The organism is Anaerolineae bacterium (genome assembly GCA_013178165.1).
Taxonomy (GTDB): Bacteria; Chloroflexota; Anaerolineae; order Aggregatilineales; family Ch27; genus Ch27.
The window spans coordinates 173015-230685 of record JABLXG010000006.1 but is presented as its reverse complement, the minus strand read 5'-3'; the positions used below and the strand labels follow the sequence as shown (position 1 = coordinate 230685).

The 57671-nt window shown below is 62.1% G+C and carries 49 protein-coding genes and 1 tRNA gene (2 of these 50 running past the window's edge); 21 read left to right on the top strand and 29 right to left on the bottom strand.

All coding sequences use genetic code 11. The features are described 5' to 3' along the window. The 11 genes from HPY64_07285 to HPY64_07235 all read right to left on the bottom strand — a co-directional run. Positions 1-102, bottom strand: partial view of a DEAD/DEAH box helicase gene (locus tag HPY64_07285; protein ID NPV66932.1) — the 5' portion only. It extends 2718 nt beyond the left edge of the window; the window shows 102 of its 2820 coding nt (coding positions 1-102); it begins with the start codon at positions 100-102; its stop codon lies off the left edge, out of view. Positions 103-233: 131 nt separating this feature from the next. Next, on the bottom strand, positions 234-1499 hold the full coding sequence (locus HPY64_07280) for an MFS transporter (GenBank protein NPV66931.1): 1266 nt from the start codon (positions 1497-1499) through the stop codon (positions 234-236). Continuing rightward, positions 1496-2317 (bottom strand): sulfatase-like hydrolase/transferase, encoded by an 822-nt coding sequence (locus HPY64_07275; protein ID NPV66930.1) that lies wholly within the window; start codon positions 2315-2317, stop codon positions 1496-1498. Before HPY64_07275 ends, HPY64_07280 begins: the two co-directional genes overlap by 4 nt. Positions 2318-2408: 91 nt before the next feature. After that, positions 2409-4298, bottom strand: a complete 1890-nt coding sequence (locus tag HPY64_07270; GenBank protein NPV66929.1) for a hypothetical protein — start codon at positions 4296-4298, stop codon at positions 2409-2411. 156 nt (positions 4299-4454) lie between these two features. Next, positions 4455-5180 (bottom strand): FAD-dependent thymidylate synthase, encoded by a 726-nt coding sequence (thyX, locus tag HPY64_07265; protein NPV66928.1) that lies wholly within the window; start codon positions 5178-5180, stop codon positions 4455-4457. A 105-nt stretch (positions 5181-5285) separates the two neighbouring features. Further along, positions 5286-5861 carry a Holliday junction branch migration protein RuvA gene (gene ruvA, locus HPY64_07260; GenBank protein ID NPV66927.1) on the bottom strand — a complete coding sequence of 192 codons (576 nt, stop codon included), beginning with the start codon at positions 5859-5861 and terminating at the stop codon, positions 5286-5288. Between the two features lie 8 nt (positions 5862-5869). Continuing rightward, complete coding sequence (ruvC, locus tag HPY64_07255) at positions 5870-6364, bottom strand: crossover junction endodeoxyribonuclease RuvC (GenBank protein NPV66926.1); 495 nt, start codon at positions 6362-6364, stop codon at positions 5870-5872. Then, positions 6364-7116: a YebC/PmpR family DNA-binding transcriptional regulator gene (locus tag HPY64_07250; protein ID NPV66925.1), complete on the bottom strand. Its 753-nt coding sequence runs from the start codon at positions 7114-7116 to the stop codon at positions 6364-6366. Before HPY64_07250 ends, ruvC begins: the two co-directional genes overlap by 1 nt. A 121-nt stretch (positions 7117-7237) precedes the next feature. After that, positions 7238-9058 (bottom strand): LCP family protein, encoded by a 1821-nt coding sequence (locus HPY64_07245; protein ID NPV66924.1) that lies wholly within the window; start codon positions 9056-9058, stop codon positions 7238-7240. 77 nt (positions 9059-9135) lie between these two features. Next, positions 9136-10275, bottom strand: coding sequence for a LysM peptidoglycan-binding domain-containing protein (locus HPY64_07240; protein ID NPV66923.1), 1140 nt, complete (start codon positions 10273-10275; stop codon positions 9136-9138). Positions 10276-10278: 3 nt separating this feature from the next. Further along, positions 10279-13557, bottom strand: a complete 3279-nt coding sequence (locus tag HPY64_07235) for a hypothetical protein (protein NPV66922.1) — start codon at positions 13555-13557, stop codon at positions 10279-10281. A 204-nt stretch (positions 13558-13761) separates the two neighbouring features. On the opposite strand from HPY64_07235, the gene HPY64_07230 reads away from it, so the two are divergent. After that, a complete protein-coding gene (locus tag HPY64_07230; protein NPV66921.1) occupies positions 13762-14250 on the top strand; it encodes an NUDIX hydrolase in 489 nt (162 codons plus the stop codon). Continuing rightward, the gene (locus HPY64_07225; protein ID NPV66920.1) at positions 14241-15863 is read left to right on the top strand and encodes a hypothetical protein; all 1623 of its coding nucleotides are present in this window, start codon (positions 14241-14243) and stop codon (positions 15861-15863) included. The genes HPY64_07230 and HPY64_07225 overlap by 10 nt, the downstream gene beginning before the upstream one ends. Here HPY64_07225 and HPY64_07220 read toward each other — a convergent pair whose 3' ends face one another. The 3 genes from HPY64_07220 to HPY64_07210 all read right to left on the bottom strand — a co-directional run bounded on the left by HPY64_07220 (position 15864) and on the right by HPY64_07210 (position 20963). Continuing rightward, positions 15864-19724 (bottom strand): GAF domain-containing protein, encoded by a 3861-nt coding sequence (locus HPY64_07220; GenBank protein ID NPV66919.1) that lies wholly within the window; start codon positions 19722-19724, stop codon positions 15864-15866. 78 nt (positions 19725-19802) lie between these two features. After that, the gene (locus HPY64_07215; GenBank protein ID NPV66918.1) at positions 19803-20615 is read right to left on the bottom strand and encodes an anti-sigma factor antagonist; all 813 of its coding nucleotides are present in this window, start codon (positions 20613-20615) and stop codon (positions 19803-19805) included. Positions 20616-20630: 15 nt separating this feature from the next. Continuing rightward, positions 20631-20963 carry an STAS domain-containing protein gene (locus HPY64_07210; GenBank protein ID NPV66917.1) on the bottom strand — a complete coding sequence of 111 codons (333 nt, stop codon included), beginning with the start codon at positions 20961-20963 and terminating at the stop codon, positions 20631-20633. Positions 20964-21177: 214 nt separating this feature from the next. Between HPY64_07210 and HPY64_07205 the strand changes: the two genes are divergently transcribed. After that, positions 21178-21456, top strand: a complete 279-nt coding sequence (locus HPY64_07205) for a hypothetical protein (protein ID NPV66916.1) — start codon at positions 21178-21180, stop codon at positions 21454-21456. Between the two features lie 63 nt (positions 21457-21519). On the opposite strand, the gene HPY64_07200 is transcribed toward HPY64_07205, so the two are convergent. The 7 genes from HPY64_07200 to HPY64_07170 form a co-directional block, all read right to left on the bottom strand. After that, complete coding sequence (locus HPY64_07200) at positions 21520-22584, bottom strand: Mrp/NBP35 family ATP-binding protein (protein ID NPV66915.1); 1065 nt, start codon at positions 22582-22584, stop codon at positions 21520-21522. Between the two features lie 118 nt (positions 22585-22702). Next, positions 22703-23044, bottom strand: coding sequence for a hypothetical protein (locus HPY64_07195; GenBank protein ID NPV66914.1), 342 nt, complete (start codon positions 23042-23044; stop codon positions 22703-22705). A 135-nt stretch (positions 23045-23179) separates the two neighbouring features. Next, positions 23180-23836, bottom strand: a complete 657-nt coding sequence (locus HPY64_07190; GenBank protein NPV66913.1) for a 4Fe-4S binding protein — start codon at positions 23834-23836, stop codon at positions 23180-23182. Between the two features lie 26 nt (positions 23837-23862). After that, positions 23863-25719 carry an NADH-quinone oxidoreductase subunit NuoD gene (locus HPY64_07185; GenBank protein ID NPV66912.1) on the bottom strand — a complete coding sequence of 619 codons (1857 nt, stop codon included), beginning with the start codon at positions 25717-25719 and terminating at the stop codon, positions 23863-23865. 10 nt (positions 25720-25729) lie between these two features. Continuing rightward, on the bottom strand, positions 25730-26395 hold the full coding sequence (nuoB, locus tag HPY64_07180; protein ID NPV66911.1) for an NADH-quinone oxidoreductase subunit NuoB: 666 nt from the start codon (positions 26393-26395) through the stop codon (positions 25730-25732). Continuing rightward, positions 26382-26738 carry a Fe-S cluster assembly protein IscX gene (gene iscX, locus HPY64_07175; protein NPV66910.1) on the bottom strand — a complete coding sequence of 119 codons (357 nt, stop codon included), beginning with the start codon at positions 26736-26738 and terminating at the stop codon, positions 26382-26384. Before iscX ends, nuoB begins: the two co-directional genes overlap by 14 nt. A 75-nt stretch (positions 26739-26813) precedes the next feature. Then, a complete protein-coding gene (locus HPY64_07170; protein ID NPV66909.1) occupies positions 26814-27497 on the bottom strand; it encodes a hypothetical protein in 684 nt (227 codons plus the stop codon). Positions 27498-27817: 320 nt separating this feature from the next. On the opposite strand from HPY64_07170, the gene HPY64_07165 reads away from it, so the two are divergent. The 18 genes from HPY64_07165 (at position 27818) to HPY64_07080 (ending at position 48960) form a co-directional block, all read left to right on the top strand. Continuing rightward, a complete protein-coding gene (locus tag HPY64_07165; protein NPV66908.1) occupies positions 27818-28795 on the top strand; it encodes a GDP-mannose 4,6-dehydratase in 978 nt (325 codons plus the stop codon). Positions 28796-28820: 25 nt separating this feature from the next. Next, a complete protein-coding gene (gene gmd, locus HPY64_07160) occupies positions 28821-29804 on the top strand; it encodes a GDP-mannose 4,6-dehydratase (protein NPV66907.1) in 984 nt (327 codons plus the stop codon). After that, on the top strand, positions 29801-30613 hold the full coding sequence (locus HPY64_07155; GenBank protein ID NPV66906.1) for a TatD family hydrolase: 813 nt from the start codon (positions 29801-29803) through the stop codon (positions 30611-30613). Before gmd ends, HPY64_07155 begins: the two co-directional genes overlap by 4 nt. 95 nt (positions 30614-30708) lie before the next feature. Next, positions 30709-31698 carry a glycosyltransferase family 2 protein gene (locus HPY64_07150; protein NPV66905.1) on the top strand — a complete coding sequence of 330 codons (990 nt, stop codon included), beginning with the start codon at positions 30709-30711 and terminating at the stop codon, positions 31696-31698. A gap of 5 nt (positions 31699-31703) precedes the next feature. Next, positions 31704-32861, top strand: a complete 1158-nt coding sequence (locus tag HPY64_07145) for a glycosyltransferase (GenBank protein ID NPV66904.1) — start codon at positions 31704-31706, stop codon at positions 32859-32861. 87 nt (positions 32862-32948) lie between these two features. Continuing rightward, entirely contained in the window at positions 32949-35237 is a 2289-nt protein-coding gene (locus HPY64_07140; GenBank protein ID NPV66903.1) for a hypothetical protein, read from the top strand. Continuing rightward, positions 35234-37495 carry a YfhO family protein gene (locus tag HPY64_07135; protein NPV66902.1) on the top strand — a complete coding sequence of 754 codons (2262 nt, stop codon included), beginning with the start codon at positions 35234-35236 and terminating at the stop codon, positions 37493-37495. Before HPY64_07140 ends, HPY64_07135 begins: the two co-directional genes overlap by 4 nt. Next, positions 37492-39012, top strand: a complete 1521-nt coding sequence (locus HPY64_07130) for a hypothetical protein (GenBank protein NPV66901.1) — start codon at positions 37492-37494, stop codon at positions 39010-39012. The genes HPY64_07135 and HPY64_07130 overlap by 4 nt, the downstream gene beginning before the upstream one ends. A gap of 121 nt (positions 39013-39133) precedes the next feature. Then, on the top strand, positions 39134-39421 hold the full coding sequence (locus HPY64_07125; GenBank protein ID NPV66900.1) for a 30S ribosomal protein S6: 288 nt from the start codon (positions 39134-39136) through the stop codon (positions 39419-39421). Between the two features lie 78 nt (positions 39422-39499). Beyond that, on the top strand, positions 39500-39907 hold the full coding sequence (locus HPY64_07120; GenBank protein ID NPV66899.1) for a single-stranded DNA-binding protein: 408 nt from the start codon (positions 39500-39502) through the stop codon (positions 39905-39907). Between the two features lie 119 nt (positions 39908-40026). Then, on the top strand, positions 40027-40329 hold the full coding sequence (locus tag HPY64_07115; GenBank protein NPV66898.1) for a 30S ribosomal protein S18: 303 nt from the start codon (positions 40027-40029) through the stop codon (positions 40327-40329). Between the two features lie 108 nt (positions 40330-40437). Beyond that, entirely contained in the window at positions 40438-41751 is a 1314-nt protein-coding gene (locus tag HPY64_07110) for a hypothetical protein (GenBank protein ID NPV66897.1), read from the top strand. Between the two features lie 224 nt (positions 41752-41975). Continuing rightward, positions 41976-43118 carry a GntR family transcriptional regulator gene (locus tag HPY64_07105; GenBank protein NPV66896.1) on the top strand — a complete coding sequence of 381 codons (1143 nt, stop codon included), beginning with the start codon at positions 41976-41978 and terminating at the stop codon, positions 43116-43118. A 155-nt stretch (positions 43119-43273) separates the two neighbouring features. Then, complete coding sequence (locus HPY64_07100; GenBank protein ID NPV66895.1) at positions 43274-44647, top strand: extracellular solute-binding protein; 1374 nt, start codon at positions 43274-43276, stop codon at positions 44645-44647. 123 nt (positions 44648-44770) lie between these two features. Next, positions 44771-45631 carry a sugar ABC transporter permease gene (locus HPY64_07095; protein NPV66894.1) on the top strand — a complete coding sequence of 287 codons (861 nt, stop codon included), beginning with the start codon at positions 44771-44773 and terminating at the stop codon, positions 45629-45631. Next, entirely contained in the window at positions 45628-46458 is an 831-nt protein-coding gene (locus tag HPY64_07090) for a carbohydrate ABC transporter permease (GenBank protein NPV66893.1), read from the top strand. Before HPY64_07095 ends, HPY64_07090 begins: the two co-directional genes overlap by 4 nt. Positions 46459-46477: 19 nt before the next feature. Beyond that, complete coding sequence (locus tag HPY64_07085) at positions 46478-47566, top strand: ABC transporter ATP-binding protein (protein ID NPV66892.1); 1089 nt, start codon at positions 46478-46480, stop codon at positions 47564-47566. Continuing rightward, complete coding sequence (locus tag HPY64_07080; protein NPV66891.1) at positions 47563-48960, top strand: PHP domain-containing protein; 1398 nt, start codon at positions 47563-47565, stop codon at positions 48958-48960. The genes HPY64_07085 and HPY64_07080 overlap by 4 nt, the downstream gene beginning before the upstream one ends. 9 nt (positions 48961-48969) lie before the next feature. On the opposite strand, the gene HPY64_07075 is transcribed toward HPY64_07080, so the two are convergent. The 8 genes from HPY64_07075 to HPY64_07040 all read right to left on the bottom strand — a co-directional run. Then, positions 48970-49923, bottom strand: coding sequence for a hypothetical protein (locus HPY64_07075; GenBank protein ID NPV66890.1), 954 nt, complete (start codon positions 49921-49923; stop codon positions 48970-48972). Positions 49924-50027: 104 nt separating this feature from the next. Further along, a tRNA-Pro gene (locus tag HPY64_07070) sits at positions 50028-50102 on the bottom strand. 71 nt (positions 50103-50173) lie between these two features. Beyond that, positions 50174-51460 (bottom strand): hypothetical protein, encoded by a 1287-nt coding sequence (locus tag HPY64_07065; protein ID NPV66889.1) that lies wholly within the window; start codon positions 51458-51460, stop codon positions 50174-50176. A 53-nt stretch (positions 51461-51513) separates the two neighbouring features. Then, entirely contained in the window at positions 51514-52584 is a 1071-nt protein-coding gene (locus tag HPY64_07060; protein ID NPV66888.1) for a carbohydrate ABC transporter permease, read from the bottom strand. Positions 52585-52588: 4 nt separating this feature from the next. Continuing rightward, positions 52589-53539: a sugar ABC transporter permease gene (locus HPY64_07055; GenBank protein ID NPV66887.1), complete on the bottom strand. Its 951-nt coding sequence runs from the start codon at positions 53537-53539 to the stop codon at positions 52589-52591. Between the two features lie 166 nt (positions 53540-53705). Then, entirely contained in the window at positions 53706-55025 is a 1320-nt protein-coding gene (locus HPY64_07050) for an extracellular solute-binding protein (protein NPV66886.1), read from the bottom strand. A gap of 691 nt (positions 55026-55716) precedes the next feature. Then, positions 55717-57531: an ABC transporter ATP-binding protein gene (locus tag HPY64_07045; GenBank protein NPV66885.1), complete on the bottom strand. Its 1815-nt coding sequence runs from the start codon at positions 57529-57531 to the stop codon at positions 55717-55719. Positions 57532-57536: 5 nt separating this feature from the next. Beyond that, positions 57537-57671, bottom strand: partial view of an ABC transporter ATP-binding protein gene (locus HPY64_07040; GenBank protein ID NPV66884.1) — the end only. 1677 nt of this gene lie beyond the right edge of the window; the window shows 135 of its 1812 coding nt (coding positions 1678-1812); its start codon lies beyond the right edge, outside the window; it ends in the stop codon at positions 57537-57539.

The window sequence follows — 57671 nt, the reverse complement described above, 5'->3', positions numbered from 1 at the left end:
TTGTCTATCACGAAAGCGGGCCAGACCGACCTCGATGATCGCATCGTGCAGGGGGTCCAGGCCGGTGGTTTCCAGGTCAACCGCAATAAATTCGCTGCGCATGATACATCCGATTTCTAGCCCGGTTCAGGGGCATCCGCCGGAGCAGCTCCATACCGTGCAGAGAGTATAGCATACGCCTTCAGCGGAAGCGAACATCCGTGCGAGGCATCGCGCCTGAAGTTCTCATGCTTTCAGAGAGAGGTCGGCTGAATATGGGGCGTACGGGCTGTATGAACCTCCCGCCAGGCAATTTGCACACCGGGCAGCAGAAAGAGCGCCAGGGTGCCCCCCATCAGCCAGTAGATGCCGCTCAACCCGATTCCCGGCAGCAGGGCATAGGCCAGCAGGGGGCCGATGGCGCTGCCTAGGTCGCCGACGGTGTTGACCACGCCCAGAATGCGCCCCTGGCGGTTCACGCCAGCGTGATCGCCAACCAGGGTCATAACCTGAGTTTGCAGGATGCTGGTGGCGATCGCTCCCAGAATGATACCCGCCAGCAGGATGTTGCCCCGGCCATCAGCCAGCAGCGCCAGCGCAGCCACGCCCGTCAGCAGCGCCAGGATGACCAGTCCCCAGCGGTTGCCGGTGCGATCAGTCAGCCAGCCAGAGAAGGGCGACACGAACGCGCTCAGGAACTGGTTGCCGGCCGTCAGGACACCGGTCAGCGTGGTCAGCGGTAGCAGGATGCCCAGGATGATCGTCGACTGGCCGACTCGTTCCTCCAGGAGGAGGGGGAGTGTGGCGCCCAGCACGCCGATGAAGATAAGCCAGTTGACGCCGAGCAGGGCGATGGCGACAACAAGCATCCACCGCGATGGCGCTGTACCGGGCATCACCGCCGAGGCAAGGGGTTCCGCCGCTGGAGCCGGGTTGCTGACGACCGCCGGGCGCGTTTCCGGCAGGAAGATCAGCCAGATCAGGCCCATGCCCAGTGCGATCCAGGCGCAGATGCGCAGGGCTTCCAGGTAGCCGATGCTATCCACCAGCACGCCGGCGAGGATGGCGCTGCCGCCGACGCCGACAAAGAAGAAAACCTGGTAGAAGCCGCTATAGCGCCCGCGATTGCGGCTGGTGGCGATATCCAGTACGGCAGTACTGCCGCCAATCCAGATGCCCGCCCAGGCGATACCCCAAAGCAGCCGCCCGATGAGCAGCGGCCAGAAGCCCGGCACGGTATAGAGAAAGTAGGACAGCCCGCCGATGAGCAGGGACGGCACCAGCATCCAGCGACGTGGGACGCGCTCGATCACCATCCCGTAAGGTGCGTTGATGAACAGGCGGATCAGGCGATTGGCGGATAGCATCAGACCGACATGCGTCAGTGTGATGCCAGCCTCAGCCGTATGGGTAGGCAGGGCCACGTAGAGCGCCGTATCGCCGGGCAGCGATAGCGCCAGGCCCAGGCCCAGCAGGATCAGGGTCATCCAGGGAGGGAGCTTTTGACGCCAGGCAGTCACGGGCGAGTATCCTTGATCGGTGAAGCCCATGCCTCGCGCACGGGCACGCCATCCCATTGCGGTGGCAGCGGCAGGTCAAGCAGGGCAGCCAGTGTCGCCGCCGTGTCGTAGATGTGCACCGGCGTGGTCAGGGCGTAACTGCGCCGGATGGCCGGACCGTTCAGAATCCAGGGGATGAGCAGGTCTTCCGGGCGGTCAGAGCCGTGATCGTGGTCGTGCCCGCCATGATCGGACAGAATGAGTAGCGTGAAGCGGTCGCGGACGCCGGCGGCGGTCAGCCGCTCAAGGAAAGCGCCCAGATCGCGGTCGCTTTGCTCGATGGCGGCAAGGTAAGCAGGGGACATCCAGCCGGCAAGATGGCCGATGTAGTCAGGCCGGGCCAGGTAGAGGAAGGTCAGATCGGGCTGGTGGGCGATCACATAGTCCGCGGCGATCCGGGCAACGATGGCATCCGTATCCTCATCTTCCCGATAGGCCCGGTAGTAGCTCAGATCAACATTGCCCGGTGCAGCGAGATCGCGCAATTCCTCCCAGCTATGAAACACAGCGACATGTTTCCCGGCGGCATGAGCGATCTCCAGAATACTGGGGTAAGCCTGAGCCGAGGGCGAATAAGTATTGCCGGTCACGCCATGCTTGGCTGCCGGAACCCCCCGGAACATGCTCATGTGGCAGGGCAGGGTATAGCTGGGCACTGTGGCCTGCGCAGTCCAGGTATACGCGCCGGTCAGCCACAGGCTGTCCAGGTATGGCGTATGGGCCTGGATCAGTCCATCCGGGCGGCAGGCATCCAGCACAACCAGAATCGTCTTGTTCATCCGTCACCCAACTCCGCGTAAAGTTGACGCAGGGGAACGACCATTTGCAACGGGCCGTTCCCCTGCGGATCAGTGTCTGCCAATCCAGGTGCTAGTTACCGCCAGTGGCTTCGGTCGGCTCGGCGGTCGGCTGCGGGGCTTCTTCCGGTTGTGCGGCAGCGGCGGCAGCCTCCGCCGCCGCAAAGCGGGCGGCGACATCAGCCTGGTAAGCAGTGAAGGACGCCGGTTCCAGGGGGATAACCCCGGCCTCGGCCAGCAGGCTGGCGGCGGTGTCGCGTACGGTGTACCAGGTCACAGCCTGCACCTCTGGCCGGGCCAGCGCCTCTTCCCGCACAACCAGCGTGATCGGCAGGGCCAGGGCATAGCTGCCATCGCGGATGGTTTCCAGCGAAGGAGCCACACAGCCGCTGCCGCTGTCCACGGCGACCGGGATCACCGCCGCTTCTGACTTCAGGAACTCGTCATAGGTCATGTACGCGATCGCGCCTTCCACGTTGGCGGTTGCGGCAGCACGGTAGAGCGCGTCGCTGTTCTCCTGCAGGGCGTCGGTACGCGGCTGGAGTAGTTCGTCGGAAACGCGGTTCAACAGGAAGTCGGTCTGGTTCTGGGCGCTACGGGGCAGGAAGATTGTCACCGGCAGGTCGGGGAAGCTCTCGCCCAATTCACGCCAGTTGGTGACCGAAGCGCCATCCCTGACGCTCCACAGAGCGGCAACCTGGTCGCTGGTCAGGCAGGCAGCGAACTCAGCTGCTTCAGGGACGACCATGACCAGAGCGCGATGGCCGAGTGGCGCCTCCCACAGGGTGGTGTTGTTATCAGCGCAGGCGGCGGCTTCCTCAGTGCTGGCCGCGCGTGTGACCAGGGCTAGGTCAACTTCGCCGTTGCACAGCTTGCGGTAGGCCGCTGCATTACCAAAGCCGGTAGTGTTGATGGTGACGCCTTCATAGTCCTGTTTGAACGCGTTAGCCAGGCGGGTCAGGGCACTGTAGGCGTCGGCAGCGGCTTCTGCTGCAACCGTCCCGGCTACGTCAAGCGCGATGGTGTACAGCGGTTCGCCCTTTGAGAACTGGCGTCCCGTCACCACGCCGGCGATATTCTCAGCGGCACGGGTGGCAGTATCTTCAGCCAAGGTGACAAAACCGGCCCCGGCAACGACCGCCTGACCATCGGCGCCGATCAGCGCCGTTAGAAGGGTGTTCACCTCTTCACGCTCAAGGGCAGCAGCGCTGACGTAGGCATACAGGCCACTGGCGGCGGGGTAGGAGCCATCCGCAAGAGTCCCGGCGGACGGCGCTACACAACCCGTGCCGCTCAGGTCATCCAGCGCAATCGTCGTAACCTCTGCCTCAGCGTTTTCCAGCGCACTGAGGGGAACAATGCCGATACCTTCTGGGTCTTCGGCAATCTGGCTGAGCAGGGTATTCGTGTCGGCCTGCACGGTCAGGTCGGCGCGCAGACCGTCACCGGGCAACAGGCTGTCCAGCAGGTTGTACGCGGCGCTATCGGCAGCGGGCGAGTAGAGTTTGACCGCGCCCTCTCCCCATGCCGGGTTTACTGCATTGAGGGCAGTCGTGCCTGCCGCGCCAGGGCCAAACAGGCTGGTCAGTTCGCCGAAGGTCATGCACTGAATCGTAGTGATGGCCGGATTGCTGACCACTGCCAGCGCGTCATAGCCCAGCGGTACTTCGACCCAGTCTACGCCACTGGCAGCGCAGGCTTCTTCTTCCGCGCGGGTGATGGGCCGGGCGGCGTTGGCCAGGTCAATCTCGCCAGCGCACAGCCGCTGCAGCCCGGTGCCCGTCCCTGAGATTTCCAGGTTGACGGCAACACCCGCAGCCGCGCTAACCGGCTCCACAATGTCGGCCACGATCCGCGAACCATCCACGCGGATGGGAGTATCCTGCGCCAGCACCACCAACGGGGTGAGGGCGATCACGACGACCAGCAGGCTCAGGTAAGCCTGACGCCGGAGCAAAGGCATAGCATCTCTCCTTCATCATCATGGGTGCGGCAAAGCGGCGGTTCCACACCGACTGTCAGCAGGGAATGCAAAACCGCAGCACATTGTACACGCTCAGTACCAATTGTCCACAGGGAACCGCGCCCGAAGATGGCCGATCTTAGGCTGGCAGCATCGTCACCCAGCGGGGTTCAGGATATATCGCTCAAATGCTTCAGCCGTCCAGGGCAGGGCGGGCTTGAAGAAATGCTCGTAGATCGCCCGCGCATAGACGCGGATTTCGTACTGGGCGTCATCGGCCATGCGCAGATGCAGAAAATGCATCAGGTTATGGGCATCAACCTTGGCCACCCAGGTGTAATATACGGCAAAACCCGGCAGGAACAGCCGGGCCATCTCCCGCGCCACGCCCATTTGCAGGGCCTGCTCATAGAGGCGGTAGCCTTCAGCGTAAAAGGCGGCCAGATCATGGCTCAGAACTTCGCCTTCCGGGCCGGTCAGTTCGCCGGCGCTGGCCTGCTTGTTGTCCTCCGCCTGCCGCCGCCAGACCTCTGGCATGTAGAAGTCCTCTTCTCTGAAAGGGGTGTAGCGCCCGGATTGCGCGTTGAAGCTCCAGGTGCGGTGACGCACCCATTGCCACCAGGTGACCAGCGGCGCACGCACGCGGAATTTGAACTCGACCATCTCAAAGGGGCTGGTGTGGCGGTGACGCATCAGGTAGAAGAGCAGGGCCTTGTCGCGCGCATCGCCTTTGCTTTCGCCCAGGAACGAGACACGGGCAGCGTTGACGATCGCCAGATCGCCGGAGACGCCCGCATCCGGGTGAGGCATCAGATCCACCAGTTCAATCCAGCCTTTATCCAGAACACTTACCCGTCGTCCGATGAGGGCGTGCTCGCTCATGGCATGATCCTTGTCTGTGTTGAAGGGGGCATCGCTCTGCTTTCATCAGGTGGGCGGGGGCGCCTGCTGGCAGGGAAAGCGGCGTCCCTGGCTGCGCGGCTGCGCCTAGGAGAAGTAGCTGAGCGCCAGGCGCACCCGCTCTTCGAGGTCATCAGGCGCGTCACGCGGGATCGATTGTACAGCCGCCTGCGCTTCGACAATGCTATAGCCCAGCGATACCAGGGCGTCCAGGACGTCGGAGTCGACGTCATACAACCCGGCCAGTTCCGGCGGGCCGACCACCGGGAGCTTGTCCTTCAGGTCGAAGGCGATCTTTTCCGCTTTCTTCTTGCCGATGCCCGGCACACGGGTGAGAATCTGGCTGTCGCCCTGGGCGATGCTGGCGCGGAGCTGACCAGCGCTGAGGGTGCTGAGAATGTTCAGGGCCAGGCGGGGGCCGACGCCGCTGATCGTGTTGAGCAGCTCAAAAAGCTCGCGTTCGGCATCATCGACAAAGCCATAGAGGGTCAGCGAATCCTCTTTTACATCCAGGTGGGTAGCCAGGCGGATGGTGTGGCCGGGGCCATCAATCAGGTCGAAGACCGTGCGCGGAACCATCACCCGCAGCCCGATCCCGCCCACCAGCACAATCAGGTGATCTCTGCCCTGGTATACCACCTGGCCCTGAATACTTGCGATCATGCTCCGGTCTACTCCAGCGTGAGCCGTTCGTAGCGTCCGCTGTTGATGTCGGTGATGGCCACCGCCAGTGCATCAGCGGCGTCGTCTGGGTGCGGCACTTCCTCCAGGTCAAGCAGCACCCGCACCATCTCCTGCATCTGAGCTTTTGGCGCATTGCCATAGCCGGCAATGGACTGCTTGATCTGGCTGGGCTTGTATTCCCGGATCGGCAGCCGGGCGTTTTCCAGAGCCAGCAACTGCACCCCGCGCGCCTGGGCGACGGTGATTGCCGTGGTGATGTTGCGGCCAAAGAACATTTGCTCAATGGCTGCTGCATCCGGGTGATGGACCTCGATCAGGGCGGTCAGTTCGCGGTAGATGATCTGCAATCGCCGGGCCATTGGCAGGTCTGGCGGCGTACGAATTACCCCGAAGGCCACCGCCTCCAGCGTGCCATCCTCATGTTCCCGTACCAGGCCGTAGCCCGTTGTCGCCGTCCCGGGGTCCAGGCCAAGCACCAGCATCAGGCCGCCGTCAGCGCTTCCAGCGCCTCGTCGCTAATCTCCAGGTTGGAGGACACATGCTGGACATCATCCAGTTCCTCCAGCTTTTCGATCATAGCCATGACCCGCAGCGTGGATTCCTTGTCCAGCGCGATCTCGTTTTTAGCAACCCAGGTCAGTTCGGAATCCTCAATTGTGTAGCCGTTATCGCGCAGCGCCCTGGCGACTTCGGCCAGCGAATCGCGGGGCGTGTAGATGGCGATACTCTCACCATCGTTCTGGACATCTTCCGCGCCGGCCTCAGCCGCAACCAGGAAGAGCTCATCAAAGTCCACGCCTTCGGAGGAAAGCGAGATCAGGCCCTTCTGCTCAAATTGCCAGGTTACGGAACCCTGAGAAGCCAGACTGCCGCCGGAACGACTGAACACATGCTTCACTTCGGCCAGAGTGCGGTTCTTGTTGTCGGTGACGACATCGACCAGCACTGCCACGCCATGCGGGCCATACCCTTCGTAGGTGACTTCCTCCAGGTTAGTCGCGTCATCGCCTTCGCCGGTGCCCCGGGCGATGGCCCGCAGGATGTTATCCTTGGGCATATTGGCGGCCCGCGCCTTGTCTACCGCCAGGCGCAACGCCGGGTTTGAATCCGGGTCGCCGCCGTTCCGAGCGGCCATAGTGATCTCACGCGCCAAGCGGGTGAAGATCTTGCCACGCTTGGCGTCTTCTGCGCCTTTCTTGCGTTTGATGGTTGACCATTTGCTGTGACCGGACATAGTTGTTTTTCTCCGCGCAATGATATGCCGTTTGGATTGCTGCCCTATTATACCTTAAGGCTCAAGGCCGCTGCAGAGGCAAGTCCTGTCCCTGTCGCTGTTTAGCCGCTGCTGGCAGGCCCTAACTTGCCGGTGTTGGTGAAGGCGTCGGCGTTGCTTCCGGTGGTAGGACGCCGAAGGTGCACGAGTTGTAGTCTTGGCCGAGGATCACCCGGAAGTCCACCGGGCTGTTAGGATCAGGTTCGACGCGCACGTTGTTGGCGCTGACGTTCAGCGCAGCCATGATCCCGTTGAGGCTGCTGCCTTTTGTCCGTCCGGTGAAGTCGATGATCTCGGTATGGGCATAGTCCCGCTGATCACTGGCTTCATTGACAATGGGCACGAAGCCTTCCCAGGCCAGGCGGTCGGCGGCGACCCAGGCCCAGCCTTCGTTAGGCGTGCCGTTGACGACCTCGATACGCGCGCCTTCCTGCACCAGCCGGTTCTCGGTCGGTGGCTGGTAGAAGTTGTAGAGGAGCTGGGAGATTGGCTCCCAGTTGGGGAGCTGGACATACGCGCCATCCGGCGGTTGCCAGGGGGTGGTGTGGTAAGTCCGGATGAAGTTGAAGCTGCGGATGCGGCTGGGGTCCAGGTTCAAAGCAACGGGCAGCAAGCCGATGATATCCGGGAGAGTCAGGTTGGTCTCGACGATCTCGTTCAAGCGCGGCCAAAGGTCAATGGCGCGGGCCAGCAGACCCTGCTCTTTGGCTTCCCGGTAGATGGCCAGCAGCAGTTGCATCTGGCGGCGTCCCCGGTCAAAGTCGCTGCTGTTGCGGCGGGAGCGCGCATACCACAGGGCCATATCGCCGTCCAGGTGGTGCAGGCCGACTGGCAGGGTGTACAGCCGGTAGATGGGCTTGTTCCACTGGTCCCAGCCCTCGAAGCGGTAATCCTGAATGGCGCAGTCGACCGCAATGTCCACGCCGCCAAGGGTGTCGATAATCGTCTGGAAGCCGTCGAAGTCAATGCTGGCGTAGTAGTGGATCGGGATGCCGAAATTGTACAGGATGGTCTGCCGCAACAGGCCAAAGCCGCCGTCCGTCCAACCCACCGTTTCGCCGCGCTGGTAAGCCAGATTCAGGCGCTGCATCGTCCAGCCGGGGATGAAGACGAACAGGTCGCGCGGCAGGGGCAGCATGTTCACCGTGCCGGTGGTGCGGTTGATCGACACGATGATCATGGTGTCCGTGCGGTAGCTGGGATCGGTCGGTTCTACCTCGCCATCACTGCCCAGCAGGATGATGTTCATGATGTCGTAGCCGTGCCGGTCAGCCAGCGGCGCCTGAGTCGGGATGGCGGTTACCGGCGGCGCCTGTGGGGTATATTCCGGCGGGTAGAGAATCGTCGGCAGCGGGCGCGGGGTGGCCGTGGCTGGTACGGCGGTTGGTGCATCCAGAGTTGGACTGGGCGGAAGCGTGTTGGTTGGGAAGGGTGTGCGCGTTGGTGTGGCTGACGGTGTCGCCGTGGCGGTGGGCGTGGCTGTGGCCGTGGGCGTGAAGGACGGTGTATATGTCGGCGTGTGGCTGGGCGTGTTGGTCGGGATCAGGGTGTAGGTCAGCGTCGCCGCCGGTGTTGGGGTGATAGTTGGCGTCAGGCTGGGTGTGGCCGTCGGTGTGGCGGTAGCGGTCGGCGTGGCAGTAGCCGTGGGCGTATCTGTTGGTGTGAAGGTGGCTGTTGGCGTAGACGTGTATGTTGGCGTTAGTGAGGCCGTGGCGGTGGCGCTGGCTGTGGGCGTGATCGTCGGCACCAGTGCGGTCGCGGTGGCTGCATAGGCTACGGCGCGCGCCTCAGCTTCCCTCTGCTCCTGCAGTACGCTGATTCCCCAGTAAAGGGCGGCAGCCACCGCCGCCAGCGGTATCAGAGCAAAGAACACGCGCAACAGTCGCCTGAGCCAGGTTCGCATCCAGCCTTAGTCTCCTCGTCACAGTCAGCCGATAACGGCGGTCAGTGTACCAGATGGGCGTGCGGGCTGCCAGAACCCTAGCGGAAGGTGACGCGGATCGCACACGGTTGCGGGTAGTTACCGGTGATGTCTACCACGGTCAGCTTGAGCTGGTAGTGTCCTGGTCCAAACGCCGCCGGATCGATGGTCGCCAGCGTGCCGCCGGTGACCGGCTGGTTGGACTGGCCGACATTGTGGAAGACCGTTTCGTTTTCCGCGCGCAGTTCCACTTTGTAGAAGCTGAAGCGGCTGCTATCCTCCAGGGTGGCGCTGCCGGTGACGGCGAAACGGCTGGTCAGGACGGCGCCGGGGGCGGGATAGGCGATCTGGATACCGGGTACACTGCAACCTACCTGCCGCGGGATGGAGGACGGAGTCTCCTGAGCCTGGATGGGCGAGGTCGGGGCAGTGGAATAGAAGAAGGTAGGCGGCACGTAGATCACCTGCCCGGCGATGATATTGGCGGCGTTGGGAATACAGTTGACACGCTGCATCTCCGCCAGAGGGACTCCGGCGCGCAACGAGATGCGGAACAGGTTTTCCCCGGAGCGGATCGTATACGGCCGCCAGTCAGCGGGCGGTGTACAACCCGCCACGACCACTGTTGGCGTGATCGGGGTAGCCAGCACAATGGTCGGCGTAGGTGGCAACGGCGTCGGCCAGGGCGTCGCTGCTTCAGTTGGCGAGGCTATCGGCGTCGATGTTGGCGCAATGGTGGGGGATGGCATCGCTGTTGGCAGGTGCATCGCGGTGGCTGTTGGTGTGCCCTTGGTGGGAATGCTGGTGATGCGGGGTACCGGCGTCCGCGTAGGCCGGGTGGTAGGTGTAGCAGTGACTGGCGGGATCGGTGACGGCTTGACGGCAACAGGCGTAGCGCTGGTGGACGTTTCCGGCGCGGGTTTGCCGGGCGTTAGCGATGGCGTCGGTGAGACAGTGGGAGACGCAGCCGCGGGCCGGGTAGCACTGCTGGTCGGGGTGAGTGTCACCTGTGTCGGCTCCACAGTTGAAGTCAGGCTGGCAGTGGTGGGGGCCAGCGCGACCGGCGTAGCAGTCTGCCGGAACGCAGCCAGGCTGTCACCGGTGAGGACTACTGCCAGGCTGACCGCCGTGGCAAGGATGACCAGCGTGACCAGCGCGACCAGCAACTCCTGCTTAAGGTTCCTGCGCGGTGTTTCCATGGGTTACCATTGCTCCGTAGCGGGCGCGCAGGGGATGGCAAAGGCAAAGCGTGAGCCAACACCGACTTCGCTTTCCACCCAGATGCGGCCTTTGTGAGCTTCAACAAGCGCCCTGGCGATGGCCAGGCCGACGCCTGTATCCCCGACTCCCTGGATCAGCGGGTTATCGGCCCGGTGCAGACGGGAGAACACACGGGCGCGATCCTGCGGGGGAATGCCACCGCCCTGATCTTCAATCGCCAGAATCACCGAGTCCCGCTCCACCGGAGCCTGACCGGCGTCAGTGTAGGTCAGCGGCTGGGTACGGGCGATGATGCGAACTTCCCCGTCAGTCGGCGAGGCCAGGTAGGCATTGGTGAGCAGGTGGTTGAGCACCTGCTGCATGGCATCCCGGTCAACCTGGATCGGCGGGACCTCATCGGGGATGTCCAGATCGAGGGTGATCCCTTTCTCGCGGAAACGGCTGCTGATCTCGGTGATGGCATCATCCAGCAAGGCGATCAGGTCGACCGGCTCTGGTTCCAGGCTGATCTGGCCGGTATCCAGCACGATGACGCGCAACAGGTCCTCGATCAAGCTGCCCATACGCTCAAGGTTGGCCTTGATCCGTTGCAGGAACTTGCGCTGGGAAGCCCCCAGAATGCCGACCGACTCGCCCAGCAGGAGATCGACGTAGCCGGTGATCGAACTCATCGGTGTGCGCAATTCCTGGGCCAGCGAGAGCACTACTTCGGGCTGTTCAGGCCGGAGCAGCGCAGGCGCAGCCTGATCGGCAGTGGCCAGTGCCGCCTGTTCGTAGGCGCGCAACTTGCCTTCCAGCGATTGCAGTTCGCTCTGCGCCTGAAGCAGCCGCTGTTCCAGCGTAGTGCGCTCTGCCGTCAGATCGTCGATCATGGATTTGAGCGTGTCGATACCTTCTGCGCCAAGCTGACCGGCGGCCTCCAGGCTGCCCTGCATCCGGGCCAGTAACTGGTCGCGCTCTGCCAGCAGCGCGGTGCGTTCGGCCAGCAGGCGGTCGCGCTCTTCCTGCAGGCGCATACGCTCCGCGGCCAGGGCATTGCGCTCCTGGATGATCTGGTCGCGCTGGGCGTTGATCGTGTTGATCTGCTGCTGGATGGCGCTGATCTGCTGGCCCAGGCGCTGGCGCTGGGCCTGCCATTCCTCGCGTTCCTGTTGCCAGGCTGCCTGTTCCTGGCGCAGGGCGTCTCGCTGCTTGACGGCGGCCTCGCGATCAGCGGCCAGGCGGGCCAGCTCACTTTCCAGCGACTCGATCTGGGCGCGTGCGGCAGCCGGGTCTGCCCGCGACTCGCTCAGAGTGGCAAGCTGGGCACGCAACATGTCGCGCTCTTCGTGAAGCTGGCCGATCATCAGGGCCAACCCGGCTACGCCACCCTCGACGCCCAGCAGGGAAAGCTCCGTCTGCACATCCTCCAGTTCGGCGGCGATCCGGTCGCGCTCTTCGATCAGCCGCGCTTTGTCCACATAGAGGGATTCCAGGGTTTGTTGGATGGACGCGGGTACCAGGAACATGTCGCTGGTTTGTTCCCGCAGCACGGCCAGTTGATGCTCCAGGTTGGCCTTTTGCTCTTCCAGTGTTTTTTGCTCCTGGCTGAGCATGTCGATGAGCGAGCGGTAGAGGTCATCATTGCCGCGTGCGGTAGCGCCCGCCAGTGTGGTGCGCGCCTCCTGCAACTCGCTGGCTAGCCGGTTGCGTTCAGCTTCAAGGGTGATGCTTTCCTGGCTAAGGCTTCTGATCTGCTGGGAGATGGAGAGCGTTTCTTCATCAGAAGCCAGCACCTCTGCCAGGCGACGGCGCTCACGCTCAAGCTGGTTCTTGAGGTCAGCGACGGTGGTACTGAGTTGTTCGATCTGGGCGTGAGCCATCTCCAGACTCTGCTGCATGGCCTGCCGGGCGCGGATAGCCTCAGACAGATCGATCTCGCCGGATGGTTCGCTGGGAGCCATCGGAGGAGGCGCGGGTGGCGCGGAGACGGCCTGTTCGCTCAGGGCCAGTAGCTTGCTGGCCATCGGAGCCAGCCCTTCTAGCAATGCCGCTTCACCTGTCCGTAATTCGCGCCCGGTGAAAGGGAACAGGACAATCAGCACGCCACGGGTTTCGCCTTCCACGCGAAGTGGCTGGAAGTAGGCGTTGCCGAGCGGGCCGCTGCCGCTGACATCCAGCCTGGTGAACAGATCGACGAGTTCGGTTGCCTGCTGGTCGGGACGGAGGGTTTCCTGGCGGGCGCTGGCGATCGCGTGGGCCAGGGTGGGCTGGTCGTTCAGGTTGAGGTCCATGCCCTGCAGGGATTTCTGGCGGACGCTGTCGTAAACCGCCACAGTTTCGACCCAGCTGGCATCTCTGACCCGACCCAGTGCCACCACATCCGCTTTGAGCGCGTTGGCTGTGGCAATCACGATCTGGGCCGGGATAGCCTCCGGCCTGGTGGTCGCCAGCATGTCGCCCAGCGCCCGTAGCAGTTGTACCGACTCGCGCTCAACAGGCGTGGCAGGCGGCGCAGCCCTGGCCGGGGTCGGGCGTGGCCTGGCCGGAGCAGAAGCGGGGTGGGCGGCTTGCTGACTCAGGCGGCCGATCACGTGGCGGTAGACCGCAGCGCCAAAAAGGGTCATACCGATCAGGTACGCCCCGCGCAACACCCCGGCATAATCACCGCTCAGGGAGCCGGAAGCGACCTGGGTGAGCAGGACACCGTAACCGGTCAGGATGATGATGAAGAAGAGTGCTTTGAGCGGCGCATTCGGCGTGACGCGCAGTCGCAGAATGACCGCGATCAGCATCAGCGCCGTCAGAAGCAGACCGGCCAGCATCCAGGTAGCAGCGGGCCAGGTGGCGTTGAATGCGATCGTGCCGGTGGTGGAGAGCCAGTAGCGCCACGTCAGCGCTCCACCGGTCACTGCCAGCGTCAGGAGCGCCAGCAAGGTGATATCCCATAGCCGACTGCGCGGCGCATTTTCCGCACAGAGCAAGGCCCACCCGGCAAAGAGCAGCACAATCACATTGACCACCGGCTCGACAGGGGGCAGCACGGCGCTGACGGGCTGGCCCATCAACGGGCCGGCCAGCGCCCCGACTCCTAGCAAGACCCAGCCAGCCAGGATGCCGAGGCTGGCCAGTGCGTAACGGCCTGCGGCCTGCTCGGTTTTTGGATTCCGTCGGCGCTGCTCCAGGGCGATGAACAGCGCGATCTGGCTGATGGCAATGACCGCGATGAAGTACAGCAAATTGCCGGGCGGAAGCACGAAGATGTCCAGGAACTCTGCCACCGGGGGTCTCCTCCAGGCAAGATAGCGGCAGTCAGGGCCGCCTGACGCTGTGCGGGATAAGCCCGTAGTCAGTATAGCATAGTGCGCCGATTCCGGGCTGAGCAGGCGTTGACGGCACCGGTAGGCTGCGCTACACTGAGGGCGGTGGTAGGGGGCGCGGTGAGTAAGCCGCCGCCCCTTTTTGCCTTGTGGGGCTGTTACACTATGAATCTGCGGGTCAAGCAACTGGTGGCCGATATCTTTCAGCAGCGACCATGGTTGGGCAGGATCGCTCATCGCGTCTGGCGGCGTTTTCAGGCGCGTTTCTCCGCCGGCGCGGTCGGGGTAGTATTTGACCCCGACGGGAATATCCTGCTGCTCAAGCATGTCTACCGACCACATTATCAGTGGGGACTGCCGGGCGGCTATGTGGGGCGTCGGGAGGATCCTGCTCAGACCGTACAGCGTGAGTTGCTGGAAGAAACCGGCCTGCAGGTGACGGTCATCCGACCGCTGTGGGTAGAGCAGGGGATGTACGCCGATCATCTGGACCTGGCTTACCTGTGCCGCCTGGATGGCGGGGATGTGCGTTTGAGCAGTGAGATTCTGGCCTATGCCTGGGTGTCGCCGCACAGGCTGCCGCAACTATTGGACTTTCACCGGCGCGTCGTGAATCTGGCATTGCAGGATCAGGAGGTGAGTACTTGGCAGTAGGAGGATTGGGTGCGTCCCGACGCCGGGCGCGGCTGCCATGGCTGGAACTGCTCTCCGCCGGGCTGCTGCTGGCCGCGCTCCTGCTGTTTGTGGTCGAACTGGTCGGCTTTAGCCAGGAACGGGATCGGCTTCAGGCGGACATCACGGTGGCGGGAATCCCGGTGGGCGGCCTGACGCCGGTCGAGGCGCAGGCCCGCTGGGAAGAAATGTATGCCCGCCCGCTGATGCTCAGCTACCAGGGCAGCCCGATCATCCTTGACCCGGCATCGGTGGGCTTCCGCACCAATAGCGAGGTGATGCTGGCGGAGGCGCTGGCACGGAGCACCGACGAATCCAGCTTCTGGCTGGCGTTCTGGAACTACCTGTGGCGGCGGCCGGTGGAACCGGTCAATGTTGCCCTGGTTGCGGAATACCAGCAGTCACTGGTGCGGTCTTTCCTGGAAGATGTGGCCTCGCGCTATGACCGTCCACCGGGTACTTCACGGGCGGACCTGGCGACGCTGACGTTTGAGCCGGGCGAACCGGGGTACAGGCTGGATATTGAAGCGGCATTGCCCCTGATCGACGCCGCGTTATTTGACCCCTACAACCGGTTTGTCGAGCTACCGGTTGAGACGACTACCGCCGGGGAGGGGGGATTGGATGGGCTGCGCGACCTGATTGTGGCCTATCTGGACTCCCAGGGTTTCATCTACGATGGCCAGACGACCATTGCATCAGTCTACATCATGGATCTGCTGACTGGCGAGGAGATCAACCTGAACGGCGATGTAGCTTTCTCCGCTGCCAGCACGATCAAAGTTCCCATTCTGATCTCCTACTTCCACTATCAAACCTTTGCGCCGCCACAGGAAGATGCCTGGCTGCTGGCCAATTCCCTGCTGTGCAGTAACAACTCATCGTCCAACCTGTTGATGCAGATCATGGGCCGGTCCGGGACGAACATCTTCCCAGGCCTGCAATACGTGACAGACGTGGCGCGCAGTGTTGGGGCGCGCAATACCTACATCACCGCGCCGCTGGTGCTGGGCGTGGAGGGCCAGGAGTTCGGCTCCAACCCCATCCCGCAGACCAACCCCAATCCACGATTCAACACCGATCCTGACCCTTACAACCAGACAACTGCCGAGGATATGGGGACGCTGTTCATGATGATCTATGACTGCGCCAAGTACGGCAGCGGCCTGCGGGCGGTCTACCCGAACGGGGAATTTACGCAGACGGAATGCCAGCAGATGCTGGAACTGATGAGCGGCAACGACCTGCAGAGGCTGATCCAGGGCGGTGTCCCGCCGGGCACCCGCGTTTCTCACAAAAACGGCTGGTTGAATACCATGCATGCGGACGCGGGAATCGTCTTCCCACCGAACGGGCATGACTATGTGATCTCGGTGTATGTCTGGCAGGCGGGGGAGTTCTTCGACTATCAGGTGGCCTGGCCGCTCATTGAAGAGATCTCGCGGGCGGCGTGGAACTACTTTGTCCCGGAAAATCCCCTGACCAGCCGCCGCACTGATCTGCCGCCGGTGGCGCAATCGTGCGATCAGTTCCTCCCGCCGTCAATGGAACAGACCAATCTCAACGACATTGACGGCTGGCGGACGGGGCAGTAGTTATCCGGTCGCCTGGACCTGCCGCTGTATGATCACGAGGGTCAGGTCGTCGAACCGGGGCGCGTCACCGGTATGCGCGTCAAGGGCGGCAATCACTGCGTCGGCGATCTGAGACGCATTTTGCTGGCTATGAACCCGGATCGCTTCCATCAGTCCGCCCAGGCCGAACTGCACACCGGCCGTATTCTGAGCCTCGGTCACGCCATCGGTGTACAGCACCAGCAGGTCACCCGGTTCGAGCGTGACTACGCCGGCTTCCAGATGGATATTAGGCAACACGCCGAGGGCGATTCCTTTAAGCTTAAGCATCTCCACGCTCTGGTTTTTGCTACGCAGCACAAAGGGTGGGTTGTGCCCGGCGCTGGAATACTGCAACGTGCCATTCGCCGGGTTCCAGATGGCGTACCACATGGTTACGAACAGGTCGGAGTGCGTATCTTCCAGCAGCAGCCGGTTGACACGCAACAATGTGGTTGCCGGGTCATCCTGGTTGCGAGCGACGGCTCGCAACAGGGTGCGGCTGAGGGCCATGTACAGCGCGGCGGGCATGCCTTTGTCGGCCACATCCGCCACCACCAGCCCCCACTTGCCGTCGGATAGCAGCAGGAAGTCGTAGAAGTCTCCGCCAACCATCCGCGCGGCCCGGTAATGTGCTGCCACCTCCCAGCCCGGAACCGACGGTGTGCTATCCGGCAGGAAGCTGGTCTGAATGCTCTGGGCGACCTCCAGGTCGCGCTCCAGGCGCTGACGTTCCGCGGCCAGCTCCTGGAGCCGGCCATTCTCAATTGCCATGGCTGTCTGCCAGGCAATGCCGGTCAGGATATTCATGCGACGCTGGTCAATGATCCCGCCCGGATTGGGGTGGTCAACCAGCATCACGCCGACCAGACGGCCCTGCGCCGTCAGCGGCAGGCCCAGCACATCCGTGACGCCGAGCAGCCGCTGCAGCTCCGCCGGTACGCGCTGCTCGTAGGCCGGCCCGGCGGGTAACGGTGCGGCGGCAACAGCCAATGCCTGGAAGTAAGGAGACTCCGCGGGGGTGAACACAGCAGCCGCCAGGGTTTCTTCCGCAGCCTGGGGCAGACCGTAGGAGATCGCGCCGAAGAAGCTGTCGTTGCGTTCATCGCGGCGCAACACAACACAGCATCGCACGCCGACCAGCAGCGGTGTCAGGCGCACAATGGTTTGCAGCGTGGAGGTTAATTCCACCTGAGCATTAACTGCTTCGGCGACCTGGAGCAGGGCGGTGGTGACCCAGGCTTCTTCCTGCCGGGCAGCGGAAAGCTGGGCACTCTCAATGGCCAGGGCGGCCTGGTTGGCGATACCGCTGACCATTTCGATTTTGCGCCGGCTCAGCACGTCCTCGCCGCTCTGCTGGCCGATCAGCATTGCACCGACGATCTCCCCTCTGGCATACAGTGGCAACATCACGCCCTGTCCGATCTGGCGGGCAGAAGCCTCAGCCAGCCGGGCAGAGGCGGATTCGACTGGCGGGGGAACCGTCGAGTGGTCCAGCATAACAGCTTCCTGGGTGGCCAGCATGCGGCTGAGCGGTTCCCAGGAGGCGGGGCTGATGGCGTGCCCGACATAAAGCGCTTCGACTTCCGGCGAAGTGCCTTCGACAGCCACAATGCGGAAGCCCTCTGGCTCTTCCAGCAGAACGGCGCACCACTCGACTCCAACCAGCATTGGCGTGATGCGGGCGACTGTGCGCAACACTTCGTCCAGTGTGTCGGCGCGAGCAGTTGCCTCGGCAACCTGGAGCAGGGCAGTGGAAACCCAGGCTTCTTCCCGTTGCGCCATGTAGAGGTGGGCGTTGGCGATGGCCATGGCTGACTGCGTGGCAAAGGCGTTGATCATCTCCAGATCGTCGGCGGAGAACCTGCCAGCGCGGTAGTCAACAGCCAGATAACCGATCGACTCTTCGCCGATGGTGAGCGGAATTACCAGGTGGTCGTCGTCAGCAGCGCTAACGACGGTGCCATCGGTGTGGAAGATGCGCACGATCTCGGCCTGTATGTCCGCTTCCGGCGCGATCACCTGACCGAGCAGGCTTTCCGCTTCGGCGTGACCACGCACAGCGCTGATCCGGTAGGCTTCCTCCACATCGTCGTAAAGGATGATGATCGCAACGGCGACATTGATGACTCGCTCCAGGCCCTGGAGGATACCGTCCAGTACCCGGTCGACTTCCAGGCTGGCGCCGAGGGTCATGCTGATCTCCCGCAGCGATTCGGCCAGGATGCGGCGGCGCTTTTCCCGGCTGTAGAGGGCAGCATTGCGCAGGGCAATGGCCATCGTATCCGCCAGCGCTTCCGCAAGGGCGGCATCATCCGGGGAGAAAGCGTCGCGTTCCTTGCTCTGGATGTCAAGCACGCCCAGGGTTTGCATGCTCATCCGGATGGGGATGGCCATCTCCGCCTGAGTGTCTTCGACGCCGGGGCCGGGGATGTAATCCGGATACTGGCTGACGTCATTGCAGATGATCGGTTGCTGGGTGCGGATGCACTTGGTGATGATTCCCGGATCGTTGATGTGGTATGCGAGATGTTCGATGGCCCAGCGACCGCTATGGACACCGCTGCCAGCGCGGAAGATGATACGGTCGCCTTCCCGCAGGAAGATGTGGGTACGGTCGTAACCGAAGTAATCGGTCAGCAGATCGATGACCTCTTCCAGCAATTCATCGAGGTCCAGGATGGACACCACGGCGCGGCTGGCTTCGGTGAGGGCGTTGAGGCGCTCACGCTGACGGCGTTCAGCGGCGTAGGTTTCAGCCTCCTGGATGGCCAGGGCGATCTGGCCGGCCAGGGTTTCCAGCATGACTACATCTTCCTGGTTGAAGGCGCCGATCTGGTCGCTCTGTACATCCAGTACACCGACCACGCGTCGCTCGACGATCAGAGGCACGGCGACCTCGGCGCGTGTCTCGTCCAGCGTGGCGACCTCAACGTAGCGGTGATCGCGGGTGACATCGGGAGCCAGGACGGTGGAGGCGCGTTCAGCTGCCCAGCCGATCAGGCCCGTGCCGAGTTGAATCTGGGGAAGCCGCTCGTAAAGGGCCGGATGGCTGCTGGCCTGCAGTGTAAGCAGCCCCTTCTTCTCGTCCAGGGCGAAGATGTTGACCATGTAGTACTTGAAGGTCTGCTGCAGCAGCGTGACTATCTGCCGGAAGAGATCTGGCAGCGGCTGCATGGCCGTCACCTGCTGGCTGACCTCGTTAACGAGCTGGAGCTGGCGGTTGCGGGCCTGGGTCTGTTCGAAGAGCTGGGCATTGCGGATGGCGCCGGCCGCCTGATTGGTCAGTACCATCAACAGACGCAGGTCGCTATCCGCATAGGCGCCGGGCGTTTCGCTCTGGACGGCGATCACACCGATGGTATCGCCGCCGGCGACCAGCGGCGCGAAAATTGCGGAGCGGTAAGCCGGTTGCGCCTGGTAACTGGGCCGGGCGGGGAGGGTATCCCATTCCTTTTCATAGTCGCGGATGAGCAACCCCTGGCCGGTACGACGCACCCAGCCGATCAGCCCTTCGTTGGCGGCGCGGGGGAAGCGCCGGCTTTCCAGCCGCACGCCACCGCGTAACCAGATCATGATGATGTAGTCGGCGTCTTGGAACAGCCCAAGCTGGAAATTCGCCGTGTCGATGATCCGGCTGGCCTGCTGGTAGACGACTTCGCACAGGGCATCAAGCTGGAGTTGCGCATTGAGGATGGCCTGGCCAAAGCCCGCCAGTTCCTCCAGCCGGGCTTCGCGCTGGTGGCCCGTTATCCGCTGTGATTGCCCGCGGAACTGCCGGTAGGCAAGCCAACCAGTAGTTGCCGCCAGGAACAAGAGCAGCAGCCAATAGAACTTGTCCACAGCGATCGCGGTCCTTCTGGCGCAGGCGGGATGGCCCAGACTGCCCTGAGCCGTTCAGCCCTCCGGCTGGCAGTGGCCCTAGGCAGTCTGGTTCCTCAGGTGATGTAGCGCTTCTTCTGGCGTGGCAAAGATATCGAAAATCTGGTCAAAACCCACTGTCTCAAAGACTTCGTAGATTTGCGCGCGCATGCCCGCCAGCACAACGCGGCCCCCTTTCCCCTGGGCGCTCCGCCAGGCGTTGACCAGAGCTTTGAGGCCGCTTGTCGAAATATACGATACTTCGCTCATGTCGATGAGCAGGTTGATGTGTCCGCTGGCCAGTTGATCGTCCAGCAAACTTTGCAGGGCTGGAGCGGTGTTGCTGTCCAGCCGTCCGCTGGGAGTTATTCCCCAGATGCCGCCGGGATATTCGCGTATCATGCCATTCTGCTCGTCCGGCAACGCCGGAATCGGTTCCCGCACATTCTCAGGCGTCTTAAGCTTGACCAAGGTCAGCTTGTTACGGCCATTCTCCAGGGTGTAGCTGACTTCGTCCATCATCTTCTTGATGAAGAAGATGCCCCAGCCGCCCGGCTCACGATCGGTGAGGGGGGTGGTGGGGTCGGGGTTTTCCTGGAGCAGCGGGTTAAACGGCGGGCTGTCGTCGATAATCGTGATCCGGTAGCGATCCGGCTCGTCCTGACAGGTGATCTCAATGTGACCGGGCGTGTCGCTGTTGCGAAAGCCATGCTCGATGATATTGGTGCACGCTTCATCAACCGCCATCTGGCAATGGTAGATCGCACGATCATTCAGGTTTGCCCGCAGGGCAATGGATTCTACAAAGTCGCAGACATCCGGAACCAGGCGTTGAATGCCAGGAATGATCATGCGGTGTTTCTCAGCCATCATGCGGTGTCCTGGGCGCTAGAAGCTGCCGACAGCTTCCACCTGGGTCGGGTAGATCTCGAAGATGGTATCCAGGCCGGCCAGTTCCAGTACTTCCAGCACGCGACCAGAGACCGAGGCCAGACGCAGATCGCCCGTACCGCGCTTGACTTTCTTGAGGGCGCTGACCAGTTCGCGCAGGCCGGCGCTGCTCATGTAGTCAACGTTAGCCAGGTCGAGGACGATCTGGGTACGACCGCTGTCGATCGCCGCGTTCAGCGCTTCGCCTAGCTCGTTGGCGTTGGTACTGTCGATGCGCCCGCTGACCTCCAGGAGGGTGACCCGTTTCAGTTCCGAGGTTTTGATTTCCATTCAGCGTCTTCTCCTTGACTGCTGTGCTGTTGTGATTCTGCTGCCGCAGAGATCAACCGGCCATTGAACAGGATATACAGGCCCCTATTGTGTGCGAATGGTATAACCTTGTCAACTGCCATACGGTGGCGTGACGCATGCTGTGATTGAAAGGGCCTGGCGGGCGCTCTATAATGAGGCACGCACAGCATGCCTGTTTTCCCCTGAGGCAACTATGAACTGGGAAGCCTGGTTAGGGCTAACAGCGGTATTCGCCTTTCTGATTCTGCTGGTGCAGCGTACGGAGCCAAAGCGCCGCCGTTGGATTGCTTTGCTGGCGCTGGGTGCCGGCGAACTGGTCAGGCGGTACATCGTTTATCGCGACTGGCACAGCGAGGGCGCCTGGGCCTTCGGCGCGGCGCTGGTGCTGAACGCCCTCTTTTGGGTGTTGATCGGGCGGAGCAACCCGCCGCGTTCCAGCGAGGACGAGATCGAAGTCCTGGGCAACGAATGATGGGCAGGAGCCGGGGCAGTGCCCATGCCTCCGGCTCTTGCCTGCTGTCCGCATCTGCGCTGATCAGCCGATGATGTTGAGCGGGATCACATCGCTATTGCCGAGCATGATCACACTTGCCCGGCTGGCTACCGCCTGGGCAACCTGGCAGAAGGCCTGCGCGGCAGGGCTATCGGCGTGTTCCAGGACGATCGGCCTGCCGGTATCGCCGCCAATGCGAATCCTGGCGTCCAGTGGGATGCGCCCCAGGAAGGGCACACCGGTGGCCTGGGCCAGTTTCTCACCCCCGCCTTCCCCAAAGAAGTCGCCGCTCATGTTCTCCACAATGCCCAGGATGGGGACTTGCAGTTCCTCAAACATGTGCAGGCCACGGGCGGCGTCGTCAAGCGCTACTTCCTGTGGCTGAGTGACGATGACCGCGCCAGTCAGTGGCACACTCTGCGCCAGGCTCAGTTGCGCGTCGCCTGTCCCCGGCGGCAGGTCGACGATCAGGTAGTCCAGCCTGTCCCAGGCGACATCGTTGAAGAACTGGCGGATGACACCGTGCAACATGGGGCCGCGCCAGACGAGTGGCTTGCCCGGTTCGATCAGGAAGCCCATGCTCATGACCTGCACCCCATATACCTCAAAAGGCACCAGTTTCTGATCCGGGCTGACCCGCGGCTTACCGGAGGTCAGCCCAACCATGATCGGAATGTTCGGACCGAGGATATCGGCATCCAGTAGCCCCACCCGCGCGCCACTCTGGGCCAGGGCGATGGCCAGGTTGACAGCAACGGTGCTCTTGCCAACGCCACCTTTGCCGCTGCTGATGGCGATGATTGAGCGCATGGCAGTATCAAGCCGGCCATGCAGGCGCCTGTCGGTGGGAACACGGCTGTCCCAGGCGATCTGCACATCGGTGATGCCGTCAACCTTGCCGACCAGGGCCTGACGGCATTCCTGGATGAAGACGTCTTTGAGCGGGCAAGCCGGCGTGGTCAGCACAATCGTGAAACGGGCGACGCCGTCTTCAATCTGCAGGTCGCGAACCATGCCCAGCGACACGATATCACGGTGCAGTTCCGGATCGTTAACGGTACGCAAGGCATCCATGACGGCCTGATAGTGGGGAGATTGGTCACTCATTGATCATCACTCATTCTGTTAACGCCAGCAGAAGGCGGGCTGCGTATCTCGCTATTGGCGAGTTTTTCAGATGGGAATCACCATAATTGTAGCGTGTCCGGGCGGGGCGTCCACTCGATCACAGAATTTCAGGAGTAATGCCCTCACTCAACCAGTGATGAATGTCCTGACATGCGGTCCGCCAGAGCGCCATCAACTCCTGATCGGTGCCTTTGAAGCGGGCGATGGCCTGCTGAGCACACAGGGTGCAACCACGCATGGCCCGGTAGCTGTCTGCATAACAGGTCAGGCAGCCGTCCAGTCGCACCATCATCAGCATGAAGCCGAGGACCTCAGGGTGATTCTGCGGCAGTGATGCGAGATGCGCGATCAACCGCTGCCAACCCGGCCCACGCAGCCGGGCCAGCGCCGGGATAACGCGCGGTGGGAAGAGCAAATCAGTATCCTGCTGGTATAGCACGTGGTTTCCCCCTCTCCAACGCCAGTCACACAGAGTAAACAGTGGGCTGGCAGCGACGGTGTGGCTGAACGAAACGCCCCCGTTGCAGCGCTGAACTGTCACGGGGGCGTGATCGTTTCCGGGCGGCGTACGCCGCTAGCTGGCGCCAGCAGCCTTGTCAGCAGCACGGGAGGCTTTGGCCTTTTCCTTCAGCACATCTTTGTGTTCCCAGCCGCCGCGTGCTTCCGCTTCTTCGGCGGAGATCGTCGGGGCGATGGAGCGCCAGTAGCGGAACTCTTTAGAGAGCCTGGCTTTGTCAAAGATGTGATGCGTGGTGCGGTCATAGCTGGCCAGTTCGTAGTCGTGATCCATCTTGATCGCGTCGAACGGGCAGAACTCCGCGCACAGGCCGCAGTTCATGCAGATGTCGATATCGATGTAAAACTCTTCCGGCTCCGGTTTGGGGCGGCCAGTCTCCGGGTCGGTGCCGCGCACGATCCAGATGCATTGGGGCGGGCAGACCTTGGCGCAGATGCCGCAACTGGTGCACCAGATTTTGCCGGCGTCTTCCTCTGCATCCAGGTTGTTGATGACCAGGAACGGGATGAAGCGGAAGCGTTCCGGGACGGCGATCTTCTCTTCGGGGTACTCGACGGTGAACAGTCCCAGCCGCTGGTTTCTGCCACCCTGGCGCAGGTTGAAGGCGACATCGGTGCGCTTGCCCTTACCCAGGAAGCGTAGGTCCTCGATGTACGTGTCGAGGAAGTGCTTGAGCGTGACGCCCATTCCTTTGAGAATGCCCAGTCCGTACATGGTATCTCCTCAGCAGGCCGCACCTGCTAGCGGTCAACCTCGCCCAGGATGATGTCGATGCTACCCAGAATGGCGACGATGTCGGCGACTTTGTGGCCCTTGGCCATCGGGCCAAGGGCGGTCAGGTTAATGTAACTGGGGGAGCGGACGTGATAGCGCCAGGGGTTCTGGCCGCCGTCGGAGACCACGTAGTAGCCCAGTTCGCCCTTGGGGTTTTCCACCCGGCCATAAGCCTCGCCTTCCGGCACGCGCGGGCTGTAGGCCTTACTACCGGAGATGATCGGCTGGCCTTCGGTCTCGCGCAGGCGCGGGAGAAGCTGCTTGAGAATGCGCACGCTTTGACGCATCTCATCAATGCGCAACAGATAGCGGTCGTAGATGTCGCCGTTGTAGCGTACGGCCACGTCAAAATCCAGCTCCGGATAGATGCTGTATGGCTCAGCGCGGCGCACATCATACGGTACGCCACTGGCCCGCAGCACTGGCCCGGCGGCACTGTAGGCGATCGCCATCTCTGGCGGCAGGATGCCGACGCCCTGGCACCGGGTAACGATGATCTCGTTATGGGTAAGGTAATCGTCCAGTTCGTCAATGGCGCGCGGCAGACGCTCGTTGATGATGTTGGCCAGGTAGTCCAGCGTGGCTTCGTTACGGACGCGATCGTTGGCCAGCAGAGGGATGCCCTGGATGCGCTCTGGCAGGTCTTTGAAGACCCCGCCAAAACGCATGTAGTTGCACATCATCCGGCTGCCAGCGACAGCCTCGAAGAAGTCGAGGATCAGTTCGCGTTCAGCGATCGCATAGAGAGCGGGGGTGTAGAAAGCGCCCAGGTCGTTCAGCAGGAAGCCGATCGCCCACATGTGGCTGACCACACGGGTTAGCTCCACCATGAGCACGCGGATAACCTCGGCGCGGTAGGTAGGTGGCTGGTAACGGGGGCCAAGCGAGAGAAGGTGCTCCACCGCCAGCGCGTAGCCCAGGTTGTTGGACATGCTGGTGATGTAGTCCAGCCGATCGGTAAAGGGCATGTTCTGCAGGAAGGTGTTACGCTCGCCGATCTTCTCATGGTTGCGGTGCAGGTAGCCCATGACTGGCTGGAGGTCTTCTACCGTCTCGCCATTGAGGGTGACAACCATGCGGAACACACCATGCGTGCTGGGGTGATGCGGGCCGAGGTTGACCACCAGACGATCGGTCTTGAGGCCGGGGGTAGCCATCTCCTGCACATTGATGCCCAGATCGACTCCATCGTAATTGGGCGCCTCACCGACCGGGGTGAAATCGTCCAGCGTGAATCCCTCCGGGTAGCGCACGTTCTTGCCGTAGGGATTACGCTCTTCGGCGCGGTATACCCGCCCCTGCGGCCAGCGGCTGTCAAAGGGCTTCTGGTCCTGCTCGTAATAGGCTTCTTTCCAGTCTTTGCGGAGCGGATGACCGTCAAACCCCTCCCAGAGCAGGATGCGCTTGAGGTTGGGATGCCCCTCGAATCGGATGCCCATCAGGTCGTAGGCTTCACGTTCCTGGAAGTCAGCGCCTGGCCAGACGCTGATCACGGAAGGCAGGGTGGCTCTGTCCCGCGGGGTGCGCGCTTTGATGACCAATGGCGGGCCGCCAGCCGGGACGCGATAGGTGTGGTAGACCATCTCAAAGTAGTCGCCCTTGCCCAGGTAATCCACGGCGGTGGCGCTGGAGAGGTAGTTGTAGCCCAGCGTATCACGGGCGGCGGTGGCGACTTCGACCAGTTTCTCCGGGTCGACGACAATCCCGGCGTAGCCTTTGCGGTTGTCCTCAACTACGGCATCCGGAAATTGTGCTTTGAGCGCCGCAATTGCCTCGGCGACAGGGTTGGCAGTCGTTACTTCGGCGGCAGGATTCTCAGCCATTGCTTGCTCCCTAAGCCTCAGAAGGGGCCGTTGCGGCCTGCGTAGCCGCTTGCACGGCCTGACGGCGGATGAGATCGGCCTGGCGTGGGTCGATGATATCCGGACCCAGCAGCGGAATGGGGACGGCGGTGCTTTCGCCGCTGCGGTACCACGGCACGGTGCGGAGAGACTGGCTTTCGATCTTCTTCTGGAGGGTCAGAAAGCCGTGAATAAGGGCCTGCGGCGTGGGAGGGCAGCCGGGCACGTAGACATCTACCGGGATGTATTTGTCGATGCCGGAGACGACGTTGTAGCCCTCTTTGAAGGGACCACCACCACTGGCGCAGGCGCCCATCGCCAGGACGTACTTGGGTTCGGCCATCTGGTTATAGATGCGCACGATCGGCACGACCATCTTCTTGGTGACCGTTCCGGAGACGATCATCAGGTCGGCCTGGCGCGGGCTGGGGCGCATCACTTCCATGCCAAAGCGGGAGATGTCATAGCGGGAGGCGGCAGCGGCAATCATTTCGATGGCACAGCAGGCCAGGCCGAAAAGCAACGGCCACATCGATCTGGCTCTGCACCAGTTGTAGATACGATCCAGGCTGGTGATCGCAATCGTCGATTGCAGTTCCTCCGGCACGGGGATATCCGGGTTGTGCAGCGCCTTGAGACCACTGTCACCGTTGGTCATGGGTTGTTGCCTCCTCGTAGTACTCCCGCAGAATTTCCGTCAACAGGTCATCATGAGCGAGCGCCGGGTCATCGACGAAATCGGGGAGGGTCACAATCATCTGGTACAGGTCCTGCAGGCCCAACGAATCCAGGTCAACGTCCGGATAACGGGCGATTAGCTGAAGGACGATCTCATACGATGATTCCCAGTACAGCGGGTGGGGCGTGTCAGCAGATGCACTCATGATCTGGCGTTGCGCGCTATCCATCCCGACGGGGCTGACTGCTTTCGTCGGCAACCACATCCGACGCGGGAGCAACCCCGGCAGCATCTCTGACGTCAATGGTCGGCTAGTGTACATCGAAGGCACCCGCAGATCAAGAAATCCGACGCGATGGGTTCGAATTACACGCAGGTTCCCGCCTCTCTGCTGCGGCTACTCAGCCGGTGGCGTGTAGGTCAGTGAGTCGATGATCCGGCCCAGCAGGACATTGACATTTGGCCACATGCCGGGGGCGGCGCTCGTCTCAATGACAATGAGATCGTCCGGATTGGGGGTAACCAGCGTCAACTCGCGGACGGTATCCTGATCTTCCAGGTGGATACTGGCCCCCGCTGCCTGGCCTACGGGCCGGTCGACGATCTCGATCGGCTCCGGTGAATCGGCGGTCACGACTTCCAGCAGGGCGCGGGGTGAAGTGCCGCTTTCTGGGTTGGTGTTATCCGGCAAAGTGAAGGAGTTGATCGGGCCGGTTTGCACCTGAAGGAGCACGATATCTTCCGGGAACTCTGGCGCGGCGGGATTGATTTCGTAGTTGCTCAGCACAAAGAACCCGGAACGCAGCGGCAGAACAAACCAGCTGGCGGGATGGTTGAGGCTAATGCCACTGGCGTCGTTGTAGGTTGTATCCAGCGCCAGGTCGTTGAGGCTCTGGTAAGCCTCACTGGAGAAGTCAACAGGCTGCGGGGTGGGGGTTGGCCTGGTAGCACGCTCAACGTTGTTGAAGGCGGTTGCGATCAGAGGGATGAGGACAGCGATCACAACCAGCAGCAGAATGAATTGCCAGGACAGGGCTTCCGGAGTCGTTCGGCCCCTGGTGGTCACCGGTTGTTCGGCCATAGCAGGATACGCACTCCCTCTTGGTAGATGAGACGGCGGACAGTCACCGACAGGGTCAGTCGCTGCCGGCGGCCATGCCGGAGCCGGCGGACTCCGCCGGGGCGCCGGTCATGCATAAGTATATGCCCGCGCCTATTTTTGACAACCAATCGGCAGACAGTGTGGCGCAGGGGCATAGTGCACTTCCTGGCAAACGGGGGACAGCTTGGTACGGCGATGCGTTGCCAGTTCCCGCGGTGGCATACTCGCGGTAGCGGTCTGCACCAGTTCGGCTATAATCGGGCGCGCTGTCCGTGTCGGGTGGCAGATGGGAGTCTGTGATGCGCGCACTGATCACCGGAGCAGACGGATTTGCCGGGGGCCATCTGGCCAGACACCTGCGGGCTGCCATTCCTGATGCGGAATTGCATGGGACGGTACGCCTGCCGGTGGAGCAGTATCCGCAACTGGGCGCACTGATGGCCAGTGTCACGCAGATTGACCTGCGCGATCCTGAAGCGGTTATCGTGTTGATGAAGGCGACGCAGCCGGAAGTCATCTTTCACCTGGCGGCACAGGCTTTTGTCCCGCGCTCGTTTGAAGACCCCTGGGAGACGCTGGAGAACAATATTCGTGCCCAGCTCAATCTGATCCTGGCTGTGCTGGCCCTGGGAATCGCACCGCGCATGCTGGTTGTCAGCTCCGCCGAGGTCTACGGCAACGTGCCCCCGGAGCAGATGCCCATGACCGAGGACCTGCCGCTGGCGCCCGACAGTCCATACAGTGTGAGCAAAGTGACGCAGGATATGCTCGGTCTGCAGTACTACCTCAGCCATCACCTGCCGATCGTCCGGGTGCGGCCCTTCAACCACATCGGGCCGGGGCAGAGCGCAGGCTTCGTGGCGCCGGCCTTTGCCCTGCAGATCGCCCGCATCGAACGCGGCCTGCAGGAGCCGGTGATCCATGTAGGCAATCTGGCGGCCCGGCGAGACTTCAGTGATGTACGGGATGTAGTAGCCGCTTATGTGGCCGCAGCGACGCGAGGCAAGCCGGGTGCGGTTTACAATGTCTGCAGCGGCAGGGCGTATAGTGTGCGGTACTTGCTGGATGTGTTGTTAAGCTATAGCACGGTGTCTGTGGAAGTGCGGCCTGACCCGCAGCGGATGCGCCCGGTGGACAGGCCGCTGGTGATCGGATCGGCGGCCCGTCTGCAAGCGGACACAGGCTGGCAACCCCGCATCTCCTTTGAACAGAGTTTGCGCGACGTCCTGGAAGATGCTCGCGGACGTATCGCGGAGACCGAAGATCAGGTTTCCTGAGGATAGAGTGAAGAGAGACCATAACATGGCTGGTAACGCATTGATCACCGGAATCACCGGTCAGGACGGCTCCTACCTGGCAGAGTTCTTGCTGAGCAAGGGGTATAACGTTTACGGGCTGGTACGCCGCACCAGCACGGTGAGCTTTGACCGCATCCGGCATATTCAGGATCGCCTCACCCTGATCTCCGGTGACATCCTGGATCAGACATCGCTGATCTCGGCGCTGGAGGAGAGCCAGGCTACAGAGGTCTACAACCTGGCGGCGCAGAGCTTCGTGCAGACGTCGTGGCAGCAGCCCGTCTTCACCGGGGATGTGACCGCACTGGGCGTGACTCGCCTGCTGGACGCGATCCGTAAGGTCAATCCGTCCATCCGTTTTTACCAGGCCTCCAGCAGCGAGATGTTCGGCAAGGTGCGAGAAGTCCCTCAAAAAGAGACCACACCGTTTTATCCCCGCAGCCCGTACGGCGTGGCCAAGGTCTACGGCCACTGGATCACGGTCAACTACCGCGAGAGTTACGGGATGCATGCTACCAGCGGTATCCTGTTCAACCATGAATCACCCCGCCGGGGGCTGGAGTTTGTGACGCGCAAGGTGACCCATGCTGTAGCGCGGATCGTGCTGGGGCTGCAGGATCATGTGGCCCTGGGCAACCTGGACGCGCGGCGCGACTGGGGCTTTGCCGGAGACTACGTGCGGGCCATGTGGCTAATGCTGCAACAGGATCAGCCCGATGATTACGTGATTGCTACCGGCGAAACGCATTCGGTGCAGGAGCTGGTCGAAGTGGCATTTGGTCATGTCGGCCTCGACTGGCGCAAGTACGTCCGCCAGGACCCGCGCTACATGCGCCCGGCGGAGGTCGACCTGTTGGTCGGTGACGCTTCCAAGGCGGGTAAGCGGCTTGGCTGGGAGCCGACCATGCGCTTTGAAGAGCTGATCAAGATGATGGTTGATGCCGATCTGGCCATGCTCAAAGCGCAGAATTCGCAAACCGTGGCATGAACGCTCCGGCGCTGATCGATACCCACTGCCATCTGGATTTCGAGAGTTACGATGGCGATCGGCCTGCTGTGCTATTCCGGGCGCGGGAAGCAGGGGTGATCGCGGTGATCAATCCGGCCGTCGACCTCGCCAGTAGCGCGGCGATCTGCCAATTGGCCGCCAGCGAACCCCTGATCTTTGGCGCGGTGGGCATTCATCCCAACAGTTCAACAGACTTTGTCGCAGCGCAGGTGGACGAATTGCGGGCACTGGCCCGGCAGCCGCGAGTTGTAGCCATTGGCGAGATCGGCCTGGACTACTATCGCGACCGCAGCCCCAGGCAGACTCAACACCGGGCGCTGGAAGCCCAGCTGGAACTGGCAGCGGCGCTGGCGCTGCCGGTAATTCTCCACAACCGGGAAGCCACCGCTGATGTGCTGGCCATCCTGCGCGGCTGGGTCGGCAGCCTGCCGGCTGATCATCCTTTGCGCGGGCGGCCCGGTGTGCTGCATTCCTTCTCCGGCACGGCAGACGACGCAGCACAGGCGGTTGAACTGGGTTTCTACGTCGGTATTACCGGGCCGATCACGTTCAAGAACGCCGATGCATTGCGGCGGGTGGCCGCGGCTCTGCCGGATGATCGGCTGCTGATTGAGACTGACGGCCCATTCCTGACGCCCCATCCCCATCGTGGGGAGCGCAATGAGCCGGCTTATGTCCGTCTGGTGGCGGATCGCATCGCGGGCGTGCGGCTGAGCGCGTACGAGACAGTGGCGGCGCAGACCACACGCAACGCCATCCGTCTGTTCGCGCTGCCAGTGCATGGCTGAGCAGGGTGTGGCGCTCCGGACTGGCCGTTCATCTCTGTATAATAATGGAGATGAACGGCGCGGTCATACCCGGTAGAATCGGGATCGGGGCGGGTATGCTCATGGAGAAGGGCAGGCCGATGCCGGACGTCTCGATCGTGATCGTCAGCTGGAATGTGGCCGATCTGCTGGATGCCTGCCTGCGCAGTATCGCTGCCGGGCCGGTGCAACTGGTCGGCCCCGGCAGGGAGGCGGATCCGGCGGACGGGCGGCTGGCAGTCGAAGTCATTGTGGTCGAGTCGGGCAGTAGCGATCACTCGCTGGCGGTGCTGGAACGCTATCCCTGGGTGGTGGCGCTGCCACAGGCGGAGAATATCGGCTTCACGCGGGGCAATAACCTGGGCCTGCGGGTAGCCCGTGGCCGTTACCTGATGCTGCTCAACCCGGACACAGAGGTTCTTGATGACGCGCTGCCGACGCTGGCGGCGTACCTGGATGCACACCCTGACGTGGGTATTGTCGGACCGCGTACGCTCAACAGTGATAGCTCCATCCAGTCTACCCGGCGTGAGTTTCCTACGTTTGTGACGGCCCTGTTTGAGAGCACATGGCTGCAACGCTTTGCGCCGCCCGGCGTGTTGCGCCGCTACACGCTGAGCGATCGACCCGACGATGGCACGTATGACGTCGGCTGGATGCAGGGGTCTGCGCTGATGGCCCGCCGCGAAGTGTACGAGCAGATCGGCGGGCTGGATGAGGGGTATATCATGTACTCCGAGGAAATGGATTGGTGCCGCCGGGCGCGGGATGCAGGCTGGCGGCGGGTGTATGTTGGATCGGCGCGGATCATCCATCACGGTGGCAAGAGCAGTGATCAGGTGGAGGCTCGCCGCCATATCTATTTTCAGCAGAGCAAGGTGCGTTACTTCCGCAAGTTTCACGGGCGACTGGCCGGGGAAGTGCTGCGGTTTTACCTGCTGGCCCAGTATGCCTGGCAGCTGGGGCTGGAATGGCTCAAAGGGCAACTGGGACACAAACCGGCGTTGCGGCGGCAGCGCGTGGCAGCGTACCGTGAAGTGCTGCGATCGGGGTTGCGGTCGGAGTGAGGACGATGCGTATCGGGTTGATCACCGGAGAATATCCGCCTATGCAGGGCGGCGTGGCCGACTTCACGCGGGAGATCGCGCAGGCATTTGCTGACCTGGATCATGCCGTGTTTGTGCTGACCGATCGACGAGGCGCGGGTAACGGCGATCCCGGTGTGCGCGTCAGTGCAACGGTGCACGGCTGGAATCGGGCCAGCCTGGGGGCTGTACAGCGCTGGATCGCCGTCAACCGGCTGGATGTGGTGAATCTGCAGTATCAGACAGCGGCCTATCAGATGGCGCCATTGATTCACTGGCTGCCGCGCCTGACGGGTGCGGTCCCTTTTGTGACGACCTTTCATGATCTGCGTGTGCCTTACCTGTTTCCCAAAGCCGGTCCGCTTCGTGAATGGTGGGTGCTGCGCCTGGTCCGCGATTCCGATGCCGCAATTGTCACCAATCCTGAGGATGAACAGCGGTTGCGGCGGGCTGGCGGGGCGCGACAACTTGTCCACATCCCGATCGGCTCGAATATTGCGCCGGGGACGCCGGAAGGCTTCGACCGGGCGGCCTGGCGGGTGCGGCTAGGCGCTGCGCCGGGGGAAAGGCTGGTGGCCTACTTCGGTTTTCTCAACCGTAGCAAAGGGGTGGATGTCCTGCTGCGGGCGCTGGCTGCCGCCCACACACCGGAAACGCCATTCAGACTGGCGATCGTTGGCGACCGGACGGGCAGCAGCGATCCGACTAACGCGGCTTACGCAGCGGAGATCGAGGCACTGGTAGACCGGCTGGGGTTGGCCGGGCGGGTAACCTGGACGGGCTACCTCAGTCCGGCGGAAGTCAGCGCGACACTGCTGGCGGCTGACTGCTGCGCGTTGCCGTTCCTGGATGGCGTCTCGTTCCGGCGGGGGAGTTTGATAGCAGCGCTGGCTCATGGCTGCGCGATCATCACCACAGCCCCGGCGGTGCCCATACCGGAGGTACGCCACGCCGAGAATCTGTTTCTCGTGCCGCCGGGGGACGCCGATGCGCTGGCTGCAGCGCTTCAGATCGTCACTGCCGATGAGTCGCTGCGTCAACGGCTGATGAGTGGCGCACAGGCGCTCTATAGCCTGTTCACCTGGGATCGGATCGCGGTGCAGACAGCGGCCCTGTACGCTGACCTGATCCGGTCGTCTGCCTGAACCGGCGCAAACTCGGCAGAGCCGGACGGATCGGGTACACTGGCCGACCGTGAGATTCCCGGCTGGCTTGATGCGCAGGAGGCGCGGTTGTCTTCCTCCCGGTTTCGGTTGATTCTGGCGGGTATCCTGGCCCTGTACCTGGTACTGGCGCTAAGCTACAGCGCGCTGGTACCGCTTTTTGAGTCGCCGGATGAGCTGACCCACTATGCCCTGGTTCGTCACCTGGCGCTGAATGGGTTACGCCTGCCGGTCCAGCAGGTTATCGATCCCGGCCCCTGGGCGCAGGAGGGTAACCAGCCACCGCTGTACTACTTCCTGGCTGCGCTGGGCACGTTGCGGATCGACGCGGCTACGCCTCCAGAGAGTCAGCTCAATCCTCATGCGGATATTGGCGTTGTGCCCGCTGATGGCAACATTAACCGGATGATCCACGACCCGGCGCTAGAAGCCTTCCCCTGGCGCGGGACGGCGCTGGCGGTTCATGTGGCGCGGCTGCTCTCGGTACTGATGGGTACAGTCACTGTCCTGACGACGGCCCTGATTGCGCGGGAGGTCTTTCCTCGTTGGCCACAGGTCGCGCTGGCGGCGGCGGCGTTTAATGCCGTCTTGCCGATGTTCGCCTTTATCAGCGGGTCGGTCAATAACGACAATCTGGCCAATATGCTGGCCGGGCTGTTGACCTGGCAGATCATCCGCCTAGGGCGGGGGGACACCGCACCGTCATGGCGGGTGTATGCGGGTGTGGGCGTATTGGCCGGCGCGGCACTACTGGCCAAGCTCAGTCTGGGGCTGCTGGTGGCGCTGGTGGCGCTGGCGCTGCTCCGGCTGAGCGTGCTGCGCCGGGATTGGCGACCGCTGGTCGTGGGTGGCGCGATCAGCGGCGCGGTGGCGCTGGCGCTGGCCGGCTGGTGGTATGCACGCAACCTGCAACTCTACGGCGACCCGACCGGGTTGAGAATCTTCCTGCAACTTATCGGCCAGCGCCCGGTACCGGCTGATCTGTGGCAACTGTGGAGCGAGCGTGAGTCGCTGCTACGTTCCTGGTGGGGCGTGTACGGCTGGATGAATGTGCTGCTTCCTGATGGGATCTATGTCCTGCTGAACCTGCTCGGAGCGGCGGGAGTGATCGGTTTTGCTGCCCTGGGCTTTGCCCGGCTGGCCGGGCTGGCGCAGCAGGAATGCCGCCCGGAGCGCTGGCCGATGACGGTGGCTGTGATCTGGCCGCTGCTGGCGTTCGGCGCGTTGCTGCGCTGGACGAGCATTACACCGGCGTCGCAAGCGCGGCTGCTGTTCATCGCTATCGGACCGCTGTGCCTGTGGCTGGCAGCGGGGTTGGGCTGGTGGCTGCCGCGCCGCGCCCGGACATTTGCGTGGGGCGCCGCAGCGATCTTGCTGGCAGGCGTGGCGCTGTATGGCCTGTGGTTCATTGTCCGTCCGGCCTATGCTTTGCCGGCGCTGGATCGCCCGCTGGCGGCGGAACTGCCCGGCGAAGCGGTGGACTTTTACGAGCCGGGGAACGAAGCGCCAGCGTTGCGCCTGCGCGGGTACAGGCTGGAAACGACAGCGGCACAGCCGGGCGGGGCGCTCAGCCTGATGCTGTACTGGGAGGTGTTGCAGACGCCAACACGCCGCTGGAGCCTGTTTGCCCACGCCGTAGATAGCGCCGGGTTGATCGCCGGGCAGCGCGATCGCTACCCCGGTGGGGGAACCTTGGCGACGGACTGGCTACGTCCTGGCCAGCAGTGGGTTGAGCCGCTGACGATCGTCCTTCCAGACACGGCCTATGCGCCGGATACACTGGTAGTGCTGATCGGACTTTACGATCTGGCCAGTGGCGAGCGGATGCTGATTGCGGAGCATGACGGCGAGACGGCGTTGCTCCTCACGCCTCCGGTACATTTGCAGCCACGCTTGGATGAAACCGGTCTGCCCAACCCGCGCTACGACAACTTCGGCCACCTGATCGCTCTACGGGGATACGATCTCAGCGGACGGCGTCTGCACCCTGGTGAAACGCTGACGGTGACGCTCTACTGGCAGGCGCTGGCACGCATGGCGGAGGACTACACGGTCTTCGTCCATGTGATTGACCTGGCAACATGGACGATCTACGGCAGCTCTGATGCTGCGCCGGCTAACTGGACCCGCCCGACGTCCTCGTGGGAAGCGGGCGAGATCGTGATCGATGCTCACACGCTGACTGTGAATCCGGAGACTCCGCCGGGCGTGTACACCGTTGAGATCGGGCTGTATCGGATGCCGCAGCCTGGTACGTTCGAACGGTTGAACGTGGTCGCGGCGCCGGGCGGACAGGCAAGCGACGTGATCTACCTGGCGCGGGTGGCGGTTGACGCGGCGGAAGGTGGCACACCATGAGGTTGGCGAGCGTGAAATGGCGGGCGGACGCCGTGGCCTGCCTGATCCTGATGGCGTTATGGGGCGGGTTCTTCTGGCGCTTTCTGACGCCAGTAGCGGCTGACCAGGTTTCCCTGGCGGAAGGCGATTTTTCCGGCCAGTTTGTGGCTTTCGGCGCGTACCAGGCAGCCCGGCTGTGGGCAGGGGAAGTGCCACTGTGGAACCCTTACAACAACGGCGGCCTGCCCTTCCTGGCGGATACCCAGGCAGCCGTCTTCTACTTGCCGCGCCTGCTGACCATCGTCCTGACCGGCCTCAGCGGGGGGTGGACGTATCAGGCGCTGGAGCTGGAGATGATGGCCCATGTGTTGCTGACCAGCCTGCTGATGTACGGGCTGATCCGGCGGCTGACGGCGGAGTCGAGGGGCAGCGTGGCGGGCGCGCTAACCGGGGCGATCGTGTGGGCCTACGGCGGTTTCATGACTGGTTATCCGCCGCTGCAACTGGCCCTGCTGGAGGCGGTGAGCTGGGGGCCGCTGATCCTGCTGGGCGTGCACGAAGCCACGCCGCAGGAGCGACCACGCCCCGGCTGGCTGATCCTGAGCAGCCTGGCGCTGGGTTTGAGTGTCTTAGCCGGGCATCCCCAGACGAACTGGTTTCTGGGCTGGCTGGCTGTTGCCTATCTGGCCTGGCGGGTGGCTCAGCGCCGCTGGCGCTGGACAGTGTTCCTGTTCGGCGGGGCGCTGATCGTGGCGCTGGCGGCGGCACTGGCGGCGGTGCAACTCCTCCCGGCGGCGGAGTATCTGCAACATACCACCCGCATCACCTACGGTTTTGAGGCCAAACGCAATGGCTTTCCGGTGCAGGATGTGATCCAGGTCGTTTTCCCGCGTGTATTGAGCGTGTGGTCGCCGCTGTATGTTGGGATTGTCGGGGCAATCCTGGCTGCGCTTGGCCTGTGGCAGGCAACGCGCGATCGCGTTTTCTGGGGTGGGGCGGCCCTGCTGGCGCTGCTGCTTAGCTTCGGAGGGAACGCCGCTTTGTACGGCCTGCTGGTCAACCTGTGGCCGGGTCTGAGCCTCTTCCGCGGGCAGGAACGCGCAGCCATGGTCATCGCGCTGGCGCTGAGCGTACTGGCCGGGCAGGGAGCGTGTTACCTGTTCAGCCTGGACCTGGCGCGGGCCAGCGCGATCCGGGCGGCGCTCCGGCGTGGCCTGTTGCTGCTGGGTCTGCTCACCGGGTTCGTGACGATCGTGGCATTTGTGCTGTCACTGGGGAAGGCAACCGGCTTTGACGCTGAGAAGCTGGAGGCGCTGGCCTTCTCCGCGCTGGTTGCCTGGTTGGCGGCAGCGACGGTGCTCTGGCTGTTGCGTGGGCCGGGCGACCGGCTGCGCCAGGGCGCAGTGGTGGCGCTGCTGGTGTTCGATCTGTTCACGGTAGCGGGCGACAACCTGCTGGCGGAGCCAATCCCGCCGGGCGAACGGCTAAAACAGCCGGAAGTGCTGGCTGTTGCCCTGGATGACCCGGCGGTGCCGCCGCAGCGTGTCGACGGACAGCGCGGTGTGCTGGCCAACTACGGCACGCTGTGGCGGATCCCGGATATTCGCGGGATCAGCCCGCTGTGGCTGGACGGGCCGTATGCCGTGATCGGGCAGGATTTTCCCAACTCGCTGGCCTGGGAATTGTTCGCCGTCCGCTATGTGTTCACCGACTGGCAGGAGTTGCCCGTGCCGAGCACGATTGTTGCCAGCGGCACGGATGCCTACGGGCCGGTCAACGCGCATCGTCTGATCGATCCGCGGCCCTTCGCCCTGCTCATGGATGATGTCTGGCGCGTGGAGGGCGACGCCAACGCACGGGCGGTGCTGGCCGAACCAGGTCTGAATCCGCGCCGCACGATCGTCCTTGATGTCAGCGGAGGTGTGACGCTACCGGAGGTATTGCGGGCAACCGGCTCAGCGACAGTGACGGACTTTGCTCCGGAGGCGATCACGATTGGTGTGAAGGATAATCCCGATCCAGCGGTGTTGAGCCTGGCGCTGCCGCACTATCCCGGCTGGCAGGCTTTGGTCGACGGGCAGTCTGTGCCGTTGCTCCGCGCTTATGGGGCGCTGAGCGCCGTTATCCTGCCGGGCGGCGCGACCGAGGTGCGGCTGGTGTATGATCCGTGGACGTTCAAGATTGGCGCAGCGATCAGTGTTGTCGCCTGGAGCGGGCTTGTGCTGGGCGGGTTGTGGCTGGCCGGGATGCGGTTGCGCCGCAAGGATGGCTGGAGGTGAGTGTGTCGGAACTGGACCACATGATGGAACGTATCCTGCGGCTGAAGGGAGCGACAGTTGCAGTCATCGTTGGGGTGGCGGCGGGTTTGCTGGCTGGCCTGGTTGGGCTGGCGATTGTGGCGCTGGGGCCGGTCTACGCCATAGCGATGGTACTGGGTGTATTGGGCGGGCTGTACATTCTGACGGACCTGAACGCGGCCTTGTATGCGGTGGTTGCAGTGATCACCCTCATCCCGTATGGCACGCTGCCAGTCAAGATCATCATCACCCCTTCGCTGCTGGACTTTGCGCTGATCGCTTTCCTGATGGTTTATGCCTTCCAGTGGATGACCGGGCGGCGGCGGCTGTTCCGCCTGACGCCGGTGCATGGCTTGATCCTGCTCTTCGGCCTGGTGCTGTTGTTTAGCTTTCTGATGGGATTGCGCCATGCGCCGCTGACCAACAACATCCTCAAGCAGTTCGCGGAAATGCTGATGGCGATGGCGATGGCTTTTGTGCTGGCGGATGTGCTGCGTGACGAGCGCAGCCTGCAGCGGTTGATGCGGGTGATTGTGGCGTTGGGTGCGGCGACTGCCCTGATTGGGATCATCCTCTACATCCTGCCCGACAGCCTGACGGAAGCGTTGCTGGTGCGGCTGGCGCCGTTTGGTTATCCCAATGGTGGGGTGGTGCGCTATGTCGAAGACAATCCGGCTCTGGCCGAACGGGCGATTGGGGTGTGGATCGATCCAAACTCTTATGGGGGTGTTCTGGCCGTGCTGGGCGCGTTGATCGCCCCGCAACTTTTCAGTAATCGTTTGCTTGGCTGGCCGCGCTGGTTAGTGGGTGGGGCGCTGGGGCTGGTAGGCCTGGCGCTGCTGCTGACGTATTCGCGTGGGTCGATGCTGGCCCTGGGCGCCGCGCTGGGTTTTGTGGCGGTGATGCGCTACCGGCGGCTGCTCTGGATCATGCTGGCGGCAGCGGCGGTGATCCTGATGCTGCCGGTGACTCAGGGGTATGTGGCGCGCCTGATCGAAGGATTGCAATTCGCCGATCAGGCATCGCAGATGCGGATCGGCGAGATCAACGATGCCCTGCGACTGATCGGGCGCTATCCGCTGACCGGCGTTGGGTTCTCCGGGACGCCGACCCGCGACCTGTACCTGGGGGTAGCTAATCTCTACCTGACACTGGCGGGTAATACGGGCCTGCCGGGCCTGGGGGCGTATCTGCTGATGATCGGCGGCCTGCTGGTCTATGGCCTGCGGGCCTGGTCGCGCCCGGGACGCACGCTGCGTTTGGAGGGCTTCTGGCTTGGGGCTTATGCAGCTATTGTGGCAGTGCTGGTAGCGGGAATCTTTGACCACTACTTCTTTAAGCTGGAGTTTCAGGCGTCGGGGACGTTGTTCTGGCTGGTCCTGGGTCTGGCTACGGCGGTATCACGTCTGTGGCTGCTGACCGAGAAGGAGGGCGCCGGCGAGGCGCAGCCCTCGCTGGCGAGCGAAATCAGCCTTGCCAAAGTCTCTGATGTAAGGTAGTATGGCCGACGCGAATCGTGACCCGGTTTGAGCGACGCACGACAAACCGGCTTTCCGCTCTTGACCTGGCATCCCCGCCTGGGAGAGGGCAATCCCGAGGAAAGGAGGCGAAAGCCACCTCATGCGTAAATACGAACTGGTTTTCATTATTCGTCCGGATGTCGCCGAAGAGGCTGTTACCGCTGCAATCGAGCAGGTGAAGCAGTGGGTTACGGCGCAATCGGGCGAAGTCCAGCGCGTGGAACAGTGGGGGCGGCGCCGTCTGGCGTACCCGATCAATGATCAACGCGAAGGACATTACGTGCTGTTCAACCTGATGCTGGCGCCACAGGCCATCGACGAGGTTGAACGTAACCTCAAGCTGAGCGATGTGATCCTGCGCCACCTGCTGGTGCGTGTTGAGGAGTAACTGGTGGCGCGGCGGCTTTGCGCTGACACTCCTGAAGGCAGGTGAAGGTGGATCATACTGGGTAGAGGAGTCGTTGTTATGGGGCGGGGGCTGAATAAGGTCATGATCATCGGCCACCTGGGACGTGACCCGGAGATGCGGTATACGCCCAGCGGTCGCCCGGTGACCAGCTTTAGTGTGGCAACGAGCCGGACGTGGACATCCGCTGAAGGAGAGCGCCGCGAAGAGGTTGAGTGGTTCAATGTCGTGGCCTGGGGCGCCCTGGCGGAAATCTGCAAGTCGCACCTGACCAAGGGCCAACAGGTCTACATCGAGGGCCGGCTGCAAACACGCGGCTGGGAAGATGAAAACGGCAAGAAACATTACCGTACCGAGCTGGTGGCCAACGAGATGATCCTGCTGGGTGACCGCCGCGCCCCTGGAGAACTGAACCAGTATGATTCGTTCGAATCGGCGGATGACGACGAGGAAGACTACGCATTCTAGACTCTGTCCGCAGCTCAGCAGGGCAGGTGGCTAAGACACTCTGTCTGAATGTCCGGGCAATAGCGGATAGGTTCCGGGCTGAAGAGCAGCTTTCAGCAGTGAATGAATAGGGAAGACCCATGAGCGATCTGGATACTCAATACACAGATGACATCGGCGGCGATGAGGAACAATTAGACCGCCGTTCTGGTCGGCGGGGTGGACGCCGGCGTCGCGTGTGCCCGTTCTGCGGTGATAAGATCCGCGAGGTTGACTACAAGGACGCCGATCTGTTGCGTCGCTATGTCAACGAGGAAGGTAAGATCCGTCCACGCCGTCAGACGAATGTCTGCGCGCGTCATCAGCGCAGCCTGGCCCAGGCGGTAAAGCGGGCGCGTCACCTGGCGCTGCTGCCTTTCACGGGGCAGCATGTGCACGGCTAAGTCAGGGGTGCTTGTGACCAGACGGGCATGGAAGGCTGATGTTTGGTCGGCCTTCCGTGCCATGTCTGTTTGAGGTCGGCGTCCTACTACGAGGAGAAGATAATCCGTATGGCCAAGAAAGCCACCACGGGCGTCCCCACCCGGCGCAAGGCTTCGCCGGAGCAGGAAGGTCCTCGCACGTATCTTTCCCGCGCGGAACGCGAGGCGCGCGCACAACGCTGGGTGCTGATCGGTATTGGTGCGGCGCTCGGGCTGGCGCTGATCGTGTTGCTGGCCGGGATCATCATTGAAGGATTTGTACGCCCCAACCAGCCGGTCGCCGTTGTCAACGGTGTGGCGATCACCACAGCGGACTTTGAGAAGCGCGTGCGCCTGGAGCGCTGGCAAAGCGGCCAGCTGTTGCTGAACGTCGCCGGTCTATATGGCGTGGAAATGCTGACCGATCAGAACAGCCCCTTCTACCAGCAGGTGATCCAGCTCCTGCCGGGGCGGGAGGCATTGCTGGGCAGCCAGGTGCGCGACCAGATGGTGGACGAAATCCTGATCCGCCAGGAAGCGGCAGCGCGGCAGATCACCGCCGAGTCCGCAGAGATTGACGCGCGGATCCAGGAGTTCTTTGGCTACAATCCCAACCCGGAAGAGCCAACGGCGACGCCAGTGCCATCAGCAACGCCAACGCCGATCGTGTCGCCCACGCCATCCCCGACACCTACAGTTACGCCGGAGCCTTCGGAGACTCCACTGCCGACTGTCACCCCGCAGCCGACCACTACCCCACAGCCGACGCTGACTGCTGAAGAACTGGCTACGCGCTATCAGGAAGTCTCTGAAGACTACCTGAGCCGGGCGGCGGAGGTTTCCGGCCTGAGTCGGGAAGAGATCCGGGCGATCTTCGAGGTGCAGGTATTGCGGGAAAAGCTCCAGCAGGCAGTGACTGAGGACATCGGGCCGATTGAGGAGCAGGTGAACGCGCGGCACATCCTGGTCAAGACCGAGCAGGAAGCACAGGATGTCCTGGCGGCCCTGGCGGAAGGTGAGTCCTTCGCCGAACTGGCCCGTGCTGTCTCGATCGATACCGGTAGTGGCCGCCTGGGCGGCGAACTGGGCTGGGCTGGCCGCGGCAAGTATGTCGCTGAATTTGAGGATGCCGTCTTCAATGGCGAGATCGGCCCGATTATCGGCCCGGTACAATCGGAGTATGGCTACCATATCGTGCAGATCCATGCACGTGAGGATCGTGAACTGACGACGGCAGAGCTTGAACAGAAGCGCCAGACGGCTTTCACCGAGTGGCTTGCCGAACGGCGCAGCAGTGCCGAGATCACCTATCCGTATAGCTACACGGATCGCACGCCGGACGATCCCACAATCTACGATCTTGGTCTGGCTGGGCTGCTGGGCGGTAGCAGTGGAGGATCATAGCCGCGCCTGAGTCCAGGGTGAAGTGAACTGGTCAGAGCTGAACAGAGTCTGAAGCATATGCGCCGGGTGGTATTTCCACTCGGCGTTTTTTTGATGGCGGCAAGGCCGGGTCTTCAACACGTTCTTCTGGTTGGCCAATGTCTGAAGTGATCAGATCGCCAAATACTTGATCTGGCGCCAAAGTTGTCCTATGATGAGCTTGAGCGGACTTGTCCGGACAAGACATGACAGGCATGTTCAAGCTTTCCAAGACCAGCTCGCTGCCCCTGCACACCCAACTCCTCAACGAACTCCGCCATGCCATTCTGAGCGGGCGGCTTAAGCCACATGACCGTCTCCCCGGTGAATTCGAGCTGGTGGAGCAGCTTGGCATCAGCCGGACAACGATTCAGAAGGCCTGGGACGCTGCCGAAGACGAAGGGCTGATCTACCGTGTTCCCGCCAAGGGGACATATGTCGCTGCTCCGCAACAGGGTCAACAGGTCTCGCGGAGTGTCGGCTTTCTGGTGCCGCAGTTCCTGTACACGTTTGACGGTGATCTGCTTGACGGGGCGGAGAAGGTCCTGCGCCAGCATGGTTACCGGCTGCTATTCGCCCAGACGGAGCGGCGCGTCGAAGAGGAGAATCGCCTGCTGCATACCATGTGCCAGGAAGGGGTGGTGGGGTTTCTCCTCTGGCCGGTCAGCGACCCGGAAGAGAAGCGTATCCTGAGCGGGGAGAATTGCCGCGTGCCGATCGTGCTGCTTGACCGACCCATCCCCGGCGTGGCATTGCCGTGCGTCACCAGCCGCAACTACGAAGGCGGCATGCAGATCATGACACATCTGCTGGAACTGGGGCATCGGCGAATCGCGTTTCTGGCCTGGCCGCACCTGAACCTGTGGCCGATCGCTGAGCGGTTCCGGGCGTATCAGGATGCGATGCGCGGTGCAGGGCTGGAGCCAATGGCCGAGCCGCTGTATATCGGTGTACCCTCAAGCGAGGCGACCAACTACCGGCGGCTGGCCCAGTCCGCTCAGGAGGATGTCCAGCGGTTGACCATTCTCCTGAGCCAGCCTGATCGCCCTACGGCGCTCTTTGCTATGAATGATCTGGTGGCCATGCTGGCGCTGCAGGCGGCCCGCCGGGCTGGCGTGCGTGTTCCGGAAGATCTTTCCATCGCCGGGTTTGATAACCTGGAGATGACCGAGCATGTAACCCCGCCGTTGACGACGGTGGCCCAGGATGTGCGTTTGATGGGCGCGGAGGCAGCAAGGCGTTTGCTGGCGTTAATTGCCGGGGAGCCGGTGCAGGATGTCTTTACGTTGTTGCCGACCCGCCTGATTGTCCGTGAGTCGACCGGCCCGGCTCCGAAAGGAGGTGTTTAGCGGAGGAGTAGATTGAGCCGCAATATGGATTGATGAGCTGCCGGGCCAGGAAACCATTTGTGCTTGCGCCCGGCCAGCGCCAGGAGCCACGCTTTTCAGTGGCACTCGCAACGCCGAAATGCTGTGTCTTGAGTTTTAGAACGAGGAGAAGCAAGATGCTCACAAGGAAGTTTAGTAGTCTGCTGCTTGTTCTCGCCCTGATTCTGATGGCAGCAGCGCCTGTACTGGCGCAGGGCGAAGAGATACGCCTGACCATGACCTGCCGGTGTGTGGCGGGTGGCGTGAACAACAACTTGGTGGTGTGGCTGAATACCTACGTGTTCCCCACCTTCCAGGAAAAGATGGCCGCCGAAGGCAAGAATGTGGTCGTTGAGCTGGTGGAGTTTGGCGGCGGCGACGAACAACTCAAAGAGCAATATGCGCTTGACCTGGGCGTCGGCGCCGGCCATGACGTTTTTGCTTTTGACGGCTTCTGGGTGCCGGAATTTGTGGAAGCCGGGCTACTGAAGCCACTTGATGAGATCGCCGGCGAGGCGGTCACCAGCTGGGAAGGCTGGGCGCATATCACGCCGGGCATCCAGAGCATTCTGGGTTACCAGGGCAAGCTGTATGGCATCGCCAGCGGCACCGATGTGCGCCAGATCTTCTATCGTACAGACGTCTTTGAGCAAGCCGGTATCGAGATGCCCTGGCAGCCGACCAGCTGGGCGGAACTGCTGGACACCGCGCGCGCCCTGAAGGAAGCCGGCGTTGAAATCCCGCTGCAGGTGAACGCGGGCACGGCGATGGGCGAAGCCACCACCATGCAGGGCTGGTTCATGGTCCTGCTGGGCGCTGGCGAGCATATGTATGACTTCGAGGACGGCAAGTGGATCGTCAGCAGCCCGGCTATTCTGAACGCGCTGAACTTCTACAAGACCGTCTACCTGGATGAGGGCCTGGGTGACGCCCGGATGCAGCTGGTGGCTGACGGTCGTGACCGTTCGTTCCAGGCGTTTGCTGAGGGTCGTGTCGGCATGTTGGTGGAAGGCGACTGGTTCTGGCGTTCGGCCATCCTGAACTTCCTGGATGTCCCAACCCGCAATCAGGTGGTTGGCTGGGCGAAGATGCCCGCCATGGAACCGGGCAAGGGGTATCGTGGGCAGGACTTTGTCACGATCTCCGGCGGTACGGGCTGGGTGCTGAATCCCAATACCGAGCATCCGGTGGAGGCCTGGGAATTGCTGGCCCACATGTCCAGCCTGGACGCCCAGCGCGCCTGGGAGCTGATCCAGCCGCGCATCAACTTCCGCGATGACGTACCGGTTGGCGGTGACCCGGTCATGTCGGCTATGGCCGAGGCGCTGCTGCCGCTGACCACCGTTCGTCCGATGCTGCCTGCCTACCCGCAGATTTCGTACCAGGCGCAGCTGATGACCGAGCGTGTCGTCTCCGGCGAGATGACACCGGAAGAAGCGATGGCGGCCTATGCGGAAGCCGTCACGGAACTGGTGGGCGAGGAGAACGTCAAGAGCATCCCGCTCCAGTAACAGGAATCCAACTCGGCGGTGGGGCCGGGCTGGCCTGTACAGGCCCGGCCCCCTTTGATTGTCAAGGGGTGCGTTGTGGAGCAACAGCGAGGCGTCTTTTCCAGCAGGGTTGGCCTGGCTTTTCTGACGCCAGCCCTGTTCTTTGTAGTCATCTTTTTGCTTTTCCCCTTTGTGTGGATCTTCTACCTGAGCTTTACCAACCAGACTCTGACGGGCGCTTCAGCGCTCAGCCCGTCCTTTGTGGGCCTGGAAAACTATGCGCGGTTGTTCGACTTCGACCGCTGGGCGCGGGCGGGGGAGTTCGGGAGCGCGCTGTGGATCACCATCCAGTTTGTGCTGGGTTCAGCGCTGCTGGGGCAGGCGGTGGTGGGGCTGACGATCGCCTGGGCCTTCTACCGGCGTAAGGGGTTGCTACGAGAGCTGGTCTTCACACTGGCGGTGCTGGCGTGGATCATCCCGGATGTGGTGGTGGCGTTTGCCTGGAGCGCCTTTCTGGATTATGAGCAGGGCACGCTGAACGCGATTCTGGGGGTGCTCGGCCTGGGCCGTCCCGACTGGCTGTTCCGCTATCCGCTGGTTTCGATCATCTTGTTCAATACATGGCGTGGCTCAGCGTTTTCAATTCTGCTATTCTCATCGGCGCTGGAGACCATTCCACCATCGTATGTCGAAACCGCTGATGTCGTGGGCGCGTCAGCGTGGCAGAAGTTCCGCGATATTCTCTTCCCACTATTGCGTGGCCATATTTTGACGGACCTGATCCTGATCACGTTGTGGACCTTCAACGTCTTCACGCCCTACCTGCTGACTGGCGGCGGACCGACGTTCAAGACGGAAGTCGTGTCCATTTATATCTACCGTACCGCGTTCAAGTTCTTTGAGTTTGGCAAAGGTGGCGCGATAGCCGTGGTTGTGATGCTGATCAACCTGACTCTGGCGATGGGCTATCTGGCCATGCTGCGCCGGCAAAAGGCAAGCGCATGAACCGTTACGAATCTCCTCTAGCCCGACTGGGCCTGGTACTGTTCACCCTTGTAGCAGCCTCGTTCTTTGCTCTACCGCTGTTGTGGCTGGCGACCGCGCCGTTTGACGCGCGGGTCAACCTGACGGTGCATATCCCGGCTGAGTTGACGCTCGACAACTTCCGGGCTGTCTTCCAGAACTCGTTTGCTGTGCGTGCCCTGCTGGTCAACAACCTGATCATCGCGGGCGGGGCAATGGTGATGGTAGCCACAGTGGCGACTTTGGCCTCTTATGGCCTCTCGCGTACACGCATTCCGGGACGTGACATCCTGGTCTACGTTCTGATCCTGTTTTCGTCGGTGGTAGGGGGGACCGCGGCGATGGTGCCGCTGTTCCTGCTGGCTTACCATCTGGGGCTGGTCGATACGCACATCGGGGTGATCCTGGTGATGACCGGTGGCCTGCTGCCCTCGGCGATCTTCATCATGCGCGACTTCGTGGACACGATCCCGCGCTCGTATGAGGAGGCAGCACTGGTCTTTGGTGCGTCGCCATTGCACATCTTCCGCGATATCGCTTTCCCGCTGGTGCGGCCCGGTGTGGCGGTGGTCGCGATCTGGGCGTTTGTGAACGCCTGGGGCGCTTTCTTGATCCCGGTGGTATTGCTGCGCAGCCCGCAGAACATGCCCGCTTCGGTGGCGCTCTATTCGTTTTACAGCGAGGCCGGGACGCCGGTGCATACACTGGTGGCCGCTTATGCGTTTCTGTACACCATCCCGGTTCTGGTGTTGTATCTGATTGTCAACTGGCGCTTTGGCTTCCGCTTCTTTGGCGGCATCAAACGATAATCGACAGGACAGGCACGCAATGGCTCAGATCACGCTTGAGAACGTAACCAAGACCTTTGGCGCGGTGACAGCGGTTGACCGTGTCAGCCTGACCATCGCAGAGGGCGAGCTGGTCGCGCTGCTGGGACCGTCCGGCTGTGGTAAGACAACCACCCTGCGCCTGATCGCCGGGCTGGAAATCCCCGACAGCGGGCGCATTTTCATCGGCGATCGGGAAGTTACCCGCCTGCCGCCACGGGAACGTGACGTGGCGATGGTCTTTCAGGACTATGCGCTCTATCCTCACATGAATCTGATGGACAACATCGGCTATCCGCTGAAGGTGCGCGGTGTGCCCCGGGAGGAACTGCGCCAGCGCGTTCAGGAGGTGGCCAGGCGATTGCAGATCGGTGATTTGCTTGACCGTCGGCCCAGCCAGATCTCCGGCGGGCAGCAGCAACGCGCCTCGGTGGCGCGGGCGGTTGTGCATGAGGCGCAGGCGTTCCTGTTCGATGAGCCGCTGAGCAACCTGGATGCCAAGTTGCGGCTGGAGGCGCGCGCCTTCCTCAAGCATTTGCAGCATACAGAAGGCGTCACCGCGGCCTATGTGACCCATGATCAGGCGGAAGCCATGGCCCTGGCCGATCGGATCGTGGTGATGAACCGTGGCAAGATCATGCAGATCGGTACCCCGCTGGACGTCTACCGCAATCCGCAGAACACGTTTGTGGCGGCGTTCATCGGTAACCCACCGATGAATCTGCTGCCCTGCCACCTGGATATAGCGCAGGGTGTGCTGGTGGTGGACTCCAATCAGGCCCCGCTGGACCTGGGGCTGCTGCGGGAACGTATCCGCGTGGCGCTGAAGGATGGCGATAGCCTGACGCTGGGCGTGCGCCCGGAAAATATCACGCTCGGTGCAGAGCCGGGGCCGGCGGCTATTCCGGGGAAGATCTATGTCACTCAGCCGCTGGGCGGTGAGACGCTGGTCAACGTCGAGGTGGGCGATCAGCTGGTTTCCGTGCGTATTTTCACCGAGGAATTGCCGCCGCTGCCAGAGCAGGTTTGGCTGACGCTTGACCTGGCGCGTACGTTCCTCTACGGGCCGGATGGCGAGCGAATCGTATGAGCGCCAACGTTGTTGTGGAAAAGGTGCTGGAGGGGTATTTCGCGCCTGAGCAGGCGGGCGGTTACCATCATGTGCCCTTTGAGATGCCAGAAGGTGTCTGCCGGCTGGAGGTAGCCTATAGCTACGACCATGCGATCGATTCGGATCCGCATCTTGTTGGCGGCAACACGGTCGATATCGGTCTATTCGATTCCAGAGGCGTCGCCTATCCGGGGCAGGGGTTTCGTGGATGGACAGGCAGCGCACGTAGCGAACTGTTCATTACGCCAGCGGAAGCCACGCCCGGCTATCTACCCGGCCCGCTGTGGCCGGGCATCTGGCACATCTTGCTGGGCTTCTACAAGAGCGCGCCGCAGGGTTGCCATTACCGGGTGACGCTGCGCTTTTACTTTGGTATGGCAGACGAAGCTCAGCCGGTATCTCCCCCACTGTTGACGCTGGACACAGCCGGGACGCGCCTGCGGCAGCGTCTCGATGGCTGGTACCGGGGCGAGTTGCACTGTCACACCCTCCATAGCGATGGCGATTCCCCGCCGGAAGCGCTGATCGCGCAGGCGCAGGGTCTGGGCCTGGATTTCCTGGCCATCACTGATCACAACGCGATCAGTCACCTGGTGGCGCTGGCGAAGCTTGGCCCGCAAGACATCACCATCATCCCTGGTTGCGAGGTGACGACGTACAAAGGCCACTGGAACGTCTGGGGGGTGGACGAGTGGATTGATTTCCGCACACTGACTCCAGAACTGATGCGTGCTTCCATCCAGCGCGCCAACGATCTGGGTTTCCTGACCAGCTGCAACCATCCGCGCCCCTACGGCCCGCCGTGGGAATTCACTGAGGTGCTCAACCAGCACTGTATCGAGGTCTGGAACGGGCCATGGGAAATCTTCAACCATACAGCTCTGGAACTATGGGATGCTCAGTTGCGGGCCGGGCGGCGGATGGTGGCGGTGGGCGGCAGCGACGCGCACAACCTGCAGAGCAACGCTGTGGCCCGAATTGGCACGCCGACGACCTGGATCTATACCCCTGAGGTCCCAACTGCCAGGGCGTTGCTGGAGGGGTTGCGAGCCGGGCACGCTTTCCTCAGTGGTAGCCCGGCTGGCCCGCAGCTTTACCTGCGAGCTGGCAGGACGCTGATGGGCGACACGATGGGGCGTCCTGACAGCGCGCTGCTGGCAGTACAGGTACGGGTGGTGGGCGGCAATGGGCTGATGCTGGAGCTGTGCACCGCGGATGGCTGCGTGGTGCGTCAGGCTGTCACAGCCGACGATCAGGCTTTTGCGCTGGAAGTGCCGGTGGCTGGAACGCCATATGTGCGCGCCCAGCTTGTGGAGCCGGAGAAACAGCCGCTGACCGTGCACGCCCTGACCAACCCGATTTACCTGGAGTAGATGGCCTGTTTAGGCATAGTTGCCTTCCTGCCGCCAGATATCCAAGATCAGCTCGTAACGCCGCAACGGCATGCCGGTGTAGATGCAGTTACTGGTGGAGAAAATGTAGCCACCGCCCGGCATGCCGTGGCGCAGGGCGTAGCGGGCCGATTCGATCACCTCGTCGTCGGTGCCAGTGTCCATCAAACCGCAGTTGACGTTGCCGATCAGGCAGACGCGATCCCCGTAGCGCCGCTTGACCTCGGCGATATCCACACCACCCTGCGGATCAAGCGAATGCAGAGCATGCGGCCCGGCATCGACGAGCTGGTCGATGATCGGCATGATGTTGCCGTCGGTGTGCTTGATGGTGTAGAAGCCCAGTTCGCGGTAACCCTGGATCAGTTGCTTGAGGTAGGGGGCAATGAACTCAGCGAAGAGCGCCGGACTGAGGAATGGGCCGGTGTTGAAGCAGTAGTCGGCGCACAGGGCAAAGCCATCAAGCCCGCCGTGCTGACGCAGCCGGATGGCCTGTTCCAGCGCTTGGTCAACCCGCGCCTGCGCTTCAGCCTTGACAGCCTGCGGCTCATCAGCTAACCGGTAGCAGAAAGTAGCGATGTGATCGCCGTCCGGAATACTGAAAGTGGCGTCTCCGTGGCGCAGGAGGAAGTAGCGATCGCCGGTACGCTCGCGGATCAGGTCCACCATACGCATGGTCTCCTCGGTAGTGTCGGGGTTGGGATGGAGGAAGATCGCGCTGTGTTCATAACGTTCGGCGGTAGCGATGTACAGGCGGGCCATGTCGCGGCGGTGCAGCTCGCGCTCGGATTCCTGCATCTGGAACCACTGGGCATAGTTGCGGTGGCTGGGGTGTACGCCGCCGAAGGCTTCCATGGTCAGGAAGAAAACCAACTCAAAGTGCGGGACACATCCGGTCAGTGGGCGGCGCTCCAACGCGGCAATGAAGCGTTCACGCGGCTGCATGAAGGGTATCCTCCCTTTGCAAAGCGGGGAAAATAGCCGTTCAAAACGCAATGAGACACCGGCTGCAGGAAGCTCTCCCTGTTGCCGGTGTCCCATTTACGGTGTCGGGGTGCCCGGATTTGAACCGGGGACCTCTTGCACCCCATGCAAGCACGCTAGCCAAACTGCGCCACACCCCGAACTGATGGTGATTATAGCCCTGGCAGCGGGTGGGGTCAAGGGCGATCTGGAAGCGCGATCTGCTGTGCGATCATGGCGCCGGGATTACCAACAGGGTCGCCGACCAGCCTGGCAGGGTGATCGGCCCGCCATCAACAACAGGGACGCTTTCCACCTGCTCAGCGGCGTGTTCGGTGTCCAGACGCCAGGCCTCAGCAGGGCCGCCGGGCGTGAAACCGCTCAGGTGCAGCGTTTCCGTCCGGTCTTCTTCCCCCAGGTTGATGATCATCAGCGTGAGCGCTCCATCCTCCCGCAGTGCTGCGTAGACGGTCAGACGGGCATCCGGTGAAGTGGCTTCAACCAGTTCGCTGCCGAAGCGCTGGTAAAGCTGGTAGACGTAGTAGGACGGACGTATGACGTCGATCTGGCCGAACAGCCCCCACCCACCATAAGCGCTGGGACTCTGCAGGGCAAACTGGGCGACAATCTTCACCTGCTGGCGGGCCAGCCGGCCCAGCACATCTGCCAGCCACAGCGCATTATGGAACGAATCCGGGGAAGCCGGGTTGCCAAAGGCCGGACTCCAGTGCGAATTGACCTCGGTCACGGCAATGGGCAAGTCCTGACCGAGAACCTCCCGGATCAGCGCCCGCAGGTTAGGGATGATGACGTCCCATTCCGGCGGGTTTGCCAGCAGTTCCTCGATGGTCGTGGCGCGGTTCATCTGGCGGGGGAAAGGGTAGCGGTGGATCGAGATGATGTCTACCAGATCGCCGTTAGCCCGCAGGAATTCAGTCATCCAATCCCTGCCGGCGCGATCTTTGGGCGTCTGGATGAAGATGGGCGGGTACTGACTTAGTTCTGGCCCCATCAGTAGAATATCCGGATCGACGGCCAGCATAGCCTCAGCGATGGCCCGCCAGTCGCGGTTGAACTGCCCGGTATCGTAATCGTCGTAGAGATTGGGTTCGTTGCCGATCGCCCAGTAGCGCACACCGTAGCCTTTTTCGATGTTGGCGTAACGCACCAGTTCGGCTGCTTTCTCCGGTGTGCCGCCCCGCAGCCGGACATGAATGCTCGGCTCTGCGTTCATGAGATCGCAGAGGTTCATGAAGAAGTCCAGCTGCCATTCAGTGATGTCGTACCGGTCACCCCAGTTGCCACCAGGAAAGCGCAGAAACGTGATTCCGGCGGCCTGTGCAGCAGGCAGCAGGTCTAGCGGCACAATCCCCCACGGCCCGAAGTTTGACCCGTAGACGTAAGGGCTGATCACGCCCAGGCTGTGGCTGGCATCAACGGTCAGACCACCCTTCTGGGCCGAAGCTGGTGGCAGACCAACCAGCGTCAGCATCGCCAGGAGCAGAATCAGCTGTTTCATCGCCTGTCCCTTAAGCCCCGGCATCGTTGCGCCGGTAAAGCCACACCGCTTGCTTACTTCTCAACGCCGGTGATCACCACACCGCGCATGAAGAAACGCTGGGCCAGGAAGAAGATGATCAGCGGCAGTACCATCGCCATCAGCGAGGTGGCCTGTACCAGCTCCGGGCGCGGGCCGTACTGGAAGTTAAAGACCTGCACGCCAATCGAGACCGGCTGCAGTTCCGGCTTGCTGAGCAGATAGATCAGCGGCATGAAAAAGTCGTTCCAGGCGAAGACGAAGTGGAAGATGGCGACAGCAACGATGGCCGGCCACGACTGCGGGATGATCACCTCGGTCAGGATGCGGAAGGGGCCGGCCCCGTCGATCATCGCTGCTTCGTCCAGTTCCTTGGGCAGCGTCAGGAAGTATTGCCGCAGCAGGAAGACGTTGTAGGCGTTGGCGAAGAAGTGCGGCACGATCAGCGGCGCCCAGGTGCCCACCCAGCCGAGATAGGAGAAGAACAGGTAGGTCGGGATCAGGGTGACCTGCTGAGGCAGGATGATTGTGCCGATCAGGATGATGAACAGGATATTCTTGCCGGGGATGGGGAAGCGAGCGAAGGCATAGGCGACGCTGATGCAGGAGAGCAACGTGCCAATCACACCGCCGATGGCGATGGCGAATGTGTTGCGGAACAGCCGCGGAAAGTCAATCTTCTGCCAGGCTTCGGAGAAGTTCTCCCAGCGCGGGCTGAGCACCTCAACTTCCTTGAGTTGTCGCCAGTTGCCTTCCCACTCAATAATCCCGGCTTCGGGGTTGGTCGGGTCAACGAACTGGCTGCTGCGGCGGCCAGGCTTGACCAGGGCGAGCTGGCGCACACCCTCATCGGTGGGCACTTCGTAGAGCGGGTAATCCTTGCCCTCATAGTTGTACGTGGCAGGCATAACGGGCAGCATGGTCGAATCAGGTGTCTGGGCGAGCGCAGCCTGATCGCGCAGGGAGACGGTGACCATGTTAGGGAAGGGCAACAGGTAGACGATAAGGAGAATCAACCCGAACAGTGTCACCAGAGCAGTAAGACCGAAGCGACGCAACTGGCGGCTGAACTGCGGGGCGCTGATAACCGAGGATTGGGTGGCCATGGCATTACTCTCCACTGCTGTAGTAGACCCAGCGACGCGACGAGTACAGGACGATCAGGGTGAGGATCAACCCAATGATGAAGAGGAACCAGGCCAGTGCTGAGGCGTAGCCCATGTGGAAGAACTGGAAACCCTCCCGGTAGAGATGCAGGTTGATGAAATTCGTCTCCGGGTTGGAGCGTGTAGTGTTGGAAAGGACCCAGGGCACAACGAAGTATTGCATCAGGCCGATGACTGTCAGCACTAGGTTGTAAAGGATAACCGGGGAGATCATCGGCAGGGTGATATGGCGGAACCGCATCAGTGGCCCTGCGCCATCCACCGTGGCGGCCTCGTAGTACTCGGTGGGGACGCCCTGCATCCCGGCTAGCATGGTCAGCATGGCGTTGCCCACGCCCCACAGCCCGATGAGAACCATGGCTGGGTGGATCCAGGTGGGACTAAAGAGCCAGTCCGGCGGGTCCGCTATCCCGGCCAGGCGCAGTAGACGGTTGAGCAGGCCGGTCTGTCCGTTAAGGAAGGATTGCCAGATGAAGATGCCAGAAATGGCCGGGATGATGTAGGGCATGTAGAAGAGCGCGCGGAACACACGTTTGCCAGCAAGATATTTGGAGTTCAACAGGGAGGCCAGCCCCAATGGTACCAGGATGGCGACGGGTAGCATGATGATGGCAAAGCGGAAGGTGACGCGCAGTGAGTTGTAGGTTACCGGATCCTTGAAAAGATTCTCCCAGTTCTTAAAGCCGACCCAGTTTGGAGGCTGGCCGATCGTGAAATCGGTGAAGCTCAGATAAAGCGAGGCGGCCATGGGAAAGAGAGTGAAGACCAGGAACCCGATCAGCCACGGGGAAAGGAAAATCCAGCCCCACAGGCGCTGCTGTTGTTCCAGCGTGCGGGTCCTACGTGTTCTCTTCAGGGATGCGGATTCGCCAAGGGTGGCGACTTGTTCAGTCATGGCGTTGTTCCTTGTCCGCTAACTGCCTGTGCGCAAAGGCCAGGCGGGCTGATGGATGCAGTTAGCTCAACAATAATTATCTAGGAAAAGGGACAAGAAAACCATCGAACCTGGGCAGCCACCCCGCAGGATGGCTGCCCAACGTTTATTCAGGGGAGGCGATCTTCTACTGAACTTCGTCGACAATGGCCTGCAGGTCAGCCTCCAGCCGGTCCAGTTCTGCTTCCAGATCAATATCGGCGCCTCCGTCACTGCGGAGCAGAGTCAGGAAGTCCTGGAAGCGTGTCTGGCCTTTGTTGAAGTTGGGGTACCACTCCTCGTGATGCGGCACGGGGGCGTACTGAATGCTACGAGCCACCACGTCCCAGTTCTGAACGCTGGGATAGGTTTCGGCCTTGGCCTGAATGGCCGCATCCTGCAACTCTGGACGGGCCGGATAGCCGCCGTAGACGGTCAGCAGGTCGAGCGCTGCATCGCCCAGCAGGTAGGTCAGGACGGTGAAGGCTTCCTCAGGATGCTTGGTGTCCTTGTGGATACGGAAGGTATCCATATCGATCGGCGCGTAGATTGTGCCATTGTACGCGGGCTGGACAGCCAGGTCCCAGGCCGGGGCATCCGCCAGGCAGCAGGTGTACCACAGCATTGAACGGGCCATTGCCACGTTGCCGGAGTTGAAGGCATTGCCCAGCAACAGGTCGCTGGAAATCCAGCTGTCGGATGGATGGATGTGATGGACCCAGACGGCCTCCCACAGCCAGCGGGCCGCTTCACGCCAGTTATCCCAGATGTGAACTTTGCCCTCTTCATCCACCACATAGTTTGCACCGAAGGTGTGGAAATCGGAGCGGAGGGTATCCCACTGATGGATGAAGCCGAATTGAATCGTCTTGGTCGGGTCGAACTCCGGCATGGTAGCGTCATAGCCGTTGGCGTCGACGGTCAGGATCTTGCCGATCTCGACCACGGTGTTGTAATCCCAGGGGACTTCGGTGCCATCAGGCATCACATAGGGTACACCGGCTTCGGTCGGCGGATAGTTCAGACCCGCTTCGTCAAACAGGCCCACATTGTAGTAAAGCACACCGGGGAAGACGGCGAATGGCAGCCCAAGCAGTTGCTCACCATCTAGGCTGCGATACGATTCGACCAGATTCTCCGGGAACTGGCCCAGGTCGTAGCCTGTAGCCTCGATCAGCGGAGCCAGGTCCAACCACTGCCCGGCGAACGCATTGGAGCCACTGAAGCCCACCGGTCCGACGATATCAGGTGCGTCGCCAGAAGCGATCAGCGTGCTCAGAATATCGGGTGCCGTCTGGTTACTGGCGGCAATGTTGATCACCAGTTCGATCTTGTCCTGGCTGGCGTTGAACTCCTCAACAATCCGGTTCTGGACTTCTATCTGCTGCTCATTGGTGCCGGTTCCCAGGCCGACGAACCAGGTGATCTTGACGCGCTCCTGGGCGGCGCCGGGCAGAGCGCCGAGCAACAGCGCTACCACCACCCCAACGTAAGGATCAGACTCAATTTGCGTGACATGGTATGTATCCTTTTCTAAGCTCCCTTACGACGAATATCGACGTATTGTTCGAGGAACGACATATTTCCGGCGGTGTTGGCCCTCTGAAAATCACTCGATAGTTCCCCTCCTTGTTCCAGCGGCTCTTTGGTGCGGGCGGGGCGGTGGCCCCTCTCACGCGGCGCTCTGTCAGACCTGCCGAAAAACGACGAAACGGGCGAAGACTCCGCCAGTAATCAGGGCTGGCCTGGTTCCGCCCGCGTGGCAGCCAACTGCGATAGCATGGCAATTCGGTGTGCTGCTGCAAGACTCGATGGCGATGGCGCGGGATACAGTGGTCGGTGCGCAGGAGGAGCAATCTGGGAGATGTCAGCCAATTTCATGTGCGCACCTGTCGATCCGGAAACATTCGGAAAGATGCTGCTGGTGCCCTGTCTGGGAGCGCTCCCAGCTAGTTTCAACATACAATGAAATAATACGCCTGTCAAGCAGGTGCGCGGAGAATTTCTGGAAGGCTTTGTTTTTGCCAGTTTGTCAAAAGCCCTTTGGGTAAAATGCCAGAAACAGCGGGCAATCGTCATGCCTGCGGAGCGGATTGGTGGAGCGCTCCCAGAAGGAGCTTGTGCTGGTTTGCCCGATGTGGATGGCCGGGGCTAGCAGGTCAGGCGGCCTGTGCGCCGACTTCTTCAATATACTCCAGGCTCTGGTGGCGGAAGTAGGTGTTGTATAGCTCGGCGTAGTGCCCGCCCTGGCGCAGCAGTGCCTCGTGGTTGCCTTCCTCGATGATCTTGCCCTCGCGGAGGACAATGATCCGGTCGGCATGGCGGACGGTGGAGAGACGGTGGGCAATCACGATCGCCGTGCGGTCAGCCAGGACGGTATCCAGCCCTTCCTGGATCAGGGTCTCGGTCAGCGGGTCAACGCTGGCGGTGGCCTCATCCAGGATCACGATCCGCGGGTCCTGTAACAGGACACGCGCCAGGGCGACAAGCTGCCGCTGGCCCATTGAGAGGTTGCTACCGCGTTCGCCAACCTGGGTATCTAGCCCTTCCGGCAGGGAGGCCAGCCAGTCGCCGCTGCCTACCAGCCGGGCTATCAACTCCACTTCGGTGTCGGTGGCGTCAGGCCGGCCATAGCGGATGTTCTCCCGTACAGTGCCATCGAACAAAAACGGCGTCTGGGTGACGATCCCTAGGAAGGAACGGTAGTTCTGCAGGTCAAGCATGCGGATGTCGTGGCCATCGATCAGCAGGCGACCACCCTGAAACTCGTAGAAGCGGGCGATCAGCTTGCCGATGCTGGACTTGCCGGAGCCGGTGTGGCCGACTAGCGCCAGCGTCTCGCCAGCGTGGATGGTCAGGGAGAAGTCGGTGAGTACCGGCTCGTCCTCGTTGTAGTGGAAGTCCACGTGTTCGAAACGAATCTCGCCTCGGACGCTCTCCAGCGTTCTGTTGTCGATCTGGCGAACCCGTGGTTCGGCGTCGATCAGGGCAAAGACACGCTCGCCAGCGGCCAGCCCTAGCTGGAACTGGCTCCAGAAGGAGGCAATACTGGTCAGCGGGAACCAGAACAGGGCCAGGCCCTGAATGAACAGATACCATTCCCCCGCCGTGATCTGCCCGGCTTGGGCGGTCAGACCACCGAAGTAAACCAGCGCGGCGGTGCCGATGCCGGACAGGATGTTCAGGATCGGGAAGATGCTGCTAAACGTGTAACCGGTGCGCAGGTTGATCCGGTAGGATTGCCGGTTGACCTCCAGGAACTCCTCGTAGATGTTCTGCTCCTGTCGGAAGGTCTTGGCGATGCGGATGCCGCTGACGGTCTCCTGGATATGGGCGCTAACGATGGCGTTAACGCGGCGCGATTGGGTGACGGTGTCGCGGGCAATCTTGCGGAAGGCCAGTGCCGTGGCGACGATGAATGGCGAGAGAATCAGCAGGATCATGGTCAGGCGGACGCTGACGCTGAGCAGGTAGGCCAGCAGCAGGCCGATGAGCAGGATTTGGCTCATCAAGTCCATGGTCAGCTTGACCACCTGGGAAAGCGCCTGAGTATCCGAAGTCACGCGGCTGACGATCTTGCCTGAAGGGAACTGGTCGTAGAAGGAGAGATCGCGCCTGACTACGGCGTCAAAGGCGTCTTCCCGCAGGCGGAGGGTGACGTTGCCGACCGCAATGGCGGAATACCACTGCCGCACGGCATTGAAGACCCAGCCCAGGATGCCCAGCAGGGTGATCACACCGGTGATGACCCACAGAGTCTGGTCGGACGAATCGACCTGCAGGCGATCCAGGCTGGCCGAGACGAACGCCGGCAAGCCGGTATTGACCAGCGAGGTCAGGAAGATCACCACAGCGACGATGGCCATACGCTTGGCTTCCGGGCGGAAGTATTCGATGATACGCCTGACCAGTTCACGGTCGTTGTACTGGCGGTCGTAGGCCTCGGCGTCCAGGCCGTCCATGATGAAGCCCATCGGTGTTACCTCCTTGCGGCCTGCTCCACAGTCGACTCAGGCTCGGCCAGCGGCGGCAGTGGCGCGTCGTAGCGGGAGAAGATGCGGCGGTACATGGGCGAGGTGCGCAGCAAATCTTCGTGGGTGCCGCTGGCGATCAG

Bases quoted from the DNA above. Each gene is read 5' to 3' on its own strand.
- HPY64_07155 (NPV66906.1), top strand. From the start codon at position 29,801: ATGAACGCTCCGGCGCTGATCGATACCCACTGCCATCTGGATTTCGAG.
- HPY64_07185 (NPV66912.1), bottom strand. From the start codon at position 25,719: ATGGCTGAGAATCCTGCCGCCGAAGTAACGACTGCCAACCCTGTCGCC.
- nuoB (NPV66911.1), bottom strand. From the start codon at position 26,395: ATGACCAACGGTGACAGTGGTCTCAAGGCGCTGCACAACCCGGATATC.
- HPY64_07120 (NPV66899.1), top strand. From the start codon at position 39,500: ATGGGGCGGGGGCTGAATAAGGTCATGATCATCGGCCACCTGGGACGT.
- ruvC (NPV66926.1), bottom strand. From the start codon at position 6,364: ATGCTGGTGCTTGGCCTGGACCCCGGGACGGCGACAACGGGCTACGGC.
- HPY64_07200 (NPV66915.1), bottom strand. From the start codon at position 22,584: ATGAGTGACCAATCTCCCCACTATCAGGCCGTCATGGATGCCTTGCGT.
- HPY64_07045 (NPV66885.1), bottom strand. From the start codon at position 57,531: ATGGGCTTCATCATGGACGGCCTGGACGCCGAGGCCTACGACCGCCAG.
- HPY64_07125 (NPV66900.1), top strand. From the start codon at position 39,134: ATGCGTAAATACGAACTGGTTTTCATTATTCGTCCGGATGTCGCCGAA.
- HPY64_07230 (NPV66921.1), top strand. From the start codon at position 13,762: ATGAATCTGCGGGTCAAGCAACTGGTGGCCGATATCTTTCAGCAGCGA.
- HPY64_07135 (NPV66902.1), top strand. From the start codon at position 35,234: ATGAGGTTGGCGAGCGTGAAATGGCGGGCGGACGCCGTGGCCTGCCTG.
- HPY64_07115 (NPV66898.1), top strand. From the start codon at position 40,027: ATGAGCGATCTGGATACTCAATACACAGATGACATCGGCGGCGATGAG.
- HPY64_07275 (NPV66930.1), bottom strand. From the start codon at position 2,317: ATGAACAAGACGATTCTGGTTGTGCTGGATGCCTGCCGCCCGGATGGA.
- HPY64_07215 (NPV66918.1), bottom strand. From the start codon at position 20,615: ATGATGGCTGAGAAACACCGCATGATCATTCCTGGCATTCAACGCCTG.
- HPY64_07085 (NPV66892.1), top strand. From the start codon at position 46,478: ATGGCTCAGATCACGCTTGAGAACGTAACCAAGACCTTTGGCGCGGTG.
- HPY64_07240 (NPV66923.1), bottom strand. From the start codon at position 10,275: ATGGAAACACCGCGCAGGAACCTTAAGCAGGAGTTGCTGGTCGCGCTG.
- thyX (NPV66928.1), bottom strand. From the start codon at position 5,180: ATGAGCGAGCACGCCCTCATCGGACGACGGGTAAGTGTTCTGGATAAA.
- HPY64_07100 (NPV66895.1), top strand. From the start codon at position 43,274: ATGCTCACAAGGAAGTTTAGTAGTCTGCTGCTTGTTCTCGCCCTGATT.
- HPY64_07080 (NPV66891.1), top strand. From the start codon at position 47,563: ATGAGCGCCAACGTTGTTGTGGAAAAGGTGCTGGAGGGGTATTTCGCG.
- HPY64_07055 (NPV66887.1), bottom strand. From the start codon at position 53,539: ATGACTGAACAAGTCGCCACCCTTGGCGAATCCGCATCCCTGAAGAGA.
- HPY64_07145 (NPV66904.1), top strand. From the start codon at position 31,704: ATGCGTATCGGGTTGATCACCGGAGAATATCCGCCTATGCAGGGCGGC.
- HPY64_07210 (NPV66917.1), bottom strand. From the start codon at position 20,963: ATGGAAATCAAAACCTCGGAACTGAAACGGGTCACCCTCCTGGAGGTC.
- HPY64_07060 (NPV66888.1), bottom strand. From the start codon at position 52,584: ATGGCCACCCAATCCTCGGTTATCAGCGCCCCGCAGTTCAGCCGCCAG.
- HPY64_07065 (NPV66889.1), bottom strand. From the start codon at position 51,460: ATGAAACAGCTGATTCTGCTCCTGGCGATGCTGACGCTGGTTGGTCTG.
- HPY64_07090 (NPV66893.1), top strand. From the start codon at position 45,628: ATGAACCGTTACGAATCTCCTCTAGCCCGACTGGGCCTGGTACTGTTC.
- gmd (NPV66907.1), top strand. From the start codon at position 28,821: ATGGCTGGTAACGCATTGATCACCGGAATCACCGGTCAGGACGGCTCC.
- HPY64_07150 (NPV66905.1), top strand. From the start codon at position 30,709: ATGCTCATGGAGAAGGGCAGGCCGATGCCGGACGTCTCGATCGTGATC.
- HPY64_07245 (NPV66924.1), bottom strand. From the start codon at position 9,058: ATGCGAACCTGGCTCAGGCGACTGTTGCGCGTGTTCTTTGCTCTGATA.
- HPY64_07165 (NPV66908.1), top strand. From the start codon at position 27,818: ATGCGCGCACTGATCACCGGAGCAGACGGATTTGCCGGGGGCCATCTG.
- HPY64_07170 (NPV66909.1), bottom strand. From the start codon at position 27,497: ATGGCCGAACAACCGGTGACCACCAGGGGCCGAACGACTCCGGAAGCC.
- HPY64_07270 (NPV66929.1), bottom strand. From the start codon at position 4,298: ATGCCTTTGCTCCGGCGTCAGGCTTACCTGAGCCTGCTGGTCGTCGTG.
- HPY64_07105 (NPV66896.1), top strand. From the start codon at position 41,976: ATGACAGGCATGTTCAAGCTTTCCAAGACCAGCTCGCTGCCCCTGCAC.
- HPY64_07110 (NPV66897.1), top strand. From the start codon at position 40,438: ATGGCCAAGAAAGCCACCACGGGCGTCCCCACCCGGCGCAAGGCTTCG.
- HPY64_07190 (NPV66913.1), bottom strand. From the start codon at position 23,836: ATGTACGGACTGGGCATTCTCAAAGGAATGGGCGTCACGCTCAAGCAC.
- iscX (NPV66910.1), bottom strand. From the start codon at position 26,738: ATGTACACTAGCCGACCATTGACGTCAGAGATGCTGCCGGGGTTGCTC.
- HPY64_07075 (NPV66890.1), bottom strand. From the start codon at position 49,923: ATGCAGCCGCGTGAACGCTTCATTGCCGCGTTGGAGCGCCGCCCACTG.
- ruvA (NPV66927.1), bottom strand. From the start codon at position 5,861: ATGATCGCAAGTATTCAGGGCCAGGTGGTATACCAGGGCAGAGATCAC.
- HPY64_07205 (NPV66916.1), top strand. From the start codon at position 21,178: ATGAACTGGGAAGCCTGGTTAGGGCTAACAGCGGTATTCGCCTTTCTG.
- HPY64_07250 (NPV66925.1), bottom strand. From the start codon at position 7,116: ATGTCCGGTCACAGCAAATGGTCAACCATCAAACGCAAGAAAGGCGCA.